This is a genomic window from Rosenbergiella gaditana, from assembly GCF_018494065.1.
Lineage (GTDB): Bacteria > Pseudomonadota > Gammaproteobacteria > Enterobacterales > Enterobacteriaceae > Rosenbergiella > Rosenbergiella gaditana.
On the sequence record NZ_JABBFR010000013.1, the window covers coordinates 57,672 to 98,502 of the forward strand.

35 protein-coding genes, 2 tRNA genes and 2 pseudogenes are annotated in these 40,831 nt (G+C 43.6%); 15 read left to right on the top strand and 24 right to left on the bottom strand.

Features of this window, described 5'->3' with window-relative positions; all coding sequences use genetic code 11:
* Nucleotides 1-417 precede the first annotated feature (417 nt).
* The 8 genes from HH682_RS10585 to mntP form a co-directional block, all read right to left on the bottom strand.
* A complete protein-coding gene (locus tag HH682_RS10585; RefSeq protein ID WP_214237523.1) occupies nt 418-867 on the bottom strand; it encodes a hypothetical protein in 450 nt (149 codons plus the stop codon).
* On the bottom strand, nt 864-1,568 hold the full coding sequence (locus tag HH682_RS10590; RefSeq protein WP_214237524.1) for a hypothetical protein: 705 nt from the start codon (nt 1,566-1,568) through the stop codon (nt 864-866). Before HH682_RS10590 ends, HH682_RS10585 begins: the two co-directional genes overlap by 4 nt.
* A gap of 598 nt (nt 1,569-2,166) precedes the next feature.
* Complete coding sequence (locus tag HH682_RS10595) at nt 2,167-3,861, bottom strand: DUF2534 family protein (protein WP_214237525.1); 1,695 nt, start codon at nt 3,859-3,861, stop codon at nt 2,167-2,169.
* Nucleotides 3,862-3,916: 55 nt separating this feature from the next.
* Nucleotides 3,917-4,171: a DUF2946 domain-containing protein gene (locus tag HH682_RS10600; protein ID WP_214237526.1), complete on the bottom strand. Its 255-nt coding sequence runs from the start codon at nt 4,169-4,171 to the stop codon at nt 3,917-3,919.
* Between the two features lie 231 nt (nt 4,172-4,402).
* Complete coding sequence (locus tag HH682_RS10605) at nt 4,403-4,906, bottom strand: TIGR00645 family protein (protein WP_214237527.1); 504 nt, start codon at nt 4,904-4,906, stop codon at nt 4,403-4,405.
* 79 nt (nt 4,907-4,985) lie between these two features.
* Nucleotides 4,986-6,821, bottom strand: a complete 1,836-nt coding sequence (locus tag HH682_RS10610) for an ABC transporter ATP-binding protein (RefSeq protein ID WP_214237528.1) — start codon at nt 6,819-6,821, stop codon at nt 4,986-4,988.
* Nucleotides 6,822-7,032: 211 nt separating this feature from the next.
* The gene (locus HH682_RS10615) at nt 7,033-7,395 is read right to left on the bottom strand and encodes a protease inhibitor I42 family protein (protein WP_214237529.1); all 363 of its coding nucleotides are present in this window, start codon (nt 7,393-7,395) and stop codon (nt 7,033-7,035) included.
* 34 nt (nt 7,396-7,429) lie between these two features.
* Complete coding sequence (mntP, locus tag HH682_RS10620) at nt 7,430-8,002, bottom strand: manganese efflux pump MntP (protein ID WP_214237530.1); 573 nt, start codon at nt 8,000-8,002, stop codon at nt 7,430-7,432.
* Nucleotides 8,003-8,250: 248 nt separating this feature from the next.
* On the opposite strand from mntP, the gene HH682_RS10625 reads away from it, so the two are divergent.
* Together HH682_RS10625 and mqo are read left to right on the top strand one after the other, a co-directional pair.
* Nucleotides 8,251-8,499 (top strand): DUF1158 family protein, encoded by a 249-nt coding sequence (locus HH682_RS10625; protein WP_214237531.1) that lies wholly within the window; start codon nt 8,251-8,253, stop codon nt 8,497-8,499.
* 376 nt (nt 8,500-8,875) lie between these two features.
* Nucleotides 8,876-10,501 (top strand): malate dehydrogenase (quinone), encoded by a 1,626-nt coding sequence (gene mqo, locus HH682_RS10630; RefSeq protein WP_214237532.1) that lies wholly within the window; start codon nt 8,876-8,878, stop codon nt 10,499-10,501.
* A gap of 34 nt (nt 10,502-10,535) precedes the next feature.
* On the opposite strand, the gene HH682_RS10635 is transcribed toward mqo, so the two are convergent.
* Nucleotides 10,536-11,120, bottom strand: a complete 585-nt coding sequence (locus HH682_RS10635) for a LysE family translocator (protein WP_214237533.1) — start codon at nt 11,118-11,120, stop codon at nt 10,536-10,538.
* Nucleotides 11,121-11,260: 140 nt separating this feature from the next.
* Here HH682_RS10635 and HH682_RS10640 point away from each other — a divergent pair, with 140 nt between their 5' ends.
* The 3 genes from HH682_RS10640 (at nt 11,261) to HH682_RS10650 (ending at nt 15,371) form a co-directional block, all read left to right on the top strand.
* On the top strand, nt 11,261-12,751 hold the full coding sequence (locus tag HH682_RS10640; protein ID WP_214237534.1) for an aminotransferase-like domain-containing protein: 1,491 nt from the start codon (nt 11,261-11,263) through the stop codon (nt 12,749-12,751).
* Nucleotides 12,752-12,806: 55 nt separating this feature from the next.
* On the top strand, nt 12,807-13,817 hold the full coding sequence (yhjD, locus tag HH682_RS10645) for an inner membrane protein YhjD (RefSeq protein ID WP_214237535.1): 1,011 nt from the start codon (nt 12,807-12,809) through the stop codon (nt 13,815-13,817).
* 219 nt (nt 13,818-14,036) lie between these two features.
* Nucleotides 14,037-15,371, top strand: coding sequence for an MFS transporter (locus HH682_RS10650; protein WP_214237536.1), 1,335 nt, complete (start codon nt 14,037-14,039; stop codon nt 15,369-15,371).
* A 249-nt stretch (nt 15,372-15,620) separates the two neighbouring features.
* On the opposite strand, the pseudogene HH682_RS15835 reads toward HH682_RS10650, so the two are convergent.
* Together HH682_RS15835 and HH682_RS10660 are read right to left on the bottom strand one after the other, a co-directional pair.
* A pseudogene (locus HH682_RS15835) lies at nt 15,621-16,140 on the bottom strand (transposase family protein); the annotation flags it as partial.
* Between the two features lie 520 nt (nt 16,141-16,660).
* The gene (locus tag HH682_RS10660) at nt 16,661-18,016 is read right to left on the bottom strand and encodes an MFS transporter (protein WP_214237538.1); all 1,356 of its coding nucleotides are present in this window, start codon (nt 18,014-18,016) and stop codon (nt 16,661-16,663) included.
* A gap of 103 nt (nt 18,017-18,119) precedes the next feature.
* On the opposite strand from HH682_RS10660, the gene HH682_RS10665 reads away from it, so the two are divergent.
* From HH682_RS10665 to HH682_RS10675, 3 genes are read left to right on the top strand one after another with little or no spacing between them, the layout of a single operon-like run.
* The gene (locus HH682_RS10665) at nt 18,120-18,983 is read left to right on the top strand and encodes a LysR family transcriptional regulator (protein WP_214237539.1); all 864 of its coding nucleotides are present in this window, start codon (nt 18,120-18,122) and stop codon (nt 18,981-18,983) included.
* A 57-nt stretch (nt 18,984-19,040) separates the two neighbouring features.
* Nucleotides 19,041-19,928, top strand: coding sequence for a peptidoglycan-binding protein (locus tag HH682_RS10670; protein ID WP_338049337.1), 888 nt, complete (start codon nt 19,041-19,043; stop codon nt 19,926-19,928).
* Nucleotides 19,925-20,410, top strand: coding sequence for a lysozyme inhibitor LprI family protein (locus HH682_RS10675; RefSeq protein ID WP_214237541.1), 486 nt, complete (start codon nt 19,925-19,927; stop codon nt 20,408-20,410). Before HH682_RS10670 ends, HH682_RS10675 begins: the two co-directional genes overlap by 4 nt.
* Before the next feature lie 144 nt (nt 20,411-20,554).
* Here HH682_RS10675 and HH682_RS10680 read toward each other — a convergent pair whose 3' ends face one another.
* From HH682_RS10680 to HH682_RS16125, 3 genes are all read right to left on the bottom strand, one after another.
* Nucleotides 20,555-22,117 carry a chitinase gene (locus HH682_RS10680; protein ID WP_214237542.1) on the bottom strand — a complete coding sequence of 521 codons (1,563 nt, stop codon included), beginning with the start codon at nt 22,115-22,117 and terminating at the stop codon, nt 20,555-20,557.
* 169 nt (nt 22,118-22,286) lie between these two features.
* The gene (locus tag HH682_RS10685) at nt 22,287-23,453 is read right to left on the bottom strand and encodes a C2 family cysteine protease (protein ID WP_214237543.1); all 1,167 of its coding nucleotides are present in this window, start codon (nt 23,451-23,453) and stop codon (nt 22,287-22,289) included.
* Between the two features lie 292 nt (nt 23,454-23,745).
* On the bottom strand, nt 23,746-24,087 hold the full coding sequence (locus tag HH682_RS16125) for a helix-turn-helix domain-containing protein (RefSeq protein WP_214237544.1): 342 nt from the start codon (nt 24,085-24,087) through the stop codon (nt 23,746-23,748).
* A 628-nt stretch (nt 24,088-24,715) separates the two neighbouring features.
* Between HH682_RS16125 and HH682_RS10695 the strand changes: the two genes are divergently transcribed.
* From HH682_RS10695 to HH682_RS10710, 4 genes and pseudogenes are all read left to right on the top strand, one after another.
* Nucleotides 24,716-26,812, top strand: coding sequence for a glycoside hydrolase family 18 protein (locus HH682_RS10695; RefSeq protein WP_214237545.1), 2,097 nt, complete (start codon nt 24,716-24,718; stop codon nt 26,810-26,812).
* Nucleotides 26,813-26,930: 118 nt separating this feature from the next.
* Complete coding sequence (locus HH682_RS10700) at nt 26,931-27,254, top strand: phage holin, lambda family (protein WP_214237546.1); 324 nt, start codon at nt 26,931-26,933, stop codon at nt 27,252-27,254.
* A gap of 68 nt (nt 27,255-27,322) precedes the next feature.
* Nucleotides 27,323-27,733, top strand: a complete 411-nt coding sequence (locus HH682_RS10705; RefSeq protein WP_214237547.1) for a structural protein — start codon at nt 27,323-27,325, stop codon at nt 27,731-27,733.
* Between the two features lie 27 nt (nt 27,734-27,760).
* Nucleotides 27,761-27,994 (top strand): annotated as a pseudogene (locus HH682_RS10710) (transposase); the annotation flags it as partial.
* A gap of 226 nt (nt 27,995-28,220) precedes the next feature.
* Here HH682_RS10710 and ilvC read toward each other — a convergent pair.
* Nucleotides 28,221-29,699: a ketol-acid reductoisomerase gene (gene ilvC / locus HH682_RS10715; RefSeq protein WP_214237548.1), complete on the bottom strand. Its 1,479-nt coding sequence runs from the start codon at nt 29,697-29,699 to the stop codon at nt 28,221-28,223.
* 155 nt (nt 29,700-29,854) lie between these two features.
* On the opposite strand from ilvC, the gene ilvY reads away from it, so the two are divergent.
* Nucleotides 29,855-30,739 carry an HTH-type transcriptional activator IlvY gene (gene ilvY, locus HH682_RS10720; protein WP_214237562.1) on the top strand — a complete coding sequence of 295 codons (885 nt, stop codon included), beginning with the start codon at nt 29,855-29,857 and terminating at the stop codon, nt 30,737-30,739.
* Here ilvY and ilvA read toward each other — a convergent pair whose 3' ends face one another.
* The 6 genes from ilvA to HH682_RS10750 form a co-directional block, all read right to left on the bottom strand.
* Complete coding sequence (ilvA, locus tag HH682_RS10725) at nt 30,740-32,287, bottom strand: threonine ammonia-lyase, biosynthetic (RefSeq protein ID WP_214237549.1); 1,548 nt, start codon at nt 32,285-32,287, stop codon at nt 30,740-30,742.
* 4 nt (nt 32,288-32,291) lie between these two features.
* Nucleotides 32,292-34,142, bottom strand: a complete 1,851-nt coding sequence (gene ilvD / locus HH682_RS10730) for a dihydroxy-acid dehydratase (protein WP_214237550.1) — start codon at nt 34,140-34,142, stop codon at nt 32,292-32,294.
* 63 nt (nt 34,143-34,205) lie between these two features.
* Entirely contained in the window at nt 34,206-35,135 is a 930-nt protein-coding gene (locus HH682_RS10735) for a branched-chain amino acid transaminase (RefSeq protein WP_214237551.1), read from the bottom strand.
* 16 nt (nt 35,136-35,151) lie between these two features.
* Entirely contained in the window at nt 35,152-35,409 is a 258-nt protein-coding gene (gene ilvM / locus HH682_RS10740; RefSeq protein ID WP_214237552.1) for an acetolactate synthase 2 small subunit, read from the bottom strand.
* Nucleotides 35,406-37,052, bottom strand: a complete 1,647-nt coding sequence (gene ilvG, locus HH682_RS10745; RefSeq protein ID WP_214237553.1) for an acetolactate synthase 2 catalytic subunit — start codon at nt 37,050-37,052, stop codon at nt 35,406-35,408. The genes ilvM and ilvG overlap by 4 nt, the downstream gene beginning before the upstream one ends.
* A 147-nt stretch (nt 37,053-37,199) precedes the next feature.
* A complete protein-coding gene (locus HH682_RS10750) occupies nt 37,200-37,298 on the bottom strand; it encodes an IlvGEDA operon leader peptide (RefSeq protein WP_214237554.1) in 99 nt (32 codons plus the stop codon).
* 270 nt (nt 37,299-37,568) lie between these two features.
* On the opposite strand from HH682_RS10750, the gene HH682_RS10755 reads away from it, so the two are divergent.
* Complete coding sequence (locus HH682_RS10755) at nt 37,569-39,080, top strand: YifB family Mg chelatase-like AAA ATPase (RefSeq protein WP_214237555.1); 1,512 nt, start codon at nt 37,569-37,571, stop codon at nt 39,078-39,080.
* Between the two features lie 28 nt (nt 39,081-39,108).
* Here the strand turns inward: HH682_RS10755 and HH682_RS10760 are convergent, their stop codons facing one another.
* Nucleotides 39,109-39,447, bottom strand: coding sequence for a MaoP family protein (locus tag HH682_RS10760; RefSeq protein WP_214237556.1), 339 nt, complete (start codon nt 39,445-39,447; stop codon nt 39,109-39,111).
* Nucleotides 39,448-39,568: 121 nt separating this feature from the next.
* Here HH682_RS10760 and hdfR point away from each other — a divergent pair, with 121 nt between their 5' ends.
* Nucleotides 39,569-40,393: an HTH-type transcriptional regulator HdfR gene (gene hdfR / locus HH682_RS10765; protein WP_214237557.1), complete on the top strand. Its 825-nt coding sequence runs from the start codon at nt 39,569-39,571 to the stop codon at nt 40,391-40,393.
* Nucleotides 40,394-40,509: 116 nt separating this feature from the next.
* Here hdfR and HH682_RS10770 read toward each other — a convergent pair.
* Together HH682_RS10770 and HH682_RS10775 are read right to left on the bottom strand one after the other, a co-directional pair.
* A tRNA-Trp gene (locus tag HH682_RS10770) sits at nt 40,510-40,585 on the bottom strand.
* A 7-nt stretch (nt 40,586-40,592) separates the two neighbouring features.
* Nucleotides 40,593-40,669, bottom strand: a tRNA-Asp gene (locus HH682_RS10775).
* Nucleotides 40,670-40,831 lie beyond the last annotated feature (162 nt).

The following is a 40,831-nucleotide window of genomic DNA, read 5'->3' on the forward strand; positions in this document are numbered from 1 at the left end:
CCGAAGCGCTGTATCAAAAGCTGAACGGACGACTTTCGGAAGAGGAAACAGTAAACGGGAACGGATTTTAATCCGGTGCCGTAAGGTGTGGGCTGGGTGTCGGGGCGCAGCCCTGAACCAGTCACGTAGCGCTAACTCATCACTTGAATCCAACCCTGAAAGGCACAACTTATCGCCCTTGGCGGTAGCCACTAGTAACTGGGGTGTACAAGAAGGATATTTACAGAAGTCTTGAAGTTATGGCCTGACTGCGGCTACGCTGGAAGAACAGTTTTGGTAATTGCGGTCTTGTACTCCCAGTTACCTCGGTTCAGAAGAGTTGCCGCTCAACTGATCCATCGAAAGGCCACCTTAGCAAGTGGCTTTTTCGTTTACATGCCAAGAGATTACGCCCGAAGAAAAAGGCTCTCAGGAAGATCATTCATCATAAGCCAAGGGTTCATTATATGAACTACGATATAAATCGACAAAAATTTCATTTGAAGACAAAAATTTAGCAATTGAAATAACGTCATTTGTCTTATGGCTTCGCCAACATTCGGCTTCAACATCACACGTTTTCTGCAGTTCATACCCTTCCGTTTTTAAGTAATTCTGAATTTTAATACTGTCCCTAGCCCCCTGAAAGTGAACTGAAAAAACATATGCCTGAGGACCACTAATATTGCTATAACTGAATTCGTAGTTATCAGATATACGTGGCATTTTCTTAATTAATTCAGGTGTGTAGTAATCGTATTCCCGCTTGTCTCTTTCGGTATAATTAGCACTGCTGGCAAATCCCATCTTCAGATATGGCCAGCCCAATGTCAGCGCAACACCAACAAACAGTAATACAACAGAAAATACGGTTGTAAATTTTCTCACAGCCCCATCCTGCCATTCCCTTTACCCAGAATAACGAAGGTTTTGTTATGTCTTGGAAGTATCACATTACCCGACAAAAAATCGTTATAGGGAACAATGGTTCTCATGAATGGGGGAAGTATCCCGTTGTATGGCCGGGCGTGTGGATTTTTAGCCGGATCAGGAAATAACAGCGGCTGGAACGTCTCATTCTTCCAGCTACCAATTTTCCCATAGTGATCCCAGCGCTTTAGCGCCTCTTCTTTGCTGACAGGCCGCAGCATACTGAACGGATTCTGAACTGACACGACGCGGTAAAATCCCAGCAAATCTGACACCAAGTCCTCACCGCTGAATCCACTATCAGTAACCAGATTGTTGGGAAAATTCCCCTGAAAAGCTTCAAACTTGCGTGCCATATGCATCATCATCGCCAGCGCAATACTCTTCTGCTCCCAGTAAGGTCTTCCTCGACGAATTCGCCAAATCATGACTTTCCCTGTTCGTACCTGCCCTAACAATCCTGACATCCCCTGCGAATACCGGAGGTCATAAAATTCCTTCGTTGAAGACTCACCCTGTGTAATCTGAGATAAGAGATTTCGAATATCCGTCCCCTGTGCATGTCCCAGATCTACCCATCCCAGTACTTCTGTATAAACTAAACCCTTAGGTCTAGAAGGCGCATATATTCCATCAATAATTTCTGATCGCTTACTCATCCTGAGTATCCTTTCCGTGTATTTGTTATTTCCTTACTCAATTTACCATAACACCTGTTGCTCGAACTTATGGGTCATACGACGAAAGTTTTCTAGCCATAACAGAGTGAAAAGTAAAATAGGGATGTCCTCTTTTATGCAAAAATCTGCATAAATTACTAGTAATAATAGGTTTTTTAGTAATTTATTATAAATTTCACTATGTAAAGGAAACAGTATGCTTAAAAATCAGTATCGCGGTTCAAACTCTTCTGTTTTTTCCGCGTCTGTCGGATCCTGCGGGATTAATAAACCTGATAAAGTGATCTTGACCCACCATCTCCGGGCTGTAGTGGTCAAGTAAATTTGGTCACTGTTTTACAGTAAAAATGGTATCTGTTCTCTTACTCTTCCGGCGTCAGTCCACCATTGATCGGTAAGATCAGCCATTAGTTAAAGGATTTACAGAAGTATTCTAGATTCTACGTGTTTCAGTAATGCATGACGATGCGCTAAGTCGCTTGATAAGAAAAAACCACCTAAGTGAAGTGAACCCCATTTGTTGGACACTTTATTATGCGGTATTACGCCGAGCTTCCTTGCTCAGCGCCAGCGCTTGTTATTCCCCTTGGGGATCGCTTTCACCTAAGAAAAAATACCAGAGCGGAATCGACATCAAGCCAGTGAATACACTGGTATAGATAATAATCATCATCCCTTGCATCATATACATGCCACCCGACCATTCGGTAAAAGGGATATGATATTCATCAATCACACCACCGATGATTGCCCGCGTCATCACTGTACAGGTTATTAACCAGATAACGATGACACCTCGGATAAAATTACGCTTCTTCTTACGCTGCTCAGTCGCGTTATATGATGACGCGTCTGTCGGTGAATGTTGCATGGTTAACGCCCTCTTCCAGCGAAATATATCGATCAAAATAAAGAGTACAAGGCTCACCCCAAGAACAGGTAAGGCATAACTTAGCAGCGCAGCGAAGACGATAACGATACTGCGCGTAGCAATCTGACAGTTTCTCCAAGCTTCGCTTAACGTCTGCGCCGGCGAGTGGTCGGCTGGATGAGGCCGACGCCGCCACCATTGTCTGTAGCCCATAATAATCATGGTACAGAGCCCTAGCGCAAACAGGGCCAGTATCAACTGGTTCAGCCAGCCGAATAATAGCCCCATATGTGCATCGACGCCCCAGCGGGTTAATTTTGCCAGAAGCGGATAGTCGTGAAACTCGACGTGATCAATAACAGCGAGGGTTTTAGGATCCATTGCGACGGCATCTACCTGCACTGGCCAGCGATGGTTAATTTCAGTCACTGTCCAAGTATGATGGCTATCCTTGGGCGGACGGATTTCAATTTTAGCGGCCTGTATTCCACTTTGTCTGGCTTCTGAGAGTACGCGATCCCATTCATTATCCGCCACGAAATAAGTAGGTTGAGGTATCGACGAGGGCTGACTCATATCCATTCCTGGCATGCTGCCCATATCCAGCGCTTGATGCTCTGCGTGCGCATTCATTAATGCTGGTCCCGGTGGCACGCCCACGACTGCGGTGACTTGCGGCGTTAACCACCCGAAGGCATGCCGCAGCTGATTGACGTTGTCGCCTGCCCACTGTGACCACGTTATCCCCGTGGCGGAAAGAAACAGCATACCCAATAGTAATACCACGCCAAAACGACGATGCCAGCGCTGGCTAAAAGGGATTTTACCCGTACTTAGCTTCTGCTGTTGACGAGAGGCAGCCCAGAGGATTAATCCCCCTAAAGCGGCAATCCACATCCATGAGGCGGCAAGTTCACTGTATGCTCGTCCGACATTCCCTAGTAGCAGGCTTTGATGGAGATGATCCAATGTGGTTCTAAACGGTAATATTCCCGATGTCCCATAGACGGTGTAATCACCAGTCACCGTAAGGCGATAAGGATCAATAAAGATAGCCCGGGTTTCCGAAGGGCCTAGTCCCACCTGGGTGAATTGAACACGAGTGGTATCCGTAGCGCTCGGCGCAGGACGCACCGCGGCAAGCGTGGCAGGTTGATGAATCGCACGCTTCGCCGCTTCTACTTGTTCGGAAAGAGGCTTAGCCGTGCCATGCGGAACCACCTTAAGCGTCGAGGCATATAACCAGCCCTCCACACTGGGGGTGATGACATAGAGCATACCGGTCAGGGATGCGATAAAAATAAACGGCCCAATAAATAAGCCAATATAAAAATGTAAACGACGTAGCAATAGCATAAATGCATTATTGCTGTTCGACGTCGCTTTTACAGAGTGAGTCATAGCGATCTCGCTGGTCAAAAAGGAAGTCAACGCACTTCATTAAGTGCAACATTGATTAACTGATGACCTGCGGTGGACCTCTCGACAGCTGTGGTGGATAACAGGGGGTTAAGATAATCGTCCGATAAGGTAATAGTGGAGGCGTACGAGATAAAGCGGTGATGAGCCAAAGAATTGCTGCAGCAATCCACACAAAAAAAGGAAAGTGAACGAGTAATTCGCAGTAACCACAAAGCATGCCCGATGCGGGGAACTGAGTCTGGTCACTTTTTTTGGCTGACATATTATGTGCCATCATCGTTTCTGACATCTCCCCCCCCCCATTGAGTCAGTGCAGGTTTGTGCAGTATGTGAAACGCGCGTGGCATGGGAGAGGTAGAGTGACTGCGATATTAATGGCGCAATGAACAACAGTAAGATCGACAGTACGGCAAGTACTGCGGCAAGTCGATATTTTACGGGTGTCAGGAACATGAGCGCTATCTATTTTTAAAACCTTGGGGCGAGAGTATAAACTGCCCCGAGGCGAGGACGTTAATAATTAGTGTGCTGATTTATCATAACGAGACAATTTATCTAAATATCCCATCACAAATGCAGAGAAAACAAAGGTAACGTGTAACACGACATACCAGAGTATTTTGGTGTTATCGATGGTGCGTATCTCCATAAAGATACGTAATAGATGAATTGAAGAGATCGCAACAATCGACGCAGCGACCTTATTTTTCAGCGAGCCGGCATCCATTTTTCCTAACCAACTCAATTTCTCTTTGCTTTCATCGATATCCAGCCGAGAAATAAAGTTTTCGTACCCAGACAACATCACCATGATCAGTAATCCGCCCACCAGCGACATATCAATCAGGGAGAGAAGTAATAAGATGAGGTCATTTTCACTTACAGTAAATAGCTCAGGTAAGACGTGAATCACTTCTTGGAAAAATTTTACCGTCAACGCCAGCAGCCCAATTGATAAGCCAAAATAGACAGGTGCCAAGATCCAGCGGGTGGCATACATTAAATTTTCTACAAAACGTTCCATAATAATCCGAGCAAGAAAAAAGACGTGTGGGCCAGTATAGCAAACCGCGCGTGTAAACTGACCCACAAATCTTATTCAATCACTCATCAACTCCAACAAATCCGCCGGTTTGACGCTGCCATAAGCGGGCATATATTCCTTGCTGCGCCAAGAGCTGTTGGTGCGTTCCCTGTTCAGCAATCTGCCCTTGATGTAACACAATAAGCCTATCCATGCGTGCAATAGTTGAAAGACGATGCGCGATAGCAATAACGGTTTTCCCACTCATTAACGATTCTAAACTCTGTTGAATCGCCGCTTCTACTTCGGAATCTAAGGCTGACGTGGCTTCATCCATAATCAATATCGGTGCATTTTTCAATAGCACACGGGCGATAGCAATACGTTGACGCTGTCCACCGGATAATTTAACCCCACGCTCGCCCACTTGCGCATCCAGACCGACACGCCCTTCGTTATCAGAGAGTTGGGGAATAAACTCGTCAGCACGAGCGCCAGTGATTGCCGCCGCAAGCTCTTCTTCCGTTGCATTAGGGCGACCGTACAACAGGTTATCGCGAATAGAACGATGCAGCAGTGAGGTATCTTGAGTGATCATCCCTATTTGACTGCGTAAACTGTCTTGGGTGACCTGGGCGATATTTTGCTTATCGATATTAATGACACCCTGGTCCACATCATACATTCGCAGTAAGAGGTTCACGAGGGTCGATTTACCCGCTCCCGAGGAGCCAATTAAGCCAATTTTTTCGCCAGGCTGAATGGTCAAATTGAGGTCATCAATAATGGTTCTCTCTTTCGAATAGCCGAAGCGTACGTGGTCAAAAATGATCTGCCCTTGCGTGACCGTTAATTGCTTCGCATGAGGAACATCTTGCACGCTGAGAGGTTGAGATACCGTTTTCATCCCATCTTGGACAGTACCGATATTATCGAAAATACCATTGACCACCCACATGATCCAACCGGACATATTCACTAACCTGATGACCAGCCCCGTCGCTAACGCAATAGCTCCTACAGAGATCAACGATTGGCTCCAAAGCCATAACGCCAGTCCCGTTGTCGTCACAATCAGTGCGCCGTTCATTGTAGAAAGCGTAACGTCCATTGCCGTAATCATTCTTCCGGCTAATTGCGTTTTTTCCGTCTGATCTCGTAAGGTTTCGCGTGCATTCTGCTCTTCAAGCGCACTGTGAGCAAAAAGTTTTAGGGTAGCAATGTTGGTATAACCATCAACAATAAACCCCATTAATTTAGAGCGAGCTTCCGAAGAGACAACCGAACGTTGTTTTACTCTTGGCACAAAATAGCGCAGTGCAGCGACATAGATAATCATCCAAACAATTAATGGAATCATCAATTTCCAGTCCGTCTCTGCAAAGAGAACCAGAGAGGTCACGGCATAAATGACGACGTGCCAAATGGCATCCACAAGCTGCACCGCAGAGTCTCGTACTGAGTTACCCGTTTGCATAATTCGTTGTGCAATACGCCCGGCAAAATCCCCTTGGAAAAAGGACAGACTTTGGCGCAACACGTAGCGATGATTTTGCCAACGGATCATGCTGGTCATCCGCGGGTTAATGGTTTGATGAATAAGTAAATCATGTAACCAAATCATCACCGGACGGATCACCAAGGCAACTGCCCCCATCCACAACAGAATACGCCAATGTTCACGGAATATCGTCGCAGGCTGACTGTGATTCACTAAATCGATGATAGTGCTTAAGTAGCTGAAGAGGGCGACTTCAATGAGCGCACCAAGAAAACCGACGACGAGCAATCCGGCAAAACAAGGCCAAACCTGCCGTAGGTAGTAAAGGTAGAAAGCACCAATAGCCTTAGGTGGCTCCGCACTCGGTGCCTCGCGAAAAATATCAATTAATCGTTCAAAACGCTCAGAAACCATAACTATATCGACTCTACGCAGTGCATGAATTGATAAGTTTACTGTAAAATCATCCGAACTTCCGCCCTAAGCAAAGATTATCCGGGTATTTACCTGTCTGTAGCGGGACTCAGCGCGAAATCCGTGAGCTTGGATAGGAATAGATAAGCGTTTCTACTTCTCTGTGTAAGAAGCTGTCCACTTATCTGAAACACTCCATTGGCAATAGTGGTCAGTTAATGATCACTGGTATCGTTTTATCTTTCCACGATGTTTTATCGAAAGAACGGCCATAGATAAGCTGTAAGTTTGCTGTCCCTGCTTGCTGGGCAATAAAGGTGAAAGTTTGCGTTCCTGAACAGCCTACCGCACCTTTAGGACAATCTGTATTTTGTTGATAGTCACTCGCAACAAAAATTAATTCTTGAGGAAGTTGTCTAATCATCCACTGATAACCCGTAGTGGGATTACTCTCGACAACTACTCGGACGATCTTTCCTTTCTCACCTTGAAGTGGAGGTACGGTATCGGCGGCGAATAGGGGTAACGATGAAAGCATAATGGCTCCTGCAAGCAGCGGGGTGATTATTTTCATACAGTATTCCTTAAAGTATTAGTCGTGAGTACCTTTAGTTTAGTAAGCCTAGGTGTTCAACTAGAATCGATGTACCAATACCAATAAGCACGATACCCCCTAAGATTTCAGCCCATTTACCAAGCACCGGACCGATAAATCGCCCAATAAGCATGCCGGTGGTTGCCATAATAGTGGTACTAATACCAATGGTTAATGCTGTCAGTACAATATTGACCTGTAGGAAGGCTAACCCGACGCCAACCGCTAATGCATCAAGACTTGTCGCGACAGCCGTCAAGGCTAAAACCATAAAACCATGACGTTCCGGTTGGCAAATCTCCTCGTCATTGCGATGACGTAATCCACCGACGACCATGCGCCCGCCGAGTACGGTCAGCAATACAAATGCTATCCAGTGATCCCAGGCCATCACATATTTACTTGCCGCAATACCGAGCGCCCATCCGAGTAAGGGGGTTAATGTTTCAATCACTCCAAAAATCAGTCCAGTGCGTAATGCCTCTTTGAAGGTGACTTTTTTCAGTACAGCGCCCTTTCCTAACGCGGCAGCAAAAGCATCCATCGACATGCCCAAAGCAAGAATAAGTGTTGTCAGTATGTTCATAATAATCTGAATAACTATACAAAGTAACAGTGATATTCCCTCAAGGGGAATTCGTCATGGGCAGGAGTCTACCACGCAAAGACGCAAATAAAAAAGCAATAAAATCATGTAGTTAAGTATAGCAAAGGCTATAACTCTTACCCTAATACATAAACGAGGCGCAAGCCGAGGATATTCTTGGTAAAATTATTTTTTGTAATATGATTGGTTGAAATTACGTTCGACTCGAAGAAAACTATGAGTGCCTTATGAAAAACCCGCTTGAAACACTGTTTATTCCCGCTGGAATCTTGTTGCTAGGCTTCCTGTCTGCGTTATTATTACCCGCCCCCACTTTCGGTATTGGCTTAGCACAATCCGTTATGAAGTGGTTTCATCTCATGGATCTTAATCAGCTCTATACCATCGTTTTCGCCTTATGGTTTCTCTTTCTAGGAACCGTGGAATACCTATTGATACGTTTTGTATGGCGACATTTTATCTCCCGCGCATCATGATTAAAAAGTGATAATTTTAACAGTTAGTTAACTGTTATTTGACATAAACTAATTTTTATCGAAACGATAATTTATATTCATAACTATCATTGAGTTATAGAGATAAAATCTTATTATTAGTAGTCAAAGAAATAATAGCAGTAGTTTGAATAATACTAGCAAACTATTACCATAATACTCTGAATTGAATGATAAAAATTTCTTAAAAAATAATTTTTATACGATTTCCACTAAGGCATTTTCTTTAAAAACACTTCAAATCGGATGTTTAAATTGAACGGGGAAATGTTATATTTATCGGCATCTTACCGAGTGCTTCATTTACTGTCACCACGCTGTAAGCCGATAAGCGTCTTACAGAAGAGGATATTGCCTCATGTCGAAATCACCACTACACCTACCACTCTCTATGAGTGCGAGCCATGCTATGACTGCTAACCTACCCGAATCCGCCCCCCTTGATATGTTATTGATTGGCGCCGGAATTATGAGCGCAACACTGGGAACCTTCCTGCAAGAAGTTGAACCGACTTGGCGTTTAGAGATGGTAGAGCGCCTACCGGGCGTTGCTGAAGAGTCTTCAAATGGTTGGAATAATGCTGGGACTGGCCACTCGGCTTTGGCTGAGTTGAACTATACACCACAACGTGCAGATGGCTCGATTGATATCTCTAAAGCGATTTCGATTAATGAAGCTTTTATGGTTTCTCGTCAGTTCTGGGCTTCATTAGTCGAGCAAGGCCGCCTAGGTAAACCGAATAGTTTTATCAATACCACGCCACATATGAGCTTTGTGTGGGGTGATGACAATGTCAATTTCCTAAGAAAACGCGCAGAAAGTTTACGTAATAGTTGCTTATTCCGTGGTATGGCATTTTCTGATGAAGTCGAAACGATCCAACAGTGGGCCCCACTGATTATGAAAGGGCGTCGACCAGGGGAAAAAGTCGCGGCCACGCACTCTGCTTTTGGTACTGATGTTAATTTCGGCGAGCTGACTAAGCAACTTATTGAAAGTTTAAGCCAACATGACAACTTTACGTTATCACTTCGCCAAGAAGTCCGGACGATGACTCGTTTAGAGAATGGCTTGTGGCAAGTGACGCTACAAAACCTGATGAATAATACTTCGCGAACGGTTACCGCAAAGCATATCTTTATCGGCGCCGGCGGTGGCGCGCTGCCACTCCTACAGAAAACAGGGATTGAAGAAGCGAAAAAATTTGCGGGCTTTCCAGTAGGCGGCTCTTTTTTAGTGACCGAAAACCAAACATTAGTGCAACAGCATTTAGCCAAAGTCTATGGTAAAGCCAGTGTTGGGGCGCCACCAATGTCGGTTCCTCACGTGGATACCCGAGTGCTCGAGGGTAAACAAGTGCTGCTCTTTGGGCCCTTTGCCACATTTTCCACGAAGTTTCTTAAACAAGGCTCTTTGCTCGATATGTTTGGTTCAATGACGCCAAACAATATCGTGCCAATGATGCAAGTCGGCGCACGTAACTTCAGCTTAGTGAAATATCTTATCGGGCAAGTTCTATTAACTGACAAAGACCGTCTTGAAGCGCTGCGTGAATATGTTCCTCACGCAAAGGCTGAAGATTGGCGCTTAGTCGTGGCGGGTCAACGTGTACAAGTCATTGAAAACGACGCCAGCAAAGGGGGAACCCTAAAACTGGGTACTGAGATTATCACCTCGCAGGATGGGACTATTTCGGCACTGTTAGGGGCTTCACCCGGTGCGTCAACCGCAGCTCAAGCGATGCTTGATGTGATGGGAAGGATTTTTAAAGATGAAATCGCTTCGGCAAGCTGGCAACAAAAGATTAAGCAACTGATCCCCTACTGGAAAACGGCGCTGAATGATGATGAGCAAGCCACTGAGCAGGTATTGAAACATACTAGCGAAGTACTTGGGCTGGCCTATCCAGCCCCTGATAACGATCAAGTCACCGTCAACCTAACCCCTTTACCTGCAGTCGAGGGTGAGCCCCTCTCTGTATGACCGATAATGGCCTGCTTTACGCAGGCCATCTACCTTATGCCATGATCACTTCCACCAGCATCCAACTGGCTGTCATGACTAGAGTCAGAGCCATCACGCTATTAAATACCCAGCGCTTACTGGCATCTTGTAGCAAGCCACTCATCTTATCTCCCAACATCGCCCAAATAATGACGCAAGGTAGTGTCATCAGACCATAGCTTAACAACATCCAACTCAGTGGAACGTCTGCTGCGTAGACCAGCGCAACGTTCAAACACATCAGCCATGCTTTAGGATTTACCGCTTGAAACAAGACAGCCCCAAGAAAACTCATCGGTGTTGAGGCTTGTGTGAGTTGGGGTGCTGCTGAGCGAAAAATTTTCCATGCAAGCCAAAAGAGGTATCCACTCCCCAATAGCGTCAGCGGTATACGGATCATTGCCATCCAGTGTAATAGTTGCTCAAAGGCTAAAATAGAAAATAACAGCTGAACTAAACAGCCGGCAATGATCCCTAGGACCATGGGTAAGGTTTTTTTCAAACCATAGTTAACCCCAGAGGTCGCCAACATCACATTATTTGGACCGGGTGTGACCGACATGACTACGACATAACTGATGTAAGAGGGATCAAGCATGATGAATGTCCTGCGAAAAAGTATAAGCCCATGCTACAGCAGGGGTAGAAGGGGTAACAGAGACAAAAAAGGTTTATTGTAATGAGTACAATTTTAGTTATAGTAAATTGTACCCATTAAATGAGTGACTAGGTGTATCCATGACAGAAGTAACGACTCGCTATCAGCAACTTGCCGATGAATTTGCAACCTTAATTCATCAAGGAAAGATCAAGGCAGGCCAGAGGCTTCCAGCCATTAGACGCGTAGCAGAAACGCATCAAGTTAGCGTTAATACGGTACTTTCAGCATGGCAGCGTCTAGAAAACCGAGGATTGGTCGAAGCAAGACCCCAATCAGGATTTTACGTGCGTAGTGTCTTAGCTGAGGTCGCCACCTCTGCCCCAAGACAATTAAAGCCTCGCGAGTTAGGTCGGGAAAAAATGGCATTAATTGAAGCGGCTTTCTCCGCTCAGCGTAATCCCGCTTACACGAATATTTCGCTCGCCTGTCCACAGCATGAAGATTTTTTCCCCACCGCCAAACTAACAAAAATTGCCGCCTCCCTATTACGTAGAAAGCCTGAAATAATTTCCAAGTATGCGTTACCCAATAATGGGGAACCTCTGCGCGAGCAAATTGCGAAGCGTGCCCTCTACTCAGGCCTGTCGCTTTCCGCGGAAGAAATCATTATCACCCACGGCTGTTCAGAAGCGATTCAATTAGCCTTAAGAGTAATCACTTCTCCTGGGGATTGTATTGGCGTCGAGAGTCCTACCTACTTTTTCCTTTTTCCGTTATTAGCTGAGCTCGGTTTGAAAGCAGTCGAGATCCCAACCGATCCACGAAAAGGGATCAAGATGGATGTTCTTGAATTGATGCTAAAAGAGAAACGGATCTCAGCATTAGTCACTATCCCTACGGTCCACAACCCATTGGGTTTTACAACCTCTGTCGCGGATAAAAAAAGACTCGCGCAGCTAGCACAACACTATCAGTTGCCGATTATTGAAGATGGGATTTATAGCGAATTACAATTTCACACTCCAGAGTCACCAGCGGTTAAGAGCTTCGATAAAGAAGGTTGGGTGATTTATTGCACCAGCTTTACCAAGACCTTGGCTCCGGACTTCCGTATTGGTTGGATGATGGCAGGTCGTTTTCATGAAGCCATCTCTCGCCTGAAAGGCCTCAGTACACTAGGCGAATCGGCTCTATTAACCTCAACCTTAGCTGAGTTCTTGGCTAATGGCGGATATGATCATCATCTGCGTTCACTGCGTAGACGCTATGGCAGCAACATGGACAAAGTCAGAGATATGATTTCACGTTATTTTCCGGAGGGGACACAAGCGACACGGCCAATGGGAGGATTCGTTTTCTGGGCTGAACTGCCGGGAAAAATTAATACTGTTGATTTATTTGAACAGTTATTGAATGAGCGTATTTGTGTTACACCCGGGGCCCTTTATTCGCTCAGCGATCACTATCATCATGCGTTACGCTTATCATGCTGCTATCCTTTTGATGAGCGCTACCGCTATGCACTGCGTCGTACTGGTGAACTGGCTTGCGAAATTACGGGGATCCCGGCTCAAGACTTTCAAACGACAAGTTCAGTGACCCTCACCGAAGGTAACAGTGAACCATAAGCTATACTGTAGTAAATAATGCCCTTATCGCCCTAACCACAATGATGGAATTTTTATGGTTGAGACAAAAAATAATTCAAAGAAGGATAACGAGGATCAAGAAGCGTCGATCATTCCCATTAAAACGGGAAATGCCTCGGTGGATCATTCTATTAAGCAAGCCTCACGCTTCTATATTTGGTTTACTTCCCTCAAACCAGTGGCCCATTTTTTACGCGCTATTGAGCGTTTTAACGATCGCTTAGGGAGCCAATTCGGTGCCGCAATTACCTATTTTTCCTTTCTTTCGTTAATTCCTATATTGATGGTCTCCTTTGCGGCACTCGGGTTTGTCCTTGCCTCAAACCAAGCGTTACTTTCAGCGTTAATTGATAAAATCGTCAACAGTATTAGTGATCCAACCTTAACCTCAACGCTAAAAAATACTGTTAATACTGCTATTCAACAGCGTACTACTGTGGGAATAACTGGATTATTACTGGCTCTTTATTCGGGGATTAGCTGGGTCGGTAACTTACGCGAAGCCATTCGCGCGCAATCCCGCGACGTGTGGGAACGGGCCCCGAAAGATCAGGAAAAAGTGTGGCATAAATATTTACGCGATTTTGTCTCGTTAACCGGATTAGTGATTGCGTTAGTGATCTCCATTTCCCTGAACTCAATTGCAGGATCCGCACAATCTACATTGATCAGTGTCTTAGGATTAGATCATATCAGTTGGTTACGCCCCCTGATTACTGTCAGTGCTCTATGTATATCAATAGGGTGTAACTACCTTATATTTCTATGGATTTTCTGGATCCTTCCACGCCATAAGCCCCATAAAAAGGCCCTTTTCCGTGGCACGCTATTGGCTGCGATAGGTTTTGAGTTGATTAAGTTTATTATGACCTTCACCTTACCTAAATTAGCCTCTTCTCCTTCAGGTGCAGCATTTGGTTCAGTGTTGGGATTAATGGCCTTTTTCTATTTCTTCGCCCGATTAACACTGTTTTGTGCTGCGTGGATAGCCACTGCGACGCCCCCTTCTTCTGATGAAGAGAAAAAAGCGTCAATAACTCACTAATATTCCGTTAGGCTAAATGAAATTAACTATTTTTTTTAGCCTATTTTTAGTCTATCCCACCAGCTTCGACTCCATTAGACCATGACTTCGTTTGAATAATGCCGCATTACTGCGATTATTCGCTATCAAGCTGATAGACCTGCACGTGGGTTAATTGAACCATGAAGCATGGCTGCGTAATATGATTTTTCGATGTAACAAAAATAAGAAAATGGAATTATGCAAACTACAGAAACTTTGGCTGAACACGTTCAGCAAGCCCCCCCTTTGAATCCACGTAATAAAGTCATCATCGCTTCTTTAGTCGGCACGGCAATTGAGTTTTTCGATTTTTATATCTATGCCACGGCAGCGGTCATTGTTTTTCCCCATATATTTTTCCCACAAGTTGACCCAACGGTTGCAACCTTACAATCATTGGCGACCTTTGCCATTGCCTTTGTAGCACGTCCTATTGGCTCAGCACTCTTTGGACATTTTGGTGATAAAGTCGGCCGTAAAGCAACATTGGTCGCCTCGTTAGTCACGATGGGCATCTCCACCGTCATCATTGGTTTGCTTCCTAGCTACCAAACTATCGGCGTTGTTGCACCACTACTCCTTGCCTTAGCCCGTTTTGGTCAAGGCTTAGGGCTAGGAGGAGAATGGGGGGGCGCTGCATTACTCGCAACGGAGAACGCACCGGCAAAAAAACGGGCGTTGTATGGGTCATTCCCACAATTGGGCGCACCGATCGGCTTCTTCTTTGCCAATGGCACTTTTTTATTGCTCTCGTGGCTGCTCACTGACCAACAATTTATGCAGTGGGGATGGCGTGTTCCCTTTATCTTGTCTGCTGTGCTCGTCATTGTTGGCCTTTATGTTCGAGTATCGTTACATGAAAGCCCAGTCTTTACCCAAGCGAAACAATCACAGCAGCACGTTGGCCTGCCAATTGGAACCTTGTTCAAAAAACACTTTCGGGCGATGGTATTAGGCACTTTTATTATGCTGGCGACCTATACCCTGTTTTATATCATGACTGTTTATTCAATGAGTTACGGAACCGCCCCTGCCCCGCTAGGCTTAGGTTTTTCTAGAAATAGTTTCTTATGGATGTTGATGGTGGCCGTGATCGGATTCGGCGTCGCGATCCCTATCGCCGGGATCTTGGCGGATCGCTTTGGTCGTCGCCCTACAATGATCACTATTACCTTATTGATCATTGTATTCTCTTTACTCTTTCCGACTATATTGGCCAGCGGCTCACAGTGGTTGGTGATGGTATTTCTGACTGTTGGATTGACGATTATGGGCTTAACTTTCGGTCCAATGGGAGCTTTGTTACCCGAACTCTTCCCTACCGAGGTTCGCTATACCGGCGCATCGTTCTCTTATAATTTAGCGTCTATATTGGGTGCTTCTGTCGCGCCGTATATTGCCACATGGTTAAATGCCAAGTGGGGGCTATTCGCTGTTGGCCTCTACCTTGCTTCCATGGCTGTACTGACGTTAATCGCGCTGATCATCAGTAAAGAGACACGACATACGACGCTCTATCCGCACCGTTCTTAACACCCTCCCCCCAGTACGGGGGGATATATCATCAGTAAAAAGGCACCTTCAAAAATGTTTTTTTTGAAAGTGCCTCCTGTAAGGGGTTAGTATCAGGTTGCTCCCCCCTCAAGTCATTACATCTACTGTTGATGTGCTTATTCCGTTTTCTCCTTATCGCGTACATGAGCAACTATTGCAGGTTATTCTGTAATAACTAGTTCTTTGAATCGCTAATGTTCCCCAAACCAAAACCTCGAATTTAATAACAAGTTTGTCATAGACCTGATATGACAACGTCCGGTAGCCGTATTTAAAATGCAAGCGTACCATCCGGATAATCGAGAATCATGATTTTTCATTGGCAACGTGTGTATTTTCTTCATTCGGATCATCCAGTTCAGACTGTGATTCATCTACTGTACGGTGGCGGTTTTTAGGGTATTGAAGTACTTTAGCAAAGCGTCGGTTAAAGTCCTGAATAAAGGTTTCAAGCCAGACATTTGCTTCTTCAATACCAGTAATGTTCTCGAGCCGCATTTCCTTTATTAGCCGGTCCTGAAGTGTCTGGTTAGCACTCTCAGCACGGTCAGTAGCATCCAGCATTTTGATGCATGGCCTTCAACCAGTCGTGGTGAGAGCCATCAATCTGAACAAGCTCACCAAGGCAATCACGTCGGTAACGTGGTTGATAGACCCAGGGTTTACGCCGCGAATGCGAAACCCCGAGCCCCTCAGCAGTCATCCATTTTCTGAGCGTTTCCACTGAGAGACGAATAGTATGGCGTTCGCTGACATGGTTGACATTATATTTTCTATAGTGCTGTATAGAATGCAGACGATAACGCAGATCACATTCCTAAATGTTATTTTCCGTGAATAAGTAAAAAGGAATCGTTATCTAGCAGGTGATGACGATAAAACGGAGTTATTCATGTCAAAAAACCTCTATCACGCCCCCCGAGTATTCAGACCATCAGGTACTATTGGTGTTTTGGGAGCTAATTGCGTAATTGCACGTTACTTGGACCCCCTTTCGCATTTTAGTTGATCGCCATTCGCAAATTATTTGGACACCTCCAACAAAAATTTTTTTAGCCATTCAATAAAAATTTTTGACGATATCAATTGGAGTTTCTACTTGGTCAAAAAGTTTTGTAAGATAACGAGGATCGTTGACCCCCATTCAGTTATGCCACAATATTTTAGTCCGCTTTGACTGGCCTCAAAAATTATTGGCCTAAAATAATTTCAATGGGGTTCTATCTCTGGTAGAGCCACTATGCTATTTTTATTTTTAGTAAAAGGTATTAGGCCAATTTTAATTTACTCAAAATAGCACCATAAATTAAGAGGATACATGAAACTACTAACACTATTTTAACCCCTCCAATAAACTGAGTGCTTGTAGATACATTAATTAAATTTCCAAAAATCGCCACGCCAATAATACCCCCCACTTGTCTTGCAGAGTTAAGTAAACCGCTAGCAATTCCTGCTTTTTCCACCGGTGTAGAATGTAGTGTTGCACTTGTGATAGATGGAATAGCAAGCGCTATTCCACTTCCAGAAAGTAGCATAGCTACTGAAGTTTCCCACTGATGAGGGCTTTGTATAGCCAATAAAAGTAATAAATATCCTAGTGCAGATATAATTAATCCTAAGGATGTCAAAAATTTTGGACCCACACGCGGTAATAGTCTTCCAGCAATAATATTGACTAGGAATAAGGAAGACATCATTGGAAGAAATGCAGTTCCTACTTCCTCTGGCGTAAAGTGTTTAACCAATTGAAAATATAGACTTAATACAAAAATAATACCGTAAAACGTTAGGTTAGCAATAAGGCCAATGATAATAGCCACACCTAAGACAGAACTGCGAAACAGTTTTAATGGAATTATAGGGTTAGAGTGAGAACGCTCTACTAAGATAAGTAAAAGAGCACTTAATGCGGAGCCAATGAATGAGATGATAACGGCTAAGGACCCCCACCCAGATTGACTAGCCTCGATAAGTCCATACGTCAGTAAACTCAACGTAAACGCACTTAATAATTGACCATAATTATCTAATTTTTCTGAATTTTTAGTTTTTTTTGATGGCGCATAAATTAAAACTATTCCAAAGCTGATAATACCTAATGGTACGTTTAGTAGAAAAATTGAAGGCCATCCAAAATGTGAAATGAATAGTCCTCCAACGACAGGCCCTGCTGCGAGAGCTATACCCCCGCTGGCTCCCCACCAACCAACAGCCTTTCCTCGTGACGTAGGATCCTCAAATATGGTGCGTATTATAGATAAAGACGTGGGAACTAATAGAGCCGCCCCAAGACCTTGAATGACTCGAGAAAAAATCAACGCTCCCAGAGTCCCGGAAAACCCACAAAGTATTGATCCAATAGTAAAGAGAAAAAATCCAGCTAGAAAAATAGGTTTGCTACCGTAGCGATCCCCTAAACTTCCAGCAGTTAATAGCAATGTTGAAAATACTATGGAATAAGAATTGATAACCCATTGAATACCTAGCATATCCGTATGAAAAGTAGAGCGTATCGAATCTACAGCTACGTTAACCACGCTTGTATCTAATAACACCATAACGAACGCTAGGCATGTAGCGATTTGTATAAGTCTTGTACGATAAGTTATTTTTACACTCATGTTCTTTACTCCTTTGATAATACTGATCAGACTAAGGATAAAGACGATTAAGCTATGCGTAAATTCCGTATACGCGCACAATAGATTATGGATATTTGCACAGATGAAAAATTGGGAAGATATTCGTTTTTTTCTTGCAGTAGCAGACTCAGGAAGCTTATCAGGGGCTGCTAGAACATTGAATGTCGATCATGCCACAGTAAGTCGGCGTATTAATTCTTTAGAGAAGAGTTTGAGCAGTAAGCTAATTATTCGAAATACCAGAAGTTGTAGTGTAACTCCACTTGGCGAAAGGGTAATTATCGCTGCTAAGCAAATGGAAAATGCATCTTTCGCTATAGACCGATTAGCTCTTTCAGCTCAACACACAGTAGCAGGAAAGGTATCAATTAGTGCGCCACCAGTACTTGTAACACACATCCTCGCTAAATATCTGAACACATTTTACCAACGCTATCCAGAAATCCATCTGCATATAGTCAGCTCAGCTACATTGGCATCATTAAGCAAGCAAGAGGCAGATATAATCCTACGCTTGGCTCGACCGAACGATAATAATGATGTATCTCGTAAATTAGGCAACATTCCTTTCGCTTTTTATGCATCAAACGACTACACACATAAAGATAACCCGAAAAGGTGGAATTTCATCGGCTATAATGATGATTTTGCTAAAATGCCTCATGCTAAATGGATTACATCAATAGCGGGGAATAGGCCAATAGTCTGTTCACTAAGTGATATTACGAGTCAAATCGAGGCAGTGAAAACGGGAGTAGGTATTGGGTCTATTCCACGTTTCATAGGTGATGATGATTCTAAATTAGTACGTCTAGCCTGTAGCGAGGATGTCTATTCACCGGAAGTTTGGTTGGCAGTACATGCAGATATGCGTACATCACCGGTCCTTCGCATAGTGTTAAATTTTTTAACAGAAACTATAAATCAGCACATACTATCTAGTTAATGTCTTCTGATATTTTTTGGATGTGTCCAAGTAATTTGCGAATGATGATCAACTAAAATACGAAAGGGTGATCAAGTAAATTTAAATGCCCAAGCTAATACGCCAGAAGAAGTTAAAACTATCCAGAATATGATGATTGATGCAGGATATAACCATATTCACGGTACCCACCTTCGGGCCAGCGGAAATTGTGATCAAGAAACCAAAACAGCTATTTTATGGTATCAACAGCTTCTCAATATGTCCCCAACCGGAGTGATACACCCGATGGAGACCCTTTTTTATATGATGTTCAGCCAAGCAACATCCCCCCATTGGAGGCCTATTAACACATCCGGCCCACTAAAAGTCAGAGAAGGACAATTTACCTTCGATGCGGAAGGGCGTGACTATCTAACTACAGTAGAACCATTCAGACAGCCAGCACACACTGCTTATTTTTCCAGGATACTTCACTCGCCTGGTGGTCCATCTGGTGTAACTATCGGCCGAGGTTACGATATGAAAATGAGAAGTTCAGGTGTAATCTTCAGTGATATGAAAAAAGCTGGAGTGGAAGACTACAAATCCCTCATTTGCTCAAAAGCTGCTGGTCTCTATGGCCGTCATGCAACGGAATTCGTAAAGTACTACGGACCACTGGTTGGGGAAATATCACATCTTCAGCAGGTTCGTTTATTCGAAAATACTTTTTCAGTATACGTATCAACCGCAGCACGTATTTATAAAAAAAACTCACCAACCCCATCAAACTGGGACTCTATTGATAATAAAATAAAAGAAATATTCTACGATACCTTATACCAAGGAAATACAAGTGCAAAGGAAATGGTTAAAGCTATCTCATCAAATAATAGAAGCGAGGTGGTTAAATATATCGAAAAACATCACCCGGGAAATGGAACAAGCCGTGACTTATTAAGAATAAGGTATCTTAAAAAATGAAAAATTACCTAATTACATGTGTAATCACCGCATTGATACTATCACCATTAGCAATGGCAACCGTTTCGGAATCACAAAAATCCATACTCGACAGTCAGGAAAATGAAAATTGTATGAATAAAACTCAGGGGGGGGACAATATTAAATACCATGAGTGTCTTAATAGTGAGCTATTGAAATCATCGCGAGCGCTACGCAGCAAATACGATAAAAAGCTAGAAGAAATAAGAACCTCATCAGACTATGATTTTTATGACAGCATTAACGATACTAGAAAAAGCTTGAGACCAAAAGTTGAACGATCATACAAGACCGAGCAGGCAACATGGATTACATATAGAGACAGTTACTGTAAAAATATAGTATCAGGAGCACTAACCGGAGATAGTGCATTTGTCGGAAATGTTTCATGCATCATAAACATGAATAAGCGAAGGATTGAGGAGATAAATCTTATGTATAATCCTGCATCTGCCTGGTGACAAGATTGAAACATACAGCTCATACCTGTAGTAGCCCCCTGAAACACCAGACAGTAGAGGTATCTACAAATAAGAGATAGGCTTACATAAATTGATCTTACCCCCGACAACTTTGAACTCTATCGCCGGGAGAAAGAGTATTGATTACGCCAGTTTAGGGGCAATATTCACTTTATAACTCACCTGTTGAGAGGTATTTCCTTGTTCATCCATCACCACCAGTGAAAAAGTCTGCTGCTGTTCTTTTTCAACCATTGGAGCAATAATCTCAAGATCACAAGCTTGTTTATTCTTAACATCGATTCCTCCTGGAATATCCCACACATAAGTCAGCTTCTGATCGCTCTCAGAGTATGACTGGCTTGCTGACAGTAAAAATTGGCTTCCACCTAAAACAGAGAAACTAATCGCAGCAACCGGCGCTTTGTTTTCAGGTTTAGGATCAATCTTGCCAGGAACAACTTTGACGCGCTGGATCGACGTGGATGTCTGATCCTTACCAGTAAGGGTTAGCTTAATCTCAAAGACCGTAGCTTCAGTCACCTCTGGTGCGCTTAATGTAATCTGGTCATCTGTAACAGTTGATCCATCAATATCAAATGGCACGTCCCAATGGAAAGTTAAGACTTCATGGTTGTCAGGATTACCATTGTGTCCTAAGAGAATAAATTTATCTCCCCCGACGACACTTAAATCAATCGCTGCTGTAGGAGTATGATTACTATCGTTGTTGTCACTACTGCCGTCGCTATCGTTATTATCTTCATCATACGAGATAAGTTTGCTATAGCGTTTAGCAAATTCCCAGTCGTAGCTTTTACCAGATGCGGATACGCCATTATCCCAATTAATAGACCAGCTCATCAGTCCTTTAATATTAATCCCATCATTTGCCAATTTAGAAAATGCATCATATACATCCTCAGGGTTAATGACATAGCCTGTAGCTGCTGCATCAATATTTGCCGGAAGGCCAATAGCAAACTTCTGTGGAGGGATAGAAATAAAACCATGAGTGCCTGTTACTAAGCTTTTTGTGAGGTAATAGAGAAATTTAGATTTTAATGCATCATTGTTTTGTGCAATCCAAAGACTTTCTTCATCAACCCATAAGCCATCACCGCCCTGGTTGTAAAATTGTGGGGCAATCATGTCATAATAACCCTCTAACGCAGTGATATAATCAATATAGCTGCCATCTTTATGCAAATAGGGGAATTCTGGCGCCATACTAATCACAAATTCTTTATCTACTGCTTTATAATGGTCTTTCACTTTTTTCAGCGCAGCAGGAATAACTTTTTTATTACTCGCAGCACCAATTGCGCCTTGCTCAAGATCGATATCGATGCCATCAAAACCATAAGTTTCCACCAGGCGAATCACTTCGCTTACAAAAGCATCTTCATCTTTTTCAGTCAGCTCGACATGCGCATCCGCACCACCAAGAGAAAGTAGTACAAACCGATTTTGGCTATGCAGTGTATCAACCATCTGACGGAACTCTTCGTCTGAATAATGAAATGGCTTAAAGGTTGGAATGCCCACGCCTTTCATAAAAGAGACACAAATAACATTATATTCATGCGGTACTTCCAGTAAACTTAGGTTGCATGATGAACCTTGTTGGTAACCATCTTTACCTGCTGATGGCCAATTATGCCAGTAGCCGACCATTATTTTACTTTCTGAAAATTTCTTACCCATGATATTTATCCTTGTTGTTCAAAATGAACTATGAGTATAAAAATCTAAATGTTGATATCAAAGTTACATTAGATTACTTATGATTGTGAGAAATATTATGTGTATTTATTTATAGATAGAATGACACATAATATTTTTTTAAAAAAATAACTACTGAATATTTTAATTATTATCCCTGGATGATCGATGTATTAGCAATTTCCTTAAGTGTTTCTGGAATTTTGGCAGAGAGGTGGGTATCGCTGATTTTTGGTAGTTCAGAGACATATAAATCATAGGGCATCCAAAAAGTATAGCCATCCCAACGATTCACCTGGAATACAGACTCCTGGATATCCTTAGGAATGTTATCCCACTCCTTACTACCAGGGGAGTATGGCCCTTGATAACCTGGATTTGAATTATTCCATGGGTTATGTAATCGAACCAACCGAATACCATTCCATTCCTGAGCATCGATAACGGCAAATGCATGCCCTTTCGTAATATACTTATTTTTACTACCTGTTCCCTGATAGGTTGCATGCTGCTCATGCTGAAAAATGTTTATAAATTTACTCTTCCAAACATCATCTTTATTCGCATCAGAAATGGATGTATTGGCTGTGGACTCGATACCAAAGTAACCCTCTTTTCCTCCACCCAGTTTTCCATAACCACCTGATATTTTAGATATCGCTTTTTCGATAATAAGATACCAAAATTCATTGCTATTCAGCATGGAAGAAAACCCTACTGTTGGGAATAAATCATCTATAAGAACATAACCAATTCGATTGCCATCGATAATACGTACAGAATAGACACCGTATGGATTGAATACGCAAGGGTAGATTGAAGAAAAAAGAAGGTTGTGCCCTTGCGGGTGAACAGAAATGACACCAATTGAAGACACGAATCCACAATTACCAAGGCCACGCTGGCACATATCCTTGAATGATATTCCATTAATGAATACTTCTGGAGAAGCACAAATATCATGGATTCTCTTGTGGGATACCTTACTCCCGCCCTTCCACTGGGATGGTGGAAAGGTTTCGTCTTCAAAGTATAAATTAACATAATGAAGATTTTTAATTAATTCAGGAATGGGATCATTTTCATACAGTATGGCATTTCCCAACTTGAATGACTTATATTTATCGAGAATATCTGACATTTCATAGGAAAACATTGACGAATCTGGGGGTGTTAAACTTAGCGCCTCCTGAATAATTTCATCCGCATAAGCTTCTCTTCCGGAACCATGAGCTGTTCTGTCGGGAGATTTTGGCCAGCTTAAAACATCAGAAAAATTAATTTCTTTATCGATTTTTTCAAAATATGGAGTTGACATAATATTACCTTTTTATCCTACGATATTATTGTGATTACTTTTTTTATTCACAGTGGTTATCCGCCTCATCTTTCGATGAATACGGCGTTAAGATTTACCTGAGATAATTTATCCCCTTGGGTAAATAAATAAGTGAAATTAATTTTTATGAATTTAAATTTATTTTTTCTTTTATACATGTGAGGCATCACATTGATCTATTTTAACTATTGGCTTGACAATTATTTAAATTTTATAAGTTTTTTATTAATTGATTTACGTCAATATTTTCAAATGCTTTGTACGTAGTGTGCTATCTGATATAGTAGAACTTCCACCGATAAAATCTTTCTGTTCTTTTTATAATGACCATTTTTCTTTTTGGCTTTAAAAAAGGCCCCTCATATTTAGATATTTTTATCGTCAATGGAATATGACTTCCTTTCAGCTTGGACCTAAGCCTGTAAGCCAGTTGAGAAACCGTATTTATAGAGACAATGCATTTTTTATCTCCCCAGATATAATCAACCATTGCATCATAGTTTCTACCCGATTTAGTTGTATTTAACAAAAATGAAAGCATTCTATTCTCATTTCTAGTGAGCTCGGTTTTTTTTCTATTATAAGTAAAACAGCCTTTTCCTACTATTAACATTAACAAACCTCAAATATCTCTGTTAATTATCCAATCAAATCAATAATAGTGAAATAATACTGACCTGCAAGATATATTCTTAACCCAATAATAATTACTTGATCTATTCATTAATTTTAAAAACTATATGAAAAAACTCTGTTATAATAGGTTAATTTTGGGGGAATTAAAGTCAGTAAGTCATTTTAATTGAAAAAATAAATTAATGATTTATTTACCCTGATAATATATATACTGCAGCCAATTCCCACGTATTTATCAAGCCACCTTGAATGTTAAACTTATTCTCTACTGGACAGTAATATTCTTACTAAGATAAAGATGTGACGCTTTTTATCTACTAACATTTAATTTTTTTGTTGTTATATTTTTTAACTCTTTTATTTTTAGCGTGTAATTTCATTATTAATTGAAGTGATTTTGTTTTTTGTGTTTATTACTCACTTACTTAACATCACTTAAGTTTATTTATTTTTTATTTTTACCGTGTTTTTTTTGTTATAAGAAGTTATGCGATTTTATTTCAAAAGCTAGATAATATCTGATTTGTCATTATGCGGTTGAATGATGAATAAATTAAACGACTTCTAAAGTTAAGTCATATTCTAAAACTACAGAGATAAAATATATGTCTAAATTGATTAAAATTGATAGCGCTACAGAAAACAGCTATCAAATCAATGGATTTAATCCTGCAAAAGAAACTAAAAATAATAGCTACACTTCTGCTAGGGTGAATAAGCCTGTATATAATCAGTATCAGGCGAGTAATAAGCCTAAAGTATTTGGCTATTATACCGATTGGTCACAATATGATGCGCGACTGGATAATCCAAATGCTGGTAACGCAGATCGCGGACGTGGGTATGATTTGGGAAATGTTTCACCAACTGCTTATGACAAGATCATTATTGGTTTTTTAGGCATTGTGGGTGATGCTGCCACGCAAAATGCAGAACCTAAAAATAAACATAACGGTCAAACCATTCAGAAAGCAGCAGCACTTACTAAAACTGGCATTGATGCGCCTTCTTTCCTCGATACTTGGGGTGATTTCCAGTCGTACCGTAACTGTGGGTTTACCACAAGTGGTTGGGATGTCGATCCTGCGACCGTGACTCAGGAAAACACTAAAGGTGTTCTTGGTGGTCTGCGTGAGCTGCAGAAAAAAGCGAAAGCACTTAATCATGAACTTGTTCTGTCAATGAGCATTGGCGGATGGACAATGAGTAATCGTTTCCATCAAGTCGCGGCTTCTGAAGCATCTCGTCAGCGTTTCGCTGAAGGCGTTTGCACCTTATTCCAAAAATTCCCAATGTTCAGTGAAGTAGATATTGACTGGGAATATCCAGCAGCCAATGGCAACGACAATCCCAATAGTCCTGAAGATGGACAAAATTATGCACTGCTGATCGCTGAGCTAAAAAAACAGTTAACTGCCATCAAGCGTGAGGATGTCAAAATTTCCATCGCTTCTTCAGCGGTTATTAAAACGCTGTCAGGTTCGAATATTAAGGGACTCATGGATGCTGGTCTGCATGGCATTAATGTGATGACCTATGATTTCTTTGGTATTCCATGGGCTGAAGAATTAGCTCACCATACCAATCTACATGCCCTGGCTAAAGGTGGTTGGGGAGTGGACACCATTGTTGATTATCTGGTGTCAGAAGGCTTCCCATCGGATCGTATCAACATTGGTTATGCAGGTTACTCTCGTAATGCGCCATCCGCAAAAATCGACAGTTTTTCTCCATTAAAAGGTTCATATACTTGCGAGAAGAAGACCGATGATAAAGGGAATATTGTCGGTGTTGCTACCGGTACTTTTGAAAGCGGGTGTAGTGAATGGTATGACCTTATCTATAACTACCTGGATCTGGAATCTCAGAAAGGCCGCAATGGCTTTAACGTTTATACCGATGAAGTTGCAGATGCTGATTATCTTTACAATCCTGAGACACAATTTTTCATGTCACTAGATACGCCGCGTACGGTGAGAGAGAAAGGACGTTATGCGGTTGAGAAGAATCTTGGTGCACTGTTTACCTGGACCGTTGATCAGGATAATGGCGTGCTGGTCAATGCTGCTCGCGAAGGCCTGGGATATAACCTGGTTCAGAAAACTATCGATATGTCGCCATTTTACTTCAAGGGGATTAACGTTGATAAGAGCCAGGATCAGGATCAGGATCAGGATCAGGATCAGGATCAGGATCAGGATGATGATAATAACCAACCTCCTGTTGCTGTTATTGAAATGGGCGTTATTTCAGGGAGTCATATTCAGTTATCGGGAGCTAATTCCCGTGATGAAGACCACGATGAATTATCTTATTCATGGGCTATTCCTGCAGAATTTAAGGCCACTGCGACAGACCTTGAAATTATCGAATTAACCGTGCCAGCTGTGTCTGAAAAAATGACGCACCAGATTACCCTGACGGTTATGGATACAAAAGGGGCACAATCGACAGTGAAAGCCTTCAGTCTCGATGTTTATCCAGATTTAGCACCAACGCCTAATCCAGGCCCAACACCGGACCCAATTCCTACCCCTGATCCTGAGATTCCAGAATGGGATGCCAATATCGCATACACAACGGATTCAGGAAAAGTGGCTTGGAAGGGCCATATCTATCAATGTAAATGGTGGACTCAAGGCGACAAGCCAGACCTTAATTGTGGTGCTTACGATGTGTGGCAATTGATTAAGTCTTCATAGTAGTGACATAGCGTAGAAATAAGGCAGGATGATTTTAAAATAATCATCCTCCTTGTCACCAGTGATGCAGAGGAAATAAATTGGCTATCCCTAATACTTTTTAGGGAGGAGGGAATCAATGTGTACTGAGCATTTCTCAACCATATTATGGTTACTCGACTGTTGGTGGCGTGGTGAGCAATTATCAGGAGCAATCATCATGTCAATACTGATGGCCGGATTGCGAATCGCTTATTTCAATGGTAACTGGAAGAAAATTATATTAGAAGCAACATTATGTGGCCTGTTAACGATGACAATATCATCGACATTAGATCATTTTGAGTTTCAACGCTCTCTTTCAATTACCGTAGGTGGTGTCGTGGGCCTGATTGGTGTTGGTTGTATCCGTTCTATCGTAATGAAGTTAATTAAAATGAAATTTAACATTAGTGATAAATAATTAAAAATACTGTCGATAGGCATTTATTTCATATACAGACCATTAATAAATATAGAGGAGTAAATAACATGAGTTATCTCTCAAGGGGTATCCGTAATCATAATCCAGGGAATATTCGATGGGGCGACAACTGGCATGGTCTTGTTCCTGTAGCTGAGCGTACTGATACGTCATTTTGTCAGTTTGTTTGTGCTGCTTATGGTATTAGAGCAATTATTATTATTTTGAATAAATATCAGAGTAAACATGGGCTGAAAACTATTTACGAGATTATTAACCGATGGGCACCAGCCATTGAGAATGATGTGGATAAATATGCTGATTATGTCGCTAAAAGACTTGGGATTGCTGTCGATAGCGAAATAGAATTAAGCCATAAGTCGATAATGGTCGAAATAATTAAAGCAATCATTTTCTTTGAAAACGGTTGTCAGCCATATAACGACGAGGTTTATAAAGAGTCATTCGAACTGGCTTAATTATAAATGATATTTTATATATATTTATTAAGGACTGTTCTGGTGATCAAACTTATATTCCGACTTACCCTGCGGGCTGCGCAGGGCTTCATTTATCCCATTTTTGCCCTGATGGGCGTTCCGCTGCACAGTCCGGATTACAGCAGCGTCAGTAAGCGGGCAAAATAGGTCAGTGTCAGTTTCAAAACGCCCACCCGGGGTGAAAACGAGTGGAACGTAAAACAATATGGCAAAGAACGGCGTCGTCTCTGGAGGAACGTGATTACGATGGTCAGGTTGCGGAGGCTTTGGCCACATGCTGCGTGCGCTGAACAAAATGACGAAGGTAGATATGCCTGAAGGCGTGTGTATTGCCTGAAAAAGCCATCGGGTACGGGAATGTTTAATTCAAATCTTATTTATTCAACAGAGCCTTTTAGAGACTAAAAAGCCCCTACATTGTTAAACAATATAGGGGCTTAAAAAGGACGTCCGATGCTACTGGATATTAGCCTGCTACGGCAATGCTCTTCATATCCGTCATGTAACCACGTAGTTTACGGCCTACTTCTTCGATTGGGTGATGGCGAACCGCTTCGTTCACTTCACGTAACTGTGCATTATCGACGTTATTATCCGTCGTGGCAGGCTTACCTAAATCACCAGGCTTCAAGTTAGCCATAAAGTCTTTTAATAATGGTACTGCAGCGAAGCTAAACAGGTAGTTGCCGTACTCTGCCGTATCAGAAATAACGACGTTCATTTCATATAGACGCTTACGTGCGATGGTGTTAGCAATTAAGGGTAATTCATGAAGAGATTCGTAGTACGCTGACTCTTCGATGATCCCCGCATCAACCATAGTTTCGAAGGCTAACTCAACACCCGCTTTCACCATAGCGACCATCACCACACCTTGATCGTAGTACTCTTGCTCAGCAATTTTACCATCATACTGGGCCGCGTTCTCAAAAGCGGTTTTACCCGTCTCTTCACGCCAAGTCAGTAGATCTTTATCATCGTTAGCCCAATCGGCCATCATACCGGATGAAAACTCACCAGAGATGATATCGTCCATATGTTTTTGGAATAGCGGTGCCATTAACGTCTTCAGCTGTTCTGAAAGCGCATAAGCACGTAATTTCGCTGGGTTAGATAAACGATCCATCATCAGGGTGATGCCACCAAACTTTAGAGATTCGGTGATAGTTTCCCAACCAAACTGGATTAATTTTTCTGCGTAAGCCGCATCAGTGCCTTCGGCGACCAATTTATCGAAGCATAGGATGGAACCCGCTTGCAGCATGCCACAAAGGATAGTTTGCTCGCCCATCAAATCAGATTTAACTTCCGCAACGAAAGAAGACTCTAAAACACCCGCACGGTGGGCGCCTGTGGCTGCTGCCCAGGCTTTAGCAATGGCTAATCCTTCTTTTTGCGGGTCATTTTCTGGGTGGACGGCTAACAGCGTCGGCACACCAAAACCGCGCTTATATTCTTCGCGAACTTCTGTACCTGGGCATTTTGGCGCAACCATTACCACAGTAATATCTTTACGAATGGTTTCTCCGACTTCAACAATGTTGAAACCGTGAGAATACCCTAATGCTGCACCTTCTTTCATCAGTGGTTGAACCGCTTGAACCACTGCAGAGTGTTGCTTGTCTGGAGTCAGGTTAATCACTAAATCCGCTTCAGGCACTAACTCTTCATAAGTACCGACTGTAAATCCATTATCTGACGCTTTACGCCATGATGCGCGTTTCTCATCGATTGCTTCTTGACGCAGTGCGTAGGCAACATTTAATCCGGAGTCGCGCATATTCAATCCTTGGTTTAACCCTTGCGCACCGCAACCCACGATAACCACTTTCTTGCCTTTCAGATAGTTAGCTTCATCAGCAAACTCTTCACGAGACATAAAACGACACTTGCCTAATTGCGCCAGCTGATTACGTAAGTTCAGCGTATTAAAATAGTTAGCCATGAATACTCCAGATAATGTTGTGCATATTTTGTGTAGTTATTGAAACGTCTTTCGCTTCATTATGACCCCATCATATGACAGGAAATACATTGCTTAAATTGATATATTAACAATATTACATTGCAGTTAACGCAACATAAAAAGGCACGATAATGATGGATTTACGTGATTTAAAATTGTTTCTCCATTTGGCTGAATCTTGCCATTTCGGGCAGACGTCTAGGGCAATGCATGTCAGTCCATCAACGCTCTCCCGGCAGATCCAACGTTTGGAAGATGAGTTAGGTTACCCATTGTTTCTACGTAATAATCGCTCAGTATCACTCACCGAAGCGGGTGAGCAATTAAAAGTGTTTGCACAGCAAACGTTATTACAGTACCAGCAGTTGAAACACGCGATGGCGGTCGATAGCCCATCACTGAGTGGTGAGCTGAAAATTTTCTGCTCAGTGACTGCCGCCTATAGTCATTTACCGCCCATATTAGATCGTTTTAGAATCATCCATCCGCAAGTCGAAATTAAACTCTTCACTGGCGACCCCGCTGACGCGGTTGAGATTGTCAGCTCCGGTCATGCTGATGTCTCTATTGCGGGTAAGCCTCTTTCGCTTCCTGCAGGGATCGATTTCACCCCTGTTGCAACCTTACCTCTGATAATGATCGCGCCTGCATTACCTTGTCCGGTACGCCAGCTAGCGATGAATCACGAAGCCCGTAATTGGCAAGACATTCCTTTTATCATTCCCGAGCAGGGGCCTATAAGACGCAGTATCGATCTGTGGTTTCGCCGCCAGCGTATGCCAAACCCCATTATTTACGCCACAGTTGCTGGACATGAGGCAATCGTCTCAATGGTTGCACTAGGCTGTGGGATCGCACTGCTTCCTGCGGTAGTGATCGAAAACAGTCCTGAGATGGTCCGTAACCGGATCATGATGCTAGAGGGGGAGGATTTAGGGGCACCATTGGAATTGGGAATTTGTGTACAAAAACAGCGGCTACGAGAGCCGCTGATTGATGCATTTTGGAATCTTCTGTAGTTACTGGCCCGCTAAAAAGAATTTAAACGCGGGATTTTCCGTTTCATCGTGATACGCATACCCTAAGGCGTCAAGGTGGGGTTCAAAATCCGTTTCTCGCGGATTGTGTTCGAACCCTGCTAAGACTCGCCCATAATCGGTGCCGTGACTGCGATAGTGAAACAACGAGATATTCCAATGGGTACCTAAGGTTTCAAGGAACTTGAGTAAAGCACCAGGTGACTCAGGGAATTCGAAACTAAAGAGGCGTTCATGCAGGGCTTTACCAGGACGTCCACCCACCATGTACCGTAAATGCAGCTTGGCCATTTCATCATCGGAGAGATCAACGACTTGATAGTGGTGATTTTGCAGCTCGGTAACAATCTCCTTGCGCTCTTCATCCCCCCGCGTCAATCTGACACCCACGAAAATACAGGCTTTCCCTTCGTCAGCATAACGGTAGTTAAATTCAGTTATTGAGCGCCCCCCTAACGTTTGGCAGAAGGTTAAGAAACTCCCTTGCTGTTCTGGGATAGTCACGGCCAGAAGCGCCTCACGTTGCTCGCCTAACTCGCAGCGTTCAGAGACATAGCGTAAGCCATGGAAATTAACGTTAGCACCAGAGAGGACATGCGCTAAGCGTTCACCTTCGATTCCATGCTGTTGAATGTACTTTTTCATTCCAGCTAAGGCTAGCGCACCAGAAGGCTCAGCCACTGCACGCACATCTTCGAACAGATCCTTCATTGCTGCACAGATTGCATCGCTATCAACCGTGACAATGTCGTCGAGGTACTGCTGACATAAACGGAAGGTTTCATTCCCAATTCGTTTGACTGCCACCCCTTCGGCAAAGAGTCCGACGCGCGATAACTCAACTGGATGTCCTGCGTCCAGTGCGGCCGCCAAACAAGCGGAGTCACTTGCCTCGACAGCAATCACTTTTATTTCAGGCATCAGCTGTTTGATTAAGACAGCGACTCCTGCTGCAAGACCTCCACCACCCACGGGCACAAAAATACGGTCCAAGTGTGCATCTTGCTGCAAAAGCTCCATACCTAAGGTGCCCTGTCCAGCAATCACTGAAGGATGATCAAAAGGCGGGATAAAAGTAAAGCCGTGGTCGGCAGCAAGTTCGATCGCTTTCGCTTTCGCCTCATCGAAGTTAGCACCATGTAATAACGCTTCTCCGCCAAAAGCACGCACCGCATCGACCTTGATATCCGCTGTCGCCAGCGGCATCACTATTTTCGCCTGAATACCCAGTTTCGCGGCCGAAAGTGCTACCCCTTGTGCATGGTTTCCTGCTGAGGCCGTTACCACACCGCGAGATTTCTGCTCTTCACTTAAGCCGGCGATCATGGCATAGGCGCCACGCAGTTTAAAACTATGTACTGCCTGACGGTCTTCACGCTTGACCAGGATGGTATTACCTAGACGATCTGAAAGCTTGTTCATCACTTGTAGCGGAGTAACCTGTGCAACATCGTACACCGGAGACCGCAAGATAGCGTGAAGATATTCGCCTGCTGAGGGCTCAGCAGGCAAGGGTTTAACTGTCGCCATCGACTTATCCCCCAAGTTTGCTCTTATCACGCACTGCGCCTTTATCTGCACTGGTCGCTAAAGAAGCATACGCACGTAAAGCAAACGAGACTTCACGCTCACGATTTTTTGGCGTGTAAGCTTGCTCGCCACGCTGAACTTGTGAAGCTTGACGCTGTGCTAGCTCTGAATCACTAATATCTAACGTGATCCCGCGCTGTGGGATATTAATCGAAATCATGTCCCCTTCTTCCACTAATGCAATAATGCCTCCACTGGCGGCCTCTGGAGAGACATGACCAATCGATAATCCGGATGTTCCACCTGAGAAACGTCCATCGGTAATTAAGGCACATTGTTTGCCCAGACCCATGGATTTTAAATAGGTCGTAGGATAAAGCATCTCTTGCATGCCAGGCCCACCTTTTGGACCTTCGTAGCGGATCACGACAACATCGCCCGCGACAACTTTACCGCCGAGGATCGCCTCGACCGCATCGTCTTGGCTTTCGTAAACTTTAGCTGGACCACGGAAGGTTAAGATCTCTTCATCAACGCCCGCTGTTTTAACGATACACCCTTTCTCCGCTAAGTTGCCGTAAAGTACAGCCAAGCCACCATCTTGTGAGAAGGCATATTGACGTTCACGGATACAGCCATTTTGACGGTCATCGTCGAGCGTGTCCCAACGACAAGACTGTGAAAATGCTTTGGTTGTACGAATACCAGCAGGCCCTGCCCGGTACATTGTTTTGATCGCCTCGTCCTGAGTCAGCATGATGTCGTACTCCGCCAAGGTCTCCTTCAGCGTTGAACCCAGTACATTAGGTACATCCGTTTTCAATAACCCTGCACGGTCAAGCTCGCCAAGGATACCGATAACTCCTCCTGCACGGTGTACATCTTCCATATGGTATTTTTGGGTACTCGGGGCGACTTTGCATAAGTGCGGTACTTGACGAGATAATCGATCAATATCGGAAATATCAAAATCAATATCCCCTTCTTGTGCCGCAGCGAGTAAGTGCAATACAGTATTTGTTGACCCACCCATCGCGATATCTAAAGTCATCGCATTTTCAAACGCAGCTTTCGACGCGATGTTACGAGGTAAAGCACTGCTATCGTCTTGCTCATAATAGCGCTTAGTCAAACTGACGATACGCTTACCTGCGTTAATAAATAACTGTTCACGATCAGCGTGTGTAGCCAATAGCGAACCGTTACCTGGTTGAGAAAGTCCCAAGGCTTCAGTCAGGCAGTTCATGGAGTTAGCCGTGAACATCCCTGAACATGATCCACAGGTTGGGCAAGCAGAGCGCTCAATCTGTTCGCTGTCTGCATCACTCACATTAGGATTGGCACCTTGAATCATCGCATCGACTAAATCGAGCTTGATAATTTGATCAGAAAGCTTAGTTTTACCTGCTTCCATCGGACCACCTGAGACAAAAATGACTGGAATATTTAAGCGCATTGACGCCATTAACATCCCCGGGGTGATTTTGTCGCAGTTCGAGATACAGACCATGGCATCGGCACAGTGTGCATTAACCATATATTCCACGGAGTCGGCAATGAGCTCTCGAGAAGGTAAGGAATAGAGCATACCTCCATGTCCCATCGCGATGCCATCGTCGACCGCGATGGTATTGAATTCTTTAGCCACGCCACCCGCCGCGTCAATCTGTTCCGCGACGAGTTTGCCAAGATCCCGTAAATGGACATGACCAGGTACGAATTGGGTAAAGGAGTTAACGACGGCGATAATGGGCTTCCCAAAATCATCATCTGTCATTCCGGTTGCGCGCCATAGGGCACGAGCGCCGGCCATATTACGGCCATGGGTGGTCGTTGCAGAACGGTACTTAGGCATGCTCAATCTACTCCAAATAACTGAAAAACGGGCGCAGCATGCCCGTTATAAAATGAATAAGGTTTACGCGTTGACAGGATCTAACCAGCCCCATTTATCTTCAGTTTCACCGGTAAATAATCCGAAGAAGGCTTGTTGAATACGCTCAGTCACTGGCCCACGTTTACCCGCCCCTACGGTAATACCATCCACGCTTCTGACTGGGGTAATTTCTGCGGCAGTGCCGGACATGAAGACTTCATCAGCCAAGTAAAGCGACTCGCGCGACAAGACCTGCTCACGGACTTCAATACCTAAAGATTTTGCTAAGGTAATAATAGCGTCGCGGGTAATACCAGGCAGAGCGGAAGAGGTAAATGGCGGAGTAAATAAGACGCCATCTTTCACTTCGAATAGGTTTTCACCCGCTCCTTCAGAGATATAACCTTGAGTGTCTAACGCGATACCTTCCTGATAACCATGACGACGAGCCTCGCTTCCTACTAGTAATGAGGATAGGTAGTTACCCCCCGCTTTCGCGGCGGTGGGAAGGGTATTTGGCGCAACGCGATTCCAAGATGAAACCATCGCATCAATACCTTGTTCCAATGCTTCCGCACCTAAGTACGCACCCCACGGAAAAGCAGCAATAATCACATCCATGCTAAAGCCATCTGGGGGATTAACACCTAGGCCCACATCACCCACAAAGGCCAAAGGACGAATATAAGCGCTTTTTAAATTGTTTTTACGCAGCACCTCGCGACAGGCTGTCATCAGTTCCTCTACAGATTGGGTAATAGGGAAGCGGTAAATTTTGGCGGAGTCGTGTAGGCGTTGCATATGTTCACGATGGCGGAAAACAACTGGGCCTTTGTGCGAATCGTAGCAGCGAACGCCTTCGAATACTGAAGTGCCATAATGCAAGGCGTGAGACATAACGCTGATTTTAGCCTCTTCCCATTTAACCATTTCGCCATTAAACCAAATGAATTCTGCTTTTTTTGTACTCATTGTCTGTCCCTTACGATTATGCTCGTATTTGTTGTGTTTTATTTTGTGTGACGTGAACGCTATTTACGTCGATTAATTTAGTCAGCTGTGTCGAAAGTAACTCAATACCACGGTGACTGGCGACTGTCATTTCAATATTGACCTGCTCAGGTCCGAGAGTTTGTGCCATTTGCATGGTTTTGATTTCGAATCCACGATGCCGTACAACCCGTAAGATGCGCTCTAATACTTCAGGACGATGACTCGCGGCGATTGTAAGTTGGTGCTGGTTCATGCGCTGTTCTCCATCATATTAGTGTTACTCGCACCCGGTGGAACGAGAGGCCAAACATTTTCGTTTTCATCGATCTGAACATGTAAAAAATAGGCGGTGGGCGCATTTAAAAACTCATCCAATGCCGCGTCGATCTGATCTTTCTTGTCGATGGTTTTACCCGGTATATCAAAGGCTCGAGCGAGCATCAGAAAATCGGGATTATCCGTCAGCAGTGTTTCGCTATAACGCTCCTCAAAGAACAGTTCTTGCCATTGACGCACCATCCCTAATCTCTGATTATCCAAGAGTAAAATTTTTACCGGCAATTGCTTACGCTTTAAGGTCCCCAGTTCTTGGATATTCATCATGATCGAACCATCACCCGATACGCAAATCACCGTATCTTCCGGTCGAGCCACTTGTGCACCAATCGCAGCAGGCAGGCCAAACCCCATTGTGCCTAACCCACTTGATGTGATGAAGTTTTCCGGCTGATGAAAAAACATATGTTGCGCTGCCCACATCTGATGTTGGCCGACATCGGTTGTCACCACTGCACTGCGTGACATTTTTTCTGCTAGTTTTTTAAGTAACGCTGGGGCAAAAATTGGTGCACCAGGATGGTCATAATTTGGCGCACTATCACACTTCAACGCTTTTACGTGTTCTACCCAAGGACCGATAGATAATGTCGTCGCCAGCTGCGGTAATAGCATCGCCATGCTTCCCTGCAACCCAACGTGTGCGCGACGTAATTTATTTAATTCTGCCGGATCAATATCGATGTGAATGACTGCAGCATGCGGGGCAAAGGTATCAAGTTTTCCGGTCACTCGGTCGTCAAAACGGGCTCCGATAGCAATCAGTAAATCACTTTCCTGTACCGCTAAATTCGCCGCCTTACTCCCATGCATGCCCAACATCCCTAAATAGGTAGGTTCGTTGTGGGGAACGGTCCCTAAGCCCTTCAATGTACACACAGAAGGTAGAGAGGTGGTCGACAAAAAGGTTCTTAGCTCAGCGACCGCTCCGGCCATGCCTACGCCGCCACCAATATAGACGATCGGTTTTTTAGCGTTTTGTAGTAAATTTTTCGCGTCGTCGATTGAACCTTGGAAAGAGTCATTGTCCTGAGCAACCGCACTGAGTACAGGCTGAAAATCGGCCGCACCCATTTGGATATCTTTGGGAATATCCACTAATACAGGACCCGGACGGCCAGATTGAGCAATCGCAAAGGCATCCGCAAGGATTTGTGGTAACTCCTCAGCACTTTGGACCATAAAACTATGTTTGGTACAGGCAAGAGAGAGACCTAGCACATCGATTTCTTGGAAGGCGTCAGTACCAATCACCGCCGAAGAGACTTGACCAGTGATGGCGACAATTGGGACTGAATCCATCATGGCATCAGCCAGGCCGGTAATTAGATTAGTCGCCCCAGGTCCTGATGTTGCAATGCAGACGCCCGTTTTTCCGGTTGCTCGCGCATAGCCAATTGCGGCGATAACCGCACCTTGCTCGTGTCGGCATAATAAATGTTCAACCCCACCGTCGTATAGAGCATCGTAGACAGGCATGATTGCGCCACCCGGATACCCGAATACTGTCTTGATCCCCTGCCTTCTTAGGGCATGAACTACCCATTGCGCTCCAGTCATCACTAAACCTCTGTCTTTTTTGGGTTGAACAGAATTTTATGCTATAAATTCTGCTGCCTCATATTTTATTATTTTGTTGTGTTTGGACCAAAAAAAAACCCCCGGACTATTAAGTGCGGGGGTTTTCTTTAGATTACGACTTGATTTTTAAGCCTTTTCTCTTCCGAACATAGCCCCGCAGGATGGGAGAATAATCACCACCACGCTAATGAGAATAAGGCTAACCACTCGTAAAAGGACTTTCATAATCAGTTCAGATATTCATCTTAATCGAATCAATACCTACAGACTTATCATAGTTTTTGGATATGATGCAATATTTTTTTATTTTTATTCACCCTACCACCTTTTAAAGGTAGATATAACTATCTGATTAGTATCAACTAATAATAGATTCCGTAAAAAAACAATTATCCTGAAATTATTAATTAATTTATCGATAAGTCTCGCAGTAGAGGTTATCTCTTGTAGAAGACCAGGTTCTTTTTGGCATACTTCGATAAGGAGGAGATGATCATGGCACTTGCAGAAGTTCTTACTCGATACGTCGTGGGCATAGAGGCCACACTTGTCACTGTTGAGATTGATATCAGTCAGGGGTTACCAGGTTTTATTCTGATCGGGCTCTCTGATAGCACTTCTCGTGGAATCCGAGCACGAGTACGCAGCGCGATCATTAACAGTGGTTATCATTTCCCCGCGAAGAAAATGACCTTGAGCCTTACACCTGATGCTCATTTTACTGAGACAAATGGCTATGACTTACCGATAGCGATCGCAATACTGCTCGCTTCAGGACAAGTCCACTTAGCGCATCGTGGTCGATATGAATACTACGCAGGGCTTTCACTGGATGGCTCACTCACCAGTTGTAAGGGGGCTATCTCTGTTGCTCTTGCTGCAATCAATTCAAAACATCCCATTATCGTAGCCAACAAGCTCTTTTCTCCAGAATTTAGTTTCAAAGAAGGTACGGTTTTCTACGCAGAAAACCTTCAACAAGTCTGCCGGTACCTTCAAGGCGAGATAATTTTATCTCCTAACTGGTTAGTAGAATCATCAAGAAGCACTGAATACCCTAACATTGATTTACAGATCATTAATGGGCAGCATCACGCTAAACGCGCCCTTGAAATCGCAGCTACAGGCGGACATAGTTTATTGATGATCGGCCCCCCCGGCTCGGGGAAAACAACCTTAGCCAATTGTTTACCCAGTCTGCTCCCCGATCTCACCCTTGAAGAAAAGATCGCTATCGCACAAGTCGAAAACCTAACTAAAAATCATATAGAGCTACCATTGCTACGGCCTTTTAGAGCCCCACACCACAGCATTACGGCGGCTGGCTTGATTGGAAGTACTCACCCTGAATCGCCAGGTGAAATTACACTCGCACATCAGGGGGTGCTCTTTTTAGACGAGCTTATGGAATTCGATAAGAAAACATTAGATGCTTTGAGAACCCCCTTAGAGCAAGGATCTGTTTTACTTTCACGCGCTAAAAAGCATGTGACTTATCCTGCAAAATTTCAGCTAGTGGCAGCAATGAATCTTCCCTTTGCCTATGCCGTATCAGAATTAAAGGTCAATCGCGCTAAAGTTGCTATGAGTAAAAGCTTAGATATTCTTTCTGCCGCTTTGATGGATCGCTTTCAGCTCTCTGTGGAGGTTTCAGCGCCGTTAGAAAGATTAAAATCGCCTAATAATGAATGTAGTCGAAGCGTTAAGACTCGAGTTATCTTGGCAAGAGATACCCAGCTTCGCCGACAAGGTAGAGAGAATGCGTTGCTCTGTTCAAGTGACGTGAGCCGCTATTGTAGTTTAACGTCTGAGGATTGGGGTTGGTTAAAAAATTGTCTTAATAAGTTATCGCTATCTCATAGAGCTTTTCTACATGTGCTAAGAGTTGCACGAACTATTGCTGACCTCAATGGTGACCCTGAGATAACAAGACCTGCGCTACAAGAGGCATTAAGTTATCGTTATACCGATCGTATTGTTCAATACCTCATACAGATTTACCAATAAAAAAGGCCCACCTAGGTGAGCCTTTATATCAATCATCGCTATCGCTGTAGTCTTCAACCGTATCCATTTGTGGCTTACCACCAGATAAGGTATGAAAACGTTTAGGACGTTTAATGCGGGACATATACTTGGACCAAACTTTCTCTGCTTCAGTCGCTGCAGGACGTTGCCCACGACATACTTCTACAAATTGTTCTTCTTCTTCATTAACCGGCTCACGCTTTGCTAGATCGAGCTCATTCATAGCAAATCCATGACGTTCTAAAAGTTGAGCTTCTTTGATCGTAAAATCTCCATGACGAGAGAATCCACGTGGGTAATGCTTATTATCAAAAAAACGGTGGGTAGTTACAAAGCTTTCCGCCATATAACACGCTCCTGCTTCTATTAATAGCTGTATAGTTCATGCCGCGGAGTATTAGTTAGGCTTGACAAAGTGTAAAACAAAAGATTTAAATTGATACGATAAATTTTTCTGGAGAAGTACTTTGGATACTGAATTACTGAAAACTTTTTTAGAAGTCAGTCGTACACGACACTTTGGTCGTGCTGCTGAGGCGCTATATCTCACACAATCGGCGGTAAGTTTTCGAATTAGGCAGCTAGAAAATCAGCTGGGAGTCAGCTTATTTACCCGCCATCGCAATAATATTCGATTAACGACTGCAGGTGAAAAGTTAAGGCCTTACGCTGATGCACTAATGTCTACATGGGCTCAGGCTAAGAAAGATGTCGCATTAGCCCTAGAGCATCATGAGCTCTCCGTTGGCGCTAGCACAGCCTTATGGGAGGGCTACCTAACCAATTGGCTTAAATCGCTCTACAGAGAGTATGACGGGCTGCATATCGAAGCAAGGGTGGCACAACGCCATCTATTAGTAAAACAGATACATGAGCGGCAATTAGATTTACTCATAACGACTGAAGCACCTAAAATGGATGAGCTAGCCAGTCAACCTATCGGTTCTCTGAATTTAGCCTTGTTTCGCTCGAAAAACAGTGCTGAAGGAGCAAAAAGCCGTTATATAAAAGTAGAATGGGGAGCCGATTTCCAATACCACGACGAATATCTCGCAGAGATCGATGATTCTTATCTATTGACAACTACCTCTGCCAACATAGCACGTGAATTACTTGGCTCAACTAACAGCTGTGCTTTTCTTCCTGACTATTGGGATGAAATTTATCCCGACATTATAAAGATCGATAATTCCCCTCTCATCCCAAGAACGCTTTACGCTATATGGCTGCAAAACAGTGACCATTTACAAGAATTAAAGCAGTTAATGGATATACCTGTCAGCGTGCTTTAGATACTTGGTGTTAGACGTCAAAAGGCGGATAACACCATGTTTAGTTGAAATGAGGTAGAATGGCATAAATTTTCGGCAAAAAAAAATCCTTTACATAAGTAAAGGATTTCAATTTCTGGCAGGGGCGGAGGGACTCGAACCCCCAACACCCGGTTTTGGAGACCGGTGCTCTACCAATTGAACTACGCCCCTAAAAAGGTGGCGGAACGGACGGGGCTCGAACCCGCGACCCCCTGCGTGACAGGCAGGTATTCTAACCAACTGAACTACCGCTCCACCGATTCTGTCTCAAAGCAGCACCGCTGCTTTGTTTATTTCTCCCGCACCTTGTCAAGGGTGTGGTCATGACCTTTAGGTCTTAATTGGATGCCTGGCAGTTCCCTACTCTCGCATGGGGAGACCCCACACTACCATCGGCGCTACGGCGTTTCACTTCTG

Excerpts from the sequence above, each read along its gene's own strand:
- mntP (WP_214237530.1), bottom strand. The coding sequence starts at position 8,002 with ATGAACATACTGACAACACTTATTCTTGCTTTGGGCATGTCGATGGAT.
- HH682_RS10685 (WP_214237543.1), bottom strand. The coding sequence starts at position 23,453 with ATGTCAACTCCATATTTTGAAAAAATCGATAAAGAAATTAATTTTTCT.
- HH682_RS10650 (WP_214237536.1), top strand. The coding sequence starts at position 14,037 with ATGCAAACTACAGAAACTTTGGCTGAACACGTTCAGCAAGCCCCCCCT.
- HH682_RS10735 (WP_214237551.1), bottom strand. The coding sequence starts at position 35,135 with ATGAGTACAAAAAAAGCAGAATTCATTTGGTTTAATGGCGAAATGGTT.
- yhjD (WP_214237535.1), top strand. The coding sequence starts at position 12,807 with ATGGTTGAGACAAAAAATAATTCAAAGAAGGATAACGAGGATCAAGAA.
- HH682_RS10755 (WP_214237555.1), top strand. The coding sequence starts at position 37,569 with ATGGCACTTGCAGAAGTTCTTACTCGATACGTCGTGGGCATAGAGGCC.
- HH682_RS10705 (WP_214237547.1), top strand. The coding sequence starts at position 27,323 with ATGAGTTATCTCTCAAGGGGTATCCGTAATCATAATCCAGGGAATATT.
- HH682_RS10760 (WP_214237556.1), bottom strand. The coding sequence starts at position 39,447 with ATGGCGGAAAGCTTTGTAACTACCCACCGTTTTTTTGATAATAAGCAT.
- HH682_RS16125 (WP_214237544.1), bottom strand. The coding sequence starts at position 24,087 with ATGTTAATAGTAGGAAAAGGCTGTTTTACTTATAATAGAAAAAAAACC.
- ilvM (WP_214237552.1), bottom strand. The coding sequence starts at position 35,409 with ATGAACCAGCACCAACTTACAATCGCCGCGAGTCATCGTCCTGAAGTA.
- ilvD (WP_214237550.1), bottom strand. The coding sequence starts at position 34,142 with ATGCCTAAGTACCGTTCTGCAACGACCACCCATGGCCGTAATATGGCC.
- ilvC (WP_214237548.1), bottom strand. The coding sequence starts at position 29,699 with ATGGCTAACTATTTTAATACGCTGAACTTACGTAATCAGCTGGCGCAA.
- HH682_RS10640 (WP_214237534.1), top strand. The coding sequence starts at position 11,261 with ATGACAGAAGTAACGACTCGCTATCAGCAACTTGCCGATGAATTTGCA.
- ilvA (WP_214237549.1), bottom strand. The coding sequence starts at position 32,287 with ATGGCGACAGTTAAACCCTTGCCTGCTGAGCCCTCAGCAGGCGAATAT.
- HH682_RS10600 (WP_214237526.1), bottom strand. The coding sequence starts at position 4,171 with ATGTCAGAAACGATGATGGCACATAATATGTCAGCCAAAAAAAGTGAC.
- HH682_RS10590 (WP_214237524.1), bottom strand. The coding sequence starts at position 1,568 with ATGAGTAAGCGATCAGAAATTATTGATGGAATATATGCGCCTTCTAGA.
- ilvG (WP_214237553.1), bottom strand. The coding sequence starts at position 37,052 with ATGACTGGAGCGCAATGGGTAGTTCATGCCCTAAGAAGGCAGGGGATC.
- HH682_RS10610 (WP_214237528.1), bottom strand. The coding sequence starts at position 6,821 with ATGGTTTCTGAGCGTTTTGAACGATTAATTGATATTTTTCGCGAGGCA.
- mqo (WP_214237532.1), top strand. The coding sequence starts at position 8,876 with ATGTCGAAATCACCACTACACCTACCACTCTCTATGAGTGCGAGCCAT.
- HH682_RS10635 (WP_214237533.1), bottom strand. The coding sequence starts at position 11,120 with ATGCTTGATCCCTCTTACATCAGTTATGTCGTAGTCATGTCGGTCACA.
- HH682_RS10700 (WP_214237546.1), top strand. The coding sequence starts at position 26,931 with ATGTGTACTGAGCATTTCTCAACCATATTATGGTTACTCGACTGTTGG.
- HH682_RS10595 (WP_214237525.1), bottom strand. The coding sequence starts at position 3,861 with ATGACTCACTCTGTAAAAGCGACGTCGAACAGCAATAATGCATTTATG.
- HH682_RS10605 (WP_214237527.1), bottom strand. The coding sequence starts at position 4,906 with ATGGAACGTTTTGTAGAAAATTTAATGTATGCCACCCGCTGGATCTTG.
- ilvY (WP_214237562.1), top strand. The coding sequence starts at position 29,855 with ATGGATTTACGTGATTTAAAATTGTTTCTCCATTTGGCTGAATCTTGC.
- HH682_RS10680 (WP_214237542.1), bottom strand. The coding sequence starts at position 22,117 with ATGGGTAAGAAATTTTCAGAAAGTAAAATAATGGTCGGCTACTGGCAT.
- HH682_RS10625 (WP_214237531.1), top strand. The coding sequence starts at position 8,251 with ATGAAAAACCCGCTTGAAACACTGTTTATTCCCGCTGGAATCTTGTTG.
- HH682_RS10750 (WP_214237554.1), bottom strand. The coding sequence starts at position 37,298 with ATGAAAGTCCTTTTACGAGTGGTTAGCCTTATTCTCATTAGCGTGGTG.
- HH682_RS10615 (WP_214237529.1), bottom strand. The coding sequence starts at position 7,395 with ATGAAAATAATCACCCCGCTGCTTGCAGGAGCCATTATGCTTTCATCG.
- HH682_RS10660 (WP_214237538.1), bottom strand. The coding sequence starts at position 18,016 with ATGAGTGTAAAAATAACTTATCGTACAAGACTTATACAAATCGCTACA.
- HH682_RS10695 (WP_214237545.1), top strand. The coding sequence starts at position 24,716 with ATGTCTAAATTGATTAAAATTGATAGCGCTACAGAAAACAGCTATCAA.
- HH682_RS10675 (WP_214237541.1), top strand. The coding sequence starts at position 19,925 with ATGAAAAATTACCTAATTACATGTGTAATCACCGCATTGATACTATCA.
- HH682_RS10665 (WP_214237539.1), top strand. The coding sequence starts at position 18,120 with ATGAAAAATTGGGAAGATATTCGTTTTTTTCTTGCAGTAGCAGACTCA.